Below are 57,671 nucleotides of genomic sequence, written 5' to 3'. Positions count from 1 at the left end.
TGGCGGGAGCTTGGCGTGGTGCCGAATGTGGTGCTCGGCCAGAGCATGGGCGAGATCCCCGCCGCTTTCGCCGCCGGCATCCTCTCGCTGGAGGATGCGGCGCGGGTCATCCTCGCCCGCAGCCGGCTTTTGCGCACCAAGCGCGGGGTGGGCGCCACCGCCGTGGTGGGCCTGCCGGCGGCGGAGGTGGAAGCCGCGCTCGCGCCGCAGGCCGACAGGCTCGCCGTGGCCGGCGTCACCAGCTTCGCCTCTACCCTCATCGCCGGGGAGGCCGAGGCGCTCAGGGCCTATCTGGCGGAGCTGGAGGCGGCGGGCATTTTCGGCCGGCTGCTGGAGAATGTGGACGTGCCCGCCCACAGCCCGGCCATGGATAGCCTGCGCCCGGCGCTGGAATCGGCCCTCGCCACCATCGCGCCCCGGCCGGCGCAACTGCGCTTCCTCTCCACCGTGACGGTGAGCGACGAGCCCGGCCCGAACCTCGACGCCGCCTATTGGAGCCGCAACCTGCGCGACCCGTTCCGCGTGGCCGATGGGGTGGCGAAGCTCTCCCGCGAGCGGGCGCATCTGTTCCTGGAAATCAGCCCCCATCCGGTGCTGGTGGGGGCGCTGCGCCAGATCCTCCGGCATGTGGGCGCGGACGGCGTCGCGCTCGGGACGCTGACGCGGGAGGGGGATGGGGCCCTGGATCTCGCCACCGCGCTCGGCGGCCTGTGGGCCAATGGCTTTGCGGTGGACTGGCGCCGCGTGCTGCCCGCGGGGCGCTGCGTGTCCCTGCCGGCCTATCCCTGGCAGCGCGCGCATTTCTGGGTGGACCAGATCGCCGCCACCACCGGCGGTTCGGCCGGCGCGCGCAAGGCGGGCAGCCATCCCCTGCTCGGCGCACCGTTCGCGGCGGCGTACGGCGGCGCGCACTTCTGGGACGGGGAGATCGATATTTCGAGCCTGCCGTGGCTGCGCGACCATGCCCTCTCCAGCGTGCCCGTCTTGCCCGGCGCGGCCTATCTGGAGATGGCGCTGGCGGCGGCGCGAGAGGCCATGCCGGGGCAACGCCTCGTGCTGGAAGGCGCCCGCTTCGAGAAGATGCTGCTGTTGCCCGAGGGCGAGGCGCGCCGCCTGCAGGTGACGCTGACCCGCACCGGCGGCGATGGCGCTGATGTGGCGGTGCTGAGCCGCCCGCTTCAGGGCGAGGATGACTGGACCCTGCACGCACGCATCGGCGTGCGCAGATCTGGCCCCGAGGCGCCGGCCGGCCCTGCGCCGGCAATGGAGGAGGCCGCCGCGCCCGTCGATCTCGCCGGTTTCTACGGCCAGTTTGCCGCCGGTGGGCTCGATTATGGCCCGGCCTTCCGGGGCGTGCGGGCGCTGCGGGCCGGTGCGAACGAGGCGTGGGCGGAAGTGGCATTGCCCGAGGGCCTGTCCGACACCGCCTTCGGCCTCCATCCGGCGCTGCTGGACGGGGCGTTCCAGGTGGTGGCCGCCATCGGGACGGAGGGGGCCGGCGCGCGGCCGGTCTACCTGCCGCAGGGCGTGGGCACGCTGGCGCAGCTTGCGGCCGTGCCGGCGCGGGTGTTCGTCCATGCGCGGCTCGCCGCCGATGCGGTGCCCGGCGCGCCGCGCCTTGCCGCCGACCTCACCCTGAGCGACGCCGAGGGCACGGTGGTGGCGCGCGTCACCGGCCTTGCCCTGCGCCGGGTGGACGAGATGCGGCCCAAGGCCAGCGCGTCCCTGCGCGACAGCCTCTATCATCTGGAGTGGCACGAGCGCCCGCGCGCGCCTCGTCCTCTGCCAGCCGATGCCTCCGGCCTGTGGCTGCTTTCAGGGGCGCCGGGGGCCGTGGCCGACAGCCTCGCCGCCGCCCTGCGCCAGCGCGGCGGGGCGGTGCGTTTGCTCGCGCCCGGGGCGGACCTTGCGGCGGACTTCGCCGCCGCCGGCGCCGCCCTGCGCGGCGTGGTGCTGCTTGCGACCGGGGCGGGCGGCGCGGATGTGCCGGAGGCCGTGTTCGAGGCGGTGGCGGGGCGCGCCCTTCCCGCCGTGAGGGCGCTGGCGGAAGGGGCGGCGCGGGCGCGGCTGTTCATCGTTACCCGCGGGGCAATCGCCTGCGATGGGGCGGACCCGGCCCCCGATCTGGTGGCGGCGCCGCTCTGGGGTTTCGGTCGGGTAGTGGGCATGGAGCATGCGGAGATCTGGGGTGCGCAGATCGACCTTGATCCCGGCGACCCCGCCGGCTCCTGCGCGGCGGCGGCAGACGAGATGCTGGACCTCGGCGACGACCGGGAGATCGACGACCGGGAGATCGCCCTGCGCGCCGGCCGGCGGCGGGTGGGCCGCCTCGCCCGCCTGCCGAAGCCGGACATTGCGGCCGGGCCGGTGCTGCTGCGGCCGGATGCGAGCTATCTCGTCACCGGCGGCTTCACCGGACTTGGCCTTGAGACGGCGCGCTTCCTGGTGGCACGCGGCGCCCGGCGGCTGATCCTCATCGGCCGCACGCCGCTGCCGCCGCGCGCGGACTGGGCGGCACTGCCCGCCGAAAGCGAGGCGGGACAGCGCGTCGCCGCCGTGCGGGGGCTGGAACAGCTGGGCGCCTCCGTGCGGGTGGAGGCGTTCGACGTGGCGGATGAGGCGCGCCTCGCTGCCTTCCTCGCCGGCTATCGGGCCGAGGCGCATCCGCCCATCCGCGGCGTGGTGCATGCGGCGGGGGTGATCCAGGACGCGCTTCTGCTGCGCATGAGCGCGGGCGACATCGCTGCCGTGATGCGGCCCAAGGTGGTCGGCGCCCTTGCGCTCCACCGGCAGACGGGAGACCTGCCGCTGGATCATTTCGTGCTGTTCTCCTCCGCCTCCTCGGTGCTGGGGCAGGTGGGGCAGGCCGGCTATGGCGCGGCCAATGCCTTCGAGGATGCGCTGGCCTGGCACCGCCGCGCCGCCGGTCTTCCGGCCACCGCCATCAATTGGGGGCCGTGGGCGGACATCGGCCTGTTCGCGCGCCTTGGCCTTGCCGAGCGGGCCGGGCTTTCGGGCGTGGAGCCCATCGCGCCGGAGCAGGGCATGGCGGCCCTCGACCACCTCATGGCCCGGGGCGCGACCCAGGCGCTGGTGCTGAACGCCGACTGGGCGCAGGTGCCGGCCTCGGCGCGGCTGGAGCTGCTTCAGGCGGCGGCGCCCGACACCTCTTCCACGAGCGCAGGCATCGCCGACCTGCTGCTGATGCCGCCGGCCGAGCGCAAGGCCGAGCTGCGGGCGCGCCTCGGCGCCATCGTCGCCGCCGTGCTGCGCTTCGATGCGGACAAGCTCGACCACCGGCGCGCGCTGACCACCTTGGGCATGGATTCCATCATGGCGGTGGAAATCCGCAACCGCATCAAGCGCCAGTTCGACCTCACACCCAGCATCGTGGACCTGTTCACCGGATCGGTGGCGCGCCTGGCCGACTGGCTGGACGGGGAACTGGCCGCCGACGACCGCCTCAAGGCCCTGCTGGACGAGATCGAGGACCTGCCGGAAGCGGAAGTCGAGGCGCTGCTCGCGTCCGGGCAGAAGGTGGCCTGACCCATGAACATCGAAGAGCGCCTCGCCCAATTGTCCCCCCAGCAGCGCGAATTGCTGGCGCGCCGGCTCGGGCAGCGGGCGCAGGCCCCGGCCGCGCCGCGCATCACGCCCCAGCCGCGCGACGGGCGGGGCTTTCCCCTGTCGTTCGCGCAGGAGCGGCTGTGGTTCGAGCACCAGATCGACCCTTCGAGCCCGGCCTATAACGAGGCGGTGGTGCTGCGCGTGCGCGGCCCGCTGAGGCTCGACTTCATCGGCGAGGCCCTCGACGACCTGATCGCCCGCCACGAGATTTTGCGCACCGGCATCGTGCCGGCCGGGGGCTCGGCGGAGCAGGTGATCGCCCCGCCGGCGCCGCTGCCGCTGGAGCGGCGCGATCTTGCGGGGCAGGGCGAAGAGGCGCTGGACGAGGCGATCCGCGAAGCCATCCGCCGCCCGTTCACCCTCGCCGCGCCGCCGCTGCTGCGGCTCTGCGCGCTGGAGACGGGGCCGGATGAGCAGGTGCTGGTGTTCGTGGTCCACCATATCGTGCTCGACGGCTGGTCCGCCGCCGGCCTGTTCCGCGAGATCTTCGCCACCTATGGCGCCCGCCAGCGCGGCGAGCGGGCGCAGGCTCCCGTGCCGCAGGTGCACTATGCCGATTATGCGGTGTGGGAGCGCGCGCGCTTCGTGAGCGACGCGCTGGACACTGAGCGCGACTACTGGACGCGGACGCTGGCCGATGCGCCGCCGCCCCCCGCCTTGCCGCTGGACCGGCCGCGCCCGGCCCTGCGCGGCACCGCCGGCGGGCGGGTGGTGTTCCGCTGCGATGCGGACCTGAGCGCGGCGCTGCGCGCGCTGGCCCAGAGCTGCGAGACCACTTTGTTCGCGACGCTGGCGGCCGCCTATGGCGTGCTCCTGTCGCGCCATGGCGGCACCGACGACGTGCTCCTCGCCGCGCCCTCCACCACCCGCGACCTGCCTGAGCTGGAAAGCGCGGTGGGGCTGTTCATCAACACGCTGGTGCTGCGCCTGAGGCTGGACGGGCAGGCCTCGTTCCGCGATGCCCTCGGCGGCGTGCGCGAAGTCACGACCCAAGCGCGGGCGCACCAGCTTTATCCTCACGAGCGGCTGGTGGAGCATCTGCGCCGGGAGCGCGATCTGGGGCCGGTGCCGCTGACGGCGCTGATGTTCGACGTGCAGAAGCTGCCGGCGGGCATCGCGCCGGAGGGGCTCACCGTCGACTATCTGGACGTGGACCCCGGCACCAGCAAGTTCGATCTCGGCCTCTCCATCAAGGATGAGGGCGCCGAACTGGTGGGCACCTTCGAGTATTCAGCCGACCTGTTCGACCGCGCGTCCGTAGAGGCCATGGCGCGGCAGTTCCAGGCGCTGCTGGCGGACATCGTCGCCCGGCCCGATGCGGCGCTGGCCGACCTCGCCCTGATGTCGGATGAGGAGGCGCGGGAGGCGCTGGCCGCCGGCATCGGGCCTGCGCTGGAGATCGGCGGCGAGCGGCGGCTCCATGTGCTTTTCGCCGCCGTGGCCGCGTGCCAGCCGGACGCCCTCGCCGTCACCTGCGGGGCGGAGAGCCTCACCTATGGCGCGCTGGACGCCGCAGCCAACCGGCTGGCCCATCGCCTCATCAGGCTCGGCGCCGGGCCGGGGCAGGCGGTGGCGCTGCGGCTTCAGCGCTCGGTGGAGCTGATCATCGGCCTCCTCGGCATCCTGAAGGCGGGGGCGGCCTATGTGCCGCTGGACCCCCAGTGGCCGGCGGCGCGGCAGGTGGAGATCCTCGCCCAGAGCGGCGCCCGCATCGCCGTGGCGCGCGCGGCGGATGGGGATCTGGGTGAGGGGATCGTCCCTTGCGCTCCCGCCATCGCCGATGAGCCCGCCACGGCGCCGGAAGTCGCCGTGGGGCCGGATGACCCGGCCTATATAATCTACACCTCCGGCTCCACGGGGCGCCCGCGCGGGGTGGTGGTGCCCCACGGCGCAGTGGTGAACCTGTTCCACGCCTTGCGGGCCAGCGTCCATGCCGGCCTCGGCGACGGGCCGCTGCGGGTGGCGGTGAACGGACCGGTGGTGTTCGACACTTCGGTGAAGCAGATCATCCAGCTGCTCGCCGGCCACACGCTGGATGTGATCCCGGACGCGGCGCGGGAGGACCCGGCGGCGCTGGTCGCCTATCTGCGCGCCCATGCCATCGACGTGCTGGACGTGACGCCCACCCATCTCTCCATGCTGCTGGCCGAGGGCCTGCTGGCGCCCGGCCACGTGCGGCCCAAGGCGGTGCTGGTGGGCGGCGAGCCCATCGACGGGGCCTTGTGGGCGCAGCTTGCGGCGCCGTCCGGCGTGCGTTTCTTCAACCTCTACGGGCCGACGGAAAGCACCGTCGATGCCACCGCCACCCTGATCGCCGGCCCTATGCCCCACATGGGCCGGGCCCTGGCGAACGTGCGCACCTATGTGCTGGACGATGCCGGACGCCCGGTGCCGCAGGGCATGGCGGGCGAACTTTACATCGGCGGCGCCGGGGTGGCGCGGGGCTATCTGGGCGAGCCGGAACTGACCGCCCGGCGGTTCGTTTCGCTGCCGTTCGACGACGGGCCGGTCTATCGCACCGGCGATCTGGTGCGCCGCCGGGCCGATGGCAGCCTCGTCTTCCTCGGCCGGGCCGATGCGCAGGTGAAGCTGCGCGGCTATCGCATCGAGCCGGGGGAGATCGCCGCCGCGCTGAAGGCGGTGGCGGGCGTGCGCGATGCCGCCGTGGTGCTGCACGGGGCGGGCGCGGTGCAGCGGCTGGCGGCCTATGTGGTGGCCGATCCCGCCCGCGCGCCCACGGCGAACGGCGCGCCGCGCCATATTCTGCCCAACGGCCTTGCGGTGGCTCACCTCAACCGCAACGAGACCGACTTCCTCTATGAGGAAATGTTTGAGCTGGAAGCCTATTTCCGCCACGGGGTGGAGCTGCGCGCCGGCGATACGGTGTTCGACGTGGGGGCCAATATCGGCCTCTTCACCCTCGCCGCCCATCTCGCCGCACCGGATGTGCGGGTGCATGCCTTCGAGCCCAACCCCACGGTCTGCGCGCTGGCGCGGGCCAATGCGGGCCTCTATGGCGTCGCTGCAACCGTCCACAATACGGGGCTCGCCGCCGCGCCGGGCCGTGCCGCCTTCACCTTCTATCCTGGCTTCTCCTTCCTCTCCGGCCTGCATGCCGACCGGGCGGCGGATGCGGACGTGGTGCGCTCCTTCGTGCGCAAGCATGAGGGCGAGGGCGGGGCGGGCTTCGCCCCGCCCCTGCTGGAGGAATTGCTGGAGGATCGCCTCGCCAGCCGCACCCTTGAGGTGGCGCTGGATACCCTCTCCGATGTCATGGCGCGGGAGGGGGTGGAGATCATCGACCTCCTGAAGATCAACGTGGAGAAGAGCGAGGCTGAGGTTCTCGCCGGTATCCGCGCCGAAGACTGGCCGAAGATCCGGCAGGTGGCGCTGGAGCTGCACGACATGGACGGGCGGCTCGACGCGGTGGTGGCGCTGCTCAAGGCGCAGGGCTTCACCGTGAGCGTGGAGCAGGACTGGCGGCTGGAGGAAAGCGCGAAGACCAATTACTACCTCTACGCCCATCGCGGCCCGCGCCCCGGCCCGCGCCCGCCCCGCGCCGCCATCCCTCCCATGCTTGATGCCGAGGGGCTGCGCGCGGCGCTGGTCGGCCGCCTGCCGGACTACATGGTGCCGGCGGATATCGTGTTCCTTGATGCGCTGCCGCTCACCCCGAACGGCAAGCTCGACACGCGCGCATTGCCCGTGCCCGCCGCCCCCGCCGCGCCGCAAGCCGCCGCCCCGCGCACCGAGACCGAGCGGCGCCTCGCCAGCCTGTGGGCCGAGGTGCTGCACCGCGAGGCCGTGGGCATCCACGATGATTTCTTCCGCATCGGCGGGCATTCGCTTCTCGCGACCCTGCTGATGGCGCAGCTGCGCGCCCGCTTCGACGTGGCGCTGCCGCTGCGCGCTTTGTTCGAGGCGCCCACAGTGGCGCGGCTCGCCGCGCGCATCGAGGCCGAGCCGGCGGTTGTTGGCGCGGATGCCGTCGCCGGCCTGCCGCAGCTGACGCCCGACCCGGCGGCGTGGCACGAGCCGTTCCCACTCACCCCCATCCAGGAAGCCTATTGGATGGGGCGCACCGCCACCTTCGAACTGGGGCAGGCGGCGACCCAGATCTATCTGGAACTGGAGCAGGTGGGCTGGGACCTGCCGCGGATCGAGGCGGCGTGGAACCGGCTGGTGAAGCGCCACGACATGCTGCGCGCCGTCATCCTCAGCGAGGAGCGCCAGCAGGTGCTGGCGGACGTGCCTTATTATCCCATCGCCGTCGAGGACCTGCGCGGCCGCCCCGCCGACGCGGTGGAGCGCCATCTCGAAACGGTGCGCGCGGCCATGAGCGGGCAGACCCTGCCGGCCGATCGCTGGCCCCTGTTCCAGATCCGCGCCACCCTCATGGACGGCGGCAAGGTGCGCCTGCATGTGGGCGTCGACGCGCTGATCGCGGATGCCGCCAGCCTGTTCCTGCTGTTCGACGAATGGCGCCGGAGTTACGAGGCGGATGGGGACACGCGTCCCCCGCTCGCCATCGGCTTCCGCGATTATGTGCTGGCCGAGCGCGGCCTGCACCGGGGCGCCCTCTACCAGGCCGCGCAGCGCTACTGGTTCGACCGGCTGGACAGCCTGCCGCCGGCGCCGGACCTGCCGGTGGACCGGGCGGCGGCGGCCGCGCTGGACAAGCCCCATTTCGTGCGCCGCACCCGCCGGCTCTCCCCCGCCCTTTGGCAGGCGCTGAAGGACCGCGCCGCCGCGGCCGGGCTGACGCCGTCGCTGGTGCTGATCGCCGCCTATGCGCAGGCGCTGGGCAATTGGAGCGCCAGCCCGCGCTTCACCTTGAACCTCACCACCTTCAACCGCCTGCCGCTGCACCCCGACGTGACCGGCCTGATGGGCGACTTCACCACCCTCACCTTGCTGGAAGCGGACCACAGCCAGCCGGCCTCCTTCCTCGATCGGGCGCGGGCATTGCAGGCCCGGCTGTGGGATGATCTGGAGCACCGCACCATCAGCGGCATCGACGTGCTGCGCGCGCTGGCCCAGCGCCGCCGCAGCGGCGTGTCGGCGCTGATGCCGGTGGTGTTCACCAGCGCCCTCGACATCGACCCCGCCGGCCAGAAGGCCCAGCGCTTCGGCGAGGTGGTGGAGAGCGTGTCGCAGACCCCGCAGGTCTGGCTCGACCATCAGGTGATGGAGTGGAACGGCGCGCTGGTGCTGAACTGGGACGCGGTGGAGGCCATCTTCCCGCCCGGCCTGCTGGACGATTTCGTCACCGCCCACGGCGATCTGGTGGAACGCCTCGCCACCAGCGACAGCGCGTGGAGCGAAGGGCACGGCAGCCTTGCCCCCGCCGCCCAGATCGCCCGCCGCGCCGCCGTCAACCGGACGCAGGAAGACTTCCCGCCGCGCCGGCTGGAAGACGCCTTCCGCGCCCACGCCGCCGCCCATCCCGAGGCCGTGGCCGTCCTCACCAGCCGCCGCGCCGTGACCTATGGCGAACTGCACCGGCGCGCGGTGGAGATCGCCGGCCTGTTGCGGGCGCGGGGCGACGGGCCGGGCCGCCTCGTCGCGGTGGTGATGCGCAAGGACTGGGAGCAGGTGGCCGCCGTGCTCGGCATCCTCATGGCGGGCGCGGCCTATCTGCCTGTGGATCCCGACCTGCCCAGCGAGCGCCGGGCCTATCTGCTCGCCCATTGCGATGTCACCACCGCCCTCACCCAGTCCGCAGTGGATGGGGCGCTGGACTGGCCGGACGGCATCGCGCGCATCGCCGTGGACCTGCTGGAGGGGGCGGGCGATGGTGCCGAACCCCGCCCGCTCTCCCTGGATGACTTGGCTTATGTGCTCTTCACCTCCGGCTCCACCGGGGTGCCGAAGGGGGTGATGATCCGCCAGCGGGCCATTGCCAATTCCATCGCCGACTTCACCCGCCGCTACGGCTTCACCCCGCGCGACCGCACGCTCGGCCTCTCGGCGCTGGGCTTCGACCTCTCGGTGTTCGACATCTTCTGCCCGCTCTCCGCCGGCGGCGCCATCGTGCTGCCGGACGCCGACCGGCTGCGCGATCCCGAGCACTGGGCGGACCTTGCCCGCCGCCATGGCGTCACGGTCTGGCAGTCGGTGCCGGTGCTGATGCAGATGCTGGTGGAAGCGCTGGAACCGCGCCGCGAGGCGTGGCCGGCGTCCCTGCGCTGCGTGGTCATGAGCGGCGACTGGATCCCGGTGTCCCTGCCCGACCGCATCCGCGCCTTCGATCCCGCCATCGCGCTCCACGGTCAGGGCGGAGCGACGGAAACCTCCATCAATGCGGTGGTCTATCCCATCGGCGCGGTGGACCCGGCGTGGCGCTCCATTCCCTACGGCAAGCCCTTCGCCAACCAGACCGCCCATATCCTGACCGCCCAGTTGGAGCCCGCGCCGGACTATGTGCCCGGGGAGCTTTATATCGGCGGCACCGGCCTCGCGGACGGCTACTGGAAGGACGAGGCGAAGACACGCGCCGCCTTCATCCGCCATCCCCGCACCGGCGAGCGGCTGTATTGCACCGGCGATTACGGGCGTTTCCTGCCCGATGGCAACATCGAGTTCCTCGGCCGGCGCGACACCCAGATCAAGGTGAACGGCCACCGCATAGAGCTGGGCGAGATCGAGGCCATCCTGGCGCAGCATCCGGGCGTGGAGCACGCGGTGGCGGCGGCGCCGATGGACGCCCTCGGCCATCGCCGGCTGGTGGCCTATGTGGTGCTCAAGCCGCAACCCGCGGCCGAGGAGGAACCGGGCGGGGACCTGAGCACGGAAAACGTGCTCGCCGATCCCATGGCGCGGGTCGCCTTCAAGCTCGATCGCCGCGGCCTGCGCCCGCCCGCGCCCGATGCGGAAGCCGTGGCGCTGCCCGGCGGCAGCTTCGATGCGGCGCGCCGCGCGGCCTGGCTGGCACGCCAGAGCTTCCGCCATTTCGAGGGCGGGAGCATCACCATGGAGCGCCTCGGCGCGCTTCTGGGCGCGTTGCAGGAACTGCCCATGGAGGGCGCGCCGCTGCCGAAGTTCCGCTATCCCTCGGCCGGCAGCCTTTATCCGGTGCAGGCCTATGTGGTGGCAAAGCCCGGCCGCGTCGCCGGCCTTGCGGGCGGGGCCTATTACTACGACCCGAGCCGCCATCGCCTCGTCGCGGTGGGGCCGGGGGCGGAGATGACAAAGCTTTATCCCGGCCCCAACCGGCCTTTGGTGGAGGCCTCGGCCTTTTCCATCGTGCTGGTGGGGCGGCGGGCGGCGGTGGAGCCTTTGTATGGTCCGCTGTGGCGCGACTTCTGCCTGCTGGAGGCGGGCTACATGGGCCAGTTGCTGGCGTCCGCCGCGCCGGAGCACAAGCTCGGCCTATGCCCGCTGGGTTTCCTCGCCGAGGGGCCGGCACACGCCCTGCTCGGGCTCGAAGAGGCGGATGTGGTGCTGCACAGCTTCGCCGGCGGTGGCATCACCGAGGCCCAGCTGGAAAGCTGGTCCCCGGAGGAGGTGCCCCAGCAGCCGAACCCGGTGGACGAACTGCGCGCCCACCTGCGCCGCAAGCTGCCCGACTACATGCTGCCGTCGAGCATCATCCTGCTCGATGCCCTGCCGCTGAGCGCCAACGGCAAGGTGGACCGCGACGCCCTGCCGTCGCCCGACACCGTCCTGCCTGTGGCGGATGCGGGTGCGGCGCCCTCCACCGACGTGGAGAAGACCATCGCTGAAGTGGTGGCGGCCGTATTGCAGCTGCCGGCGCTGGGGCTCGACAGCAACTTCTTCGACCTCGGCGCCAATTCGGTGCATCTGGTGCAGATCCACCGCCGGCTGCAGGAGCAGTTGGAGCGCACCTTCCCGCTGGTGGACCTGTTCCAGAACCCCTCCATCCGCCGCCTCGCCCTGTTCCTCGGCGGCGGCGCGGCGGAGCTTGAGACCGACGACATCGTCGCGCGCGTCGAGCGCGCGAAGCAGGACCGCGCGAGACGGCTCGCCCGCCGGCGCACCGGCGGCCATTCGACAGAAGCGGAAGCGGCATCATGAGCAACGCGGCCCTCAACGCGCCCGTCACCCCGGCTCTGGACGGCATCGCCATCATCGGCATGAGCGGGCGGTTTCCCGGCAGCGGCGACATCGCCGCCTTCTGGCGCGCGCTGGTGGAAGGCCGCGAGTGCATCACCCGCTTCACCGACGAGGAACTGCTGGAAGCGGGCATTCCCGCCGCCGTGCTGCGCCAGCCCAATTATGTGAAGGCCGGCTCCTATCTCGACGCCATCGACCAGTTCGACGCCGGCTTCTTCGGCATCAGCCCGCGCGAGGCGGAGCTGATGGACCCGCAGCAGCGCCTGTTCTTGGAGCATGCGTGGCTGGCGCTGGAAGACGCCGGCATCGTGCCCGAGCGCTTTGCCGGCGAGATCGCGGTGTTCGGCGGCGCCAGCTTCTCCACCTACGGCCTGCTGCACCTGCGCGCCGAGATCGGCTCGGTGGGCAGCCTTGAGACCGTGCTGGGCAACGACAAGGATTATCTCGCCACCCGCGTCTCCTACAAGCTGGGCCTCAGGGGCCCGAGCGTGAGCGTGCAGACCGCCTGCTCCACCTCGCTCACCGCCGTCGCCATGGCCTGCGACAGCCTCTTGAATCTGCAGGCGGACGTGGCGCTGGCGGGCGGGGTCACGGTGAAGCTGCCGCTGAAGAGCGGCTATCTGTTCGAGGATGGCAGCATCCTGTCGCCGGACGGCCATTGCCGGGCGTTCGACGCCAAGGCGCGGGGCACCATCTTCGGCAGCGGCGTGGGCGTGGTGGCCCTGAAGCGGCTGGAGGATGCGGTGGCCGATGGCGATCCGATCCACGCCGTGATCCGCGGCTGGGGCGTGAACAATGACGGCGACCACAAGGTGGGCTTCTCCGCCCCCAGCGTGGACGGGCAGGCCCGCGTCATCGCCACCGCGCTGGCGCAGGCCGGCATTTCGCCGGACACCATCTCCTATGTGGAGGCCCACGGCACCGGCACGCCGCTGGGCGATCCCATCGAGGTGCGGGCGCTCACCCGCGCCTATGGCTCGGGGGCCAAGCGCGCGGACAAGTGCGGCATCGGCTCGGTGAAGACCAATGTGGGTCATCTGGAATCGGCGGCAGGCATCACCGGCCTCATCAAGGCGGCGCTGGCGGTGAAGCATGGCGTGATCCCGCCGAGCCTGAATTTCGAGACGCCCAATCCCGAGATCGACTTCCCCGCCACCCCGTTCCGGGTGGTGGACCAGTTGACGCCATGGCCGACGGAAGGCCATCCCCGCCGCGCCGGGGTGAATTCCTTCGGCATGGGCGGCACCAATGTGCACATGGTGCTGGAGCAGGCCCCCGCCGTGCCGGCGGTCGCTGCGCAGGTGGAGCGGCCTGAGCATTTGCTCGTCCTCTCGGCCCGCAGCACGGCCGCTTTGCGCGATCTGGCGCGGTCCTATGCCGGGGCTGTGGCGGAGGCGGGCACCGGGCAACTGGGAGATATCGCCTTCACCGCCGCCACCGCGCGGCGGCATTTCCAGCACCGGCTGGCGGTGACGGCGCGCGCGGCGGACGAACTGGCCGCGCAGCTCTCCGCCTTCGCCGAGGGCGGCGCGCCGGACCTCTCCGGCGAGGCGGCGGGGGCGGCGCCCGAGGTCGCCTTCCTGTTCTCCGGCCAGGGCTCCCAATATGCCGGCATGGGCCGCGCGCTGTATGAGGCCTCGCCGCGCTTCCGCCGCACGCTGGATCGCTGCGACGCCATCCTCCGGCCGTTCATGGACCGGCCGCTGCTCAGCGTGCTGTTCCCGGCGCCGGGGGATGAAGGGCTGATCGACGAGACCATCTACACCCAGCCGGCTTTGTTCAGCCTCGGCTATGCGCTGGGGGATCTGTGGCGCTCATGGGGCGTGAAGCCCTCGGTGATGCTGGGCCACAGCGTGGGTGAGTATGCCGCCGCGACGCTTGCCGGCGTGTTCACGCTGGAGGAAGGGCTGAAGCTCATCGCCGCCCGTGGCCGCCTCATGCAGGCGCTGCCCCGCGACGGGGTGATGATGACCCTCTTCGCCGCCGAAGCCGAGGTGGCGGCGGCCGTGGCGCCCTCCGCCTCCGAGGTCTCCATCGCCGCCGTCAACGCGCCGCGCAGCACGGTCATCTCCGGCCGCCGGAGCGCGGTGGAGGCCATCGCCGCCGGCTTCGAGGCCAAGGGCGTGAAGGCGCGGGCGCTCACCACGTCGCACGCGTTCCACTCCCCCCTCATGCAGCCGATGATGGCGGCGTTCCGCGCGCTGGCGGAAAGCGTCGCCTATGGCGCGCCGGACGTTCCCATTCTCTCCAACCTCACCGGCCGGCTGGAGACCACGGCGCTGGCGCGCGCCGACTATTGGTGCCGCCATGTGCTGGCGCCGGTGCGCTTCCTCGATGGCATCAGCGCCGCCGCCGCGCGGGGCATCAGCCTGTTCGTGGAGATCGGGCCGCGCCCGGTTCTGTGCGCGCTCGGCCGCGAGACGCTGGATGGCGCGCCCGACGCGGACGGCCGGCAGTGGCTGGCCAGCCTGCGCCGGCCCGGCACCGACTGGCGCACGATGCTCGACAGCCTCGGACGGCTTCATGTGGCCGGCGTCGAGATCGACTGGGCCGGGTTCGATGCGGACTATGCGCGCCGTCGCGTGCGGCTGCCGGGCTATGCCTTCCAGCGCCGCAGCTTCTGGGCGGCGCCCCGCGCCGGCGGGACGGCCGGCGGCAAGGTGCGCGGCGTCGCCACCGGCGCCGACCATCCGCTGCTGGGCCAGCGGCTGCGGCAGGCCGGCACCAAAGAGGTGCGGTTCGAGGCGGCGCTGAATGCCGCCGATCCCGCCTTCCTCACCGACCATCGGGTGTTCGATGCGGTGGTGCTGCCGGCCACCGGCTATCTGGAGATGGCGCTGGCCGGCGGTGCGCACCTGTTCGCCACCGACGAGCTGACGCTGGAGGACATTTCCTTCAAGCAGGTGATGACCCTGCCGGATGCGGGCGAGCGCATCGTGCAGGCGGTGTTCGTGCCCGCTTCCGGGAAGGCCTATTCTTTCGAGATCTTCAGCGGCGATGCGGCGGGGGACGAGTGGACGCTCCACTGTTCCGGCACCGTGAAGCCGGCGGCGGACGACACCGACCTGCCCGCCGCTGACGAGACACTGGACGCCGCCCGCCGCCGCTGCGACGCGCCGGTGCCGGTGGCCTCGGTCTATGAGAATTATCTCAGGCGCGGGCTTGCCTACGGCCCGGCCTTCCGCGGCATCTCCGCGCTTTCCGGCGGGGAGGGGGAGACGCTGGCCCATATCGTGCTGCCCGATGCGGCGCGGGACGGGGCGCAGGCCTATCGCCTTCATCCGGCGCTGATGGATGCCTGCTTCCAGGCGCTGGGCGCCGCCTTCGGCGCCATGGACGATGCCGACACCTATCTGCCGGTGAGCCTCGACCGCCTCACCGTGCGCGGCTTCGTGCCGGGCGACATCTTCAGCCATTCCCGCCTGCAGGGCGGGGAAGGAGAGGGCGTCGCCGACCACATCTCCACGCTCCGCCTGTTCGATGCGCAGGGCACCGTGGCAGCGGAGGCGGTGGGCCTCAAATCCCGCCGCGTCACCCGCGACGTGGTGCTGCGGCAGGAGGCCGGCGGTATCGACACCTGGCTCTACGACCTCGCCTGGGAACCGGCCGAGATGCCCTCGGGCGTCGAAGGGCCGGGGGCGGGGCCATGGCTTCTCGTCGGCGGCGACGGGCTGGCGGCCGCCATCGCCGCGCGGCTGGAAGTGCTGGGCGGGTCCGCGCTGCTTCTGCCTGCGGGGGAGGTGGGTCGCCTGCCGGATCTCCTTGCCATCAGCGCTTTCGCCGGCCTTGTGGATCTGCGCGCGCTCGCTTCAAGCGACGCCCCTATCCCCGATGCCGCCCAGCGCGCGAGCGCGGACCTGCTGGCGCTGCTACAGGCGCTGATCGCCGCCGGCCGCACCAGCGACCTTCCGCTGGTCGTGCTCACGCGCGGTGCCCAGGGCGGCGTCGTGCCGGACGCGGCGCCGGCGGATGAGGGCGTTGTCGAGGGTCTGGCCGCCGCCCCGCTCTGGGGCCTGGTGCGCACCGTGTGGCACGAATATCCCGACCTGCCCGCAACAATCCTCGACCTCGCGCCTGAGGGCGCGACGGACGAGGCCGCGCAGATCGCCGCCGAACTCACCGGCTCAGATGGCGAGCAGCAGGTGGCCTATCGCGCCGGCGCCCGCTTCGTGCCGCGGCTGACGCGCCACCAGAGCACGGCGGCGCAGAGCCGGCTGGACATCCCAGACACCCCCTATCGCATCGACCGGACGCCCGAGGGCGGCCTAGACCGGCTGCTGGTGGTGCCCCATGCCCGCCGGCGCCCGCAGGCCGGGGAGGTGGAGCTGGAAGTGCTGGGCATGGGCCTCAACTTCCGCGACGTGCTCAACGCCATGGGTCTTTATCCCGGCGAGGCCGGCCCGTTCGGCGGCGAATGCTCCGGGCGGGTGCTGCGGGTGGGGCCGGGTGTCACCGGCCTTGCGGTGGGCGACGAGGTGGTCGCCCTGCATTTCGGCACCTTCGCCAGCCACGTCACCCTGCCGGCGGCGGTGGTCTTCAAGGTGCCGCAGGGCATGGGCGTGGTGGAGGCGGCGGGCCTGCCCATCGTCTATCTCACCACCTGGTATGGGCTGCACCACCTCGCCGGCATCAAGGCCGGGGACAGGGTGCTGATCCATTCCGCCTCGGGGGGCGTGGGCATCGCCGCCATCCGCGTCGCCCAGATGGTGGGCGCCGAGATCTTCGCCACCGCCAGCCCCCACAAGCATGAATTCCTGCGCGCGCTGGGCGTCACCCACATCATGAACTCGCGCGACACCGCCTTCGCCGACGAAATCATGCGGCTGACGGGCGGGCGCGGCGTCGACATCGTGCTCAACAGCCTCGGCGGCGAGGCCATTCCCGCCAGCCTCTCGGTGGTGACGCCGGGCGGGCATTTCGTGGAGATCGGCAAGCGCGACATCTGGAGCGTGGACGAGGCCCGCGCGGCGCGGGGCGATATCACTTACTCCATCGTCAATTTCGACATCACCGCCGTGGAGGAGCCCGAGCTGGTGCGCGCGCTCCTCGCCGAGGCGCTGGAGCTGATGTCGAGTGGCGCGCTGGGCCGGCCCGTCACCACCATCTATGGGGTGGAGGACGCCCTCGACGCCATGGCCGCCATGCAGAAGGCGCGGCACACCGGCAAGCTGGTGCTGGCGACGCCCGCCGCCGGCGCGCGGCGGGGCGATTTTGCCGCCGATGCCACCTATCTGGTCACCGGCGCCTTCGGCGGCATCGGCCGGCTGGTGGCCGGCTGGATGGTGGAGCGCGGCGCCCGCGCTCTTGCGCTCGTGGGCCGCCGCCCGCCGGACCGGGAAGCCGAGGCCGCCATCGCCACGCTGCGGGCCGCCGGCGCGCGGGTGGAGGTGTTCGCCGCCGACGTGGGCGATGAGGCCGCGCTCACGCAAGTGCTCGCCGCCGTGGATGCCGGCATGCCGGCGTTGCGCGGCATCATCCACGCCGCAGGCGCGCTGGATGACGGCGTTCTCACCGCGCTCGATCCGGCGCGGCTTGAAAGCGTGTTCGCCGCCAAGGTGCGCGGCGCCTATGCCCTGCACCGGGCCACCGCCCATCGCCCGCTGGACCTGTTCGTGCTGTTCTCCTCCCTCGGTTCGGTGCTCGGCGCGCCGGGGCAGGCCAATTATGCCGCCGCCAATGCCTTCCTCGACCGGCTGGCCCACGCCCGCCGCGCCCAGGGCCTGCCCGCTTTGGCCATCAACTGGGGCGGCTGGCAGGACACCGGCATGACCGCCGGCGGCGCGGTGGCGGCGAGCCTTGCCTATGGCGGCAGCATCCCGCCGCTGAAGGGGCTCACCATCCTCGGCCAGCTGATGCGCGAGAGCGCCGCCGAGGTGGGCGTCGCCCCGTTCGACTGGCGGCTTTATTTCGAGGGCCTGCCGCGCCGTCTTTCGGTGCTCGCCCATGTGGAGCGGGAGCTGGAGCAGGCCGCCGCCGCCGCCGAGACCTTCGCCGCCCTGCGCACCGCTTTGCGCAGTGCCGATGCCGCCCGCCGCGATGGCCTGCTGTTGGAGTATCTGCGCGGCGTCGTCGGCCGCCTGCTGCGGCTGGAGGGCGGGGAGGTGCTCTCCGAAACCCAGCCGTTGCAGGAATTGGGGCTGGATTCCCTCGTCAGCATCCAGCTGCGCAACCGCATCCGCGCCGAGCTGGAGATCGACCTGCCGGTGGCGGAGATGATGGAGGCCGGCAGCCTTGCCCAATTGGTGGCGGCGGCCGCCGGCAAGATCGCGCCGGTGGCGGGGGAGGGCGCGGCGCCCGCCGCCGGGATCGTGCCCCTTCACCTTGCCGAGGCGCCGGCCTCGTTCGCGCAGCACCGGCTGTGGTTCCTGTCGCGGCTTGATCCGGGATCGGCCTTCTACACGGTCACCTTCTCCCTGTTCCTGGAAGGCCCGTTCGAGCCCGACGCCTTCGCTCGCGCCGCGGCTGAGATCGTCCGCCGCCATGGCGCGCTGCGCACCTTTTTCCCGGAGGTGGACGGCGCGCCGGTGCAGCGCATCCGCGCTGATCTTGCCCTGCCGCTGGAGTGGGTGGACCTCTCCGGCCTGAGCGAGGCGGAGCGCGAACGCCAGATGGCGGCGTGGGTGGAAGCAGAATCCCGCCGCACCTTCGATCTCGCCGAAGGGCCGCTGTTCAAGCTGACCGTGCTGAAGCTGGGGGCCGAGCTGCAGCGCGCCATCGTCGCCATCCATCACATCGTCACGGACGGCTGGTCGGCGGTGGTGTTCATCCAGGAGCTGGGGGCGCTCTACCGCGCCTTTTCCCGGGGCGAGGCCTCGCCCTTGCCGGAGCTGCCGGTGCAATACACCGACTTTTCCGTGTGGCAGCGCGACTGGCTCAGCGGCCCGCGCCTTGCGGCGGAGCTGGACTATTGGCGCGGGCAACTCGCCGCGCCCTTGCCGGTGCTGGACCTGCCCACCGACCGGCCGCGCACCGGCGCCATTATGCACCGGGGCGGCGCCTTCACCGTGATGCTGCCGAGGGAACTGGCCGATGGCCTCAAGGCGCTGGGCCGCAGCGCCGGGGCGGGCCTGTTCGCGACCCTGATGGCCGGCTTCCGCATCCTGCTGCATCGCCTCACCGAGGCGTCCGATATCGTCGTCGGCTCGCTGGTGGCCAATCGCGACCGGCCGGAGATCGAGGGGCTCATCGGCTTCTTCGCCAACATGGTGGTGTTCCGCGGCGACCTTTCGGGTGACCCCACCGTGCGCGCGGCCCTCGCCCGCGAGGCCGAGACGGTGCGCGGCGGCCTTGCCCATCAGGACGTTCCGTTCGAGAAACTGGTGGAGGAGCTGAAGCCGGAGCGCCATCCCGGCCGCAATCCCCTCTGCGACGTGATCCTCGTGCTCCAGCGCGGCGTGCCGAAGCCCGACCTCGACGCGCGGGACCTGAAGATCGGCCCGGTGTGGGACCTGGACAACGGCACCGTGCGCTTTGATCTGGAGGTGCACGTCTGGGAGACCGACCAGGGCCTCTCCACCTCCTTCATCTACAACGCCGACCTGTTCGATGCCGCCAGCGTGGAGCAACTGGAGCGCCAGTTCGCGGCGGTGCTCGCGGCCATGGTGGAGGCCCCGGACCAGCCGGTGTCGCAGCTGCTCCTGGCGTCGGCCGCGCCGGACGGGGGAGATGCGCTGGCGCAGACGCTCCAGCAGATCGAGAACCTCAGCGACGCCGAGGTGGATGCGCTCTTGCGCGAGATGATGGACGAGGGCGTCGGCGACACACCATGAGACAGGTTTTATGAGACAGGCGCCATGAGGCAGGCCGCATGAGCATCGCCCGGGACGATGGCCCAGCCGGGGCCGGCACCGGCCTTTCTGCCGCCCAGAAGCGCGCCTTGCTGGCGCGGCTGATGGCGGAGGGGAAAGGCCGCGCCGTCGCCCCGGCCGAGGGCTTCGGGCCCCTGTTCGAGCGCCAGGCGGGGCTCACGCCGGACGCGGTGGCGGTGTCCCATGGTGGAGCGGGGCTGACCTATGGCGCATTGAACGCCCGCGCGGCGCAGTGGGCCGATGCCCTGCGTGGCCAGGGCGCACGGCCGGGGGATGTGGTGGGGCTCGCCTTCGCGCGCGGCCCGGCGCTGGTGGCCGGCCTCATCGGCATCCTGAAGACGGGCTGCGCTTTCCTGCCGCTGGAGCCGGGGGATGCGTCGGCGCGGCTCGACCGCTTGCGGGCATCTGTCCGGTTCGTGCTCACGCAGGAGGGGGCTGCTGAGGCAAGGCTGGTCGAGGTAAGTCTTGCAGAGGCTGGCACCGCCGCCGACCCATCCGCCTTCGCCCGGATCGCACCGGAGCGGGCGCTCCTTGCCGTGCCGGAGCGGTCGGTGGCGGAGCGGCTGGCGTGGCTGCGGGCGGCCTTTCCTCTCACTGGTGCGGACGTGAGCCTGTGCGCTGCCTCCCTCCACGACATATCGGCCGTCACCAGCCTGTTCTGGCCGCTGACGATGGGTGCGACGGTGGCGCTGGCGCCGGTGGAGCGCGAGCCGGCCGCGTTGGCGGCGCTGGCCCGCACCACGGGGGCGACAGTCGCGCTGCTGCCACCCGCCGCCCAGCCGCTGCTGGATGAAACCGCGCCGCGGCTGGTCTTCCTCGATGGCGATCCGCCCCCCGGCATGGCCGGCCCGGCGGGGGCTCATGCCTTCACCCTGTGGCAGGTCGCCGAGGCCGGAGGCCCGGTGCTGGCGCAGCCGGTGGGCGAGGGCGCGCCGCTGATAGGTGCGCCCCTGCGCGTCCTCGATCGCCATGGCCAGAAAGTGCCGCTGGGCGGTGTCGGCAGCCTCGCGGTGACCCCTGCCACGGGACGATCGGAGGTGACGCCGGGCGCGCGGGCACGGCAGCGCGCCGATGGCCGCTTCGAGCGCCGGCCCGATGGCGGGCGGCGCGTGGAGGCAGGCGGCCTGCGCTTCGGCCTCGCTACCGTGGAGGCGGAGCTGCGTGGCCATGCCGGCATCGCCGATTGCCGGGTTCTGGAACGCATGGATACGGCGGGCGCGCCCCGCCTCGTCGCCTACGTCGTGCCGGACGGCCATGCGACGCCGCAGGACTGGGCGCCCCATGCCGAACGTGTGCTGCCGATCTGGCAGCGGCCGGCGGCCTTCGTCGCGGTGGCGGCATTGCCGCTCACCGAGGCTGGGGCGGTGGACGACGCGGCGCTGGCCCGCCTGCCGGTGCCCGATGGCTTCGCCGCCGCGCAGTGGCGTGCGCTTCTGGAGCGCATGGACGGTGTCGCGGAAGCCGCCGTGGTGACGCGCGCGCTGGCGCCGGAGGCGGCATTGGTCACGCTGCCGCCGGTGGCGCCGCTCCCGCCCCCCGCGACGGTCGTGCCCGAGCCGCCGCCCGGCTCCGAAGGGCCATGGGCGCTGGCGGATGGCGGGCCGTTGGAGCTGCCGGCCGACGCCCCCCGCACCCTCACCGATGCCCTGCTGCACACGGCGGAGCGGGCCGGCGACACCGGCATCGTGTTCGAAGGGGCGGGACCGGCCCGGCGGCTCACTTATGCTGTGCTGCTTCAGGAGGCGCGGCGCATCGCCGGCGGGCTCAAGGCGGCGGGGCTTGAGCCCGGTGACACCGCCATCCTGCAGGTGCCGGACCTGCGGGCGCATCTGCCCGCCTTCTGGGGCTGCGTGCTGGCCGGCGTGCAGCCGGTGACGGTGGCGGTGAGCGCCACCTTCGCAGAACGCACGGCGCTGGTGGCCAAGCTCATCAACGCCTGGGAATTGCTGGGCCGCCCGGTGGTGCTGGCGCCGGCCGCGCTTGCGGGGCCGCTCGCGGGGCTGGCGCGCTTCGCCGATGCCGCGCCCCAGGTGCTGGCACTGGAACAACTCACGGCCCACGCGCCCCTCGAAACCGTGCATGCGGCAGCGCCCGGGGACGTGCTGTTCCTCCAGCTCAGCTCCGGCAGCACCGGCACGCCCAAATGTATCCAGATCACCCATGGCGGGGTGGTGGCGCACATCCATGCGACCATGCGCGTCAACTTCTATGGCGCCGACGACGTGGCGCTGAACTGGCTGCCTATGGACCATGTGGTGCCCATGCTCACCTGGCATCTGCGCGACGTGTATCTGGGAATGACCCAGATCCAGGTGGAGACGGCGGCGGTGCTGGCCGATCCGCTGCTGTGGCTCGACCTCATGGACCGCCACGGCGTCACCCGCAGCTGGTCGCCCAATTTCGGCTTCAAGCTGGTGTCGGACACGCTGCGGCAGGGGGGCGGGCGCCGCTTCGCCCTCGGCCATGTGCGCACCCTCATGAATGCGGGGGAGCAGGCGACGCTGCCGGTGATCGCCGAATTTCTCGCCCTCACGGCGCCCTTCGGCATCCGGGCGCAGGCGATGCAGCCGGCCTTCGGCATGGCCGAGGCCTGCACCTGCATGACCTATGAGACCGGGTTCGATTCCGCCCACTCAGTGCATTGGATCGACAAGGCCTCCCTCGGCGGCCGGCTGCGGCCGGTGGCGGCGGACGCGCCCGAGGCGGCGAGCTTCATCAAGCTCGGCCCGCCGGTGCCGGGGGTGGCCATCCGCATCGTGGATGGTGCCGGCGCATTGGTGCCGGAGGGGGTCATCGGGCGGTTCCAGATCAAGGGCGGCGTGATCACGCCGGGCTATCTGCGCAACGAGGCCGCCAACGCCGAGGCCTTCGTGGGCAACGGCTGGTTCAACAGCGGCGACCTCGGCTTCATCCGCGACGGCAATCTTGCCCTGACCGGCCGCGAGAAAGAGCTGATCATCGTCAACGGCGCCAATTTCTACTGCTACGAGATCGAGGATCTGGTGAACGCGGTGGCCGGCGTCCAGCCCACGTTTGCCGCGGCCTGCGCCGTGCCGGATGCGGCCACGGGCAGCGAGGCGCTGGCCCTGTTCTTCTCCCCCCGCCCGGAGGCGGACGCACCGGTGGTGGCCGACGCCATCCGCGCGGCGGTGACGGGCCAGCTTGGCATCGCCCCGGCCCATGTGATCGCCATCCCCCAGCCGGATTTTCCCAAGACCACCAGCGGCAAGATCCAGCGCATGCAGCTGCGCGCCCAGTTGATGGCGCGACTGGCGCAGGGCGCGCGCACGCGCACGGTGCCGGCGTGGTTCCATGCCGAAAGCTGGGTGCGGCGCGATCTGGAAGCGGAGCCGGCGCCGCCGCGCGGCGTGGTGCTTCTGGGCGGTCCGGCCGAGATCGCCGCCGCGCTGGCGCAGGCGCTGGAACGGGAGGGGGTACCGGTCGAGACGGCGGGTGCCGATGTGGATGGGGTCGTTCAGTCGGCCCTCGTCGGTGCATCGCCCGGTGCGTGGGCCGACATGGTGGTGGATTTGCGCCCGCTGGCACCTGTTCCCGCCGGCGAGACGCTGGATGCGTTCCGGGCGCGAGCCGGCTCCGAGCTGGCGGCCAGCGTCGCTTTGCTCCAGCACATGGGGCGCGGGCGGGAGGGGCGGTCGGTGGCGCTCACGGTGGTGACGCGGGGCGGGGCCGGGAGCGGGGAGGGGATCGACCCGGCCCGCGCCGCCCTGCGCGGCCTGCTGCGCACCGCCGCGCAGGAGATGCCGGACCTCTCTTGCCGGCAGATCCATGTCAGCGACCAGGATGCCGCCCCCGACCTGATGGCCCGGCTGGCCCGCGAAATCCGCGCACCGGATGGCGAGGCCGAAGTGGCGCTGCGGCCCGCCGGCCGCTTCGTGCCCCGGCTGGAGGCGGTGGACCCAAGCCGCGCGCCCCGCGATCCCGCGCTCCGGTTGAAGACCGGCGGGCGTTATCTCATCACCGGCGGCACCGGCGGCATCGGGCGCGCGCTGATCAAACATCTGGCAGCGCGCTGCCGGGCCAGGCTGCTCGTGGTCGGGCGCTCCGCTGCGGACGGCGAACAGGATGGCCCGGACCTGCTCACCCGCGCCGTGGATGTCACCGACGCCGACGCGCTGGAAGCCGCCATCCGCGCGGCGGAGGCGCAGTTCGGCGGCCCCCTAGACGGCGCCTTCCACCTCGCCGGCCTCGCCCCGGCCGGAGCACTGGCGGAGGAGACGGTGGCGGGACTGGCGGCCGCCTTCGCGCCGAAGGCGGTGGGCGCGCGGGCGGTGATCGAGGCCATGGGGCGCCGGCCTGGCGGGTTCGTCGTGCTGTGGTCGTCGGTGAATGCCATCTTCGGCGGCGCCGAGGCCGGGGCCTATGCCGCCGCCAATGCCGCGCTGGCGGGGATGGTGGGGGAGGGAACCCGCGTGCTGTGCCTTAATTGGAGCCGCTGGGCCGACCTCGGCATGAGTGCGCCGGCGGGCGGCGATGCCGGGGCGGCGGAATTTGCCGCCGCACGCGGCTTCCGCACCCTGCGCGTGGAGGACGCCCTCGCCAGTCTTGAGGCGGCGCTGGCGCTGGGGACTTCGCCTTTGTCCATCGGGCTCGATGGCGCCTCGCCATTTGTCAGGGCGCGGGTGCGCCAGCCGGTGCGGCCTCTTCAGGGACTGGCGGGCTTCGTGGTGCCTCGCTCCGGCGCCGTGCTGGCCGCGCCCGCCAACGACGATATGCCCGACCGCTTCGGCACGCCTATCCCCTGTCCCCTGCGCGTGCTTGATGCCTTGCCCCGGTCGGCGGACGGCTCGATCGACACTGACGCCCTGGCGCGCCATGACGGCGCGGCGCTGGCCGTCGAGGGCGGGCAGGACGGGGTGGAGGCGCAACTGGCCGCCATCTGGAGCGCGCTGCTGAAGCGCCCGAGTATCGCGCCGGAGGACAATTTCTTCACCTCCGGTGGCCATTCGCTGGTGGCGGCCGGCCTCGTCCACCGGGTGCGCGAGGCGTTCGGGGTGGACCTGCCCCTGCGCATCCTGTTCGAGGCCCCGACCCTGCGCGGCATGGCCCGTTGGATCGCCGCCAACGCGCCGGCCGAGGCGGATCGCCGGCCGCTGCCCGACTGCCTGGTGCCGGTGCAGCCGGAAGGCGCGCGGCCGCCTTTGTTCTGTGTCCATCCGGCCGGTGGCAGCCCTTGGTGCTACCTGTTCCTCGCCGAACATCTGGGCCGCGACCAGCCGCTCTATGGCTTCCAGGCGCCGGGGCTGATCGACGACGCGCCGCCTTTGTCCACCGTGGAGGAGATGGCGCGTCTCTATGTGGAAGCGATGCGGGTGCGCCAGCCCTCGGGGCCCTACCATGTCGCCGCATGGTCCTCCGGCGGGCCGGTGGCGTTCGAGATGGCGCGGCTGCTGGAGGAGAGCGGCGAGCGCGTGGCGACGCTGGCCTTCCTCGACTGCGCGGTGATGGAAACCGAGAATTTCGTGCGCTCGCGCGATCCCCTGCGCCATGTGAAGGCACTGTGGCGCATGGGCACGTTCGTGACGCAGGTGCGCCTGCCGCGCTCCTATGGCGACCTTACGGCCCTGGCGCGCCTCATCGGGCTGAGCCTGCCGGCCAGCTTCCGGGACCTCAGGCTCGATCGCGCCTTCTGGGCGGGGGTCGGGCGTTCCCTGCGCATCTTCAATCTCAACACGACGATGGGATACCGCTATTGTCCGTCCCGCATCACCGCAGGTGCGGTGCTGTTCCGCGCGGGCTCCTCGCAGGGGGCGGACGATCCGCTGGAAGCGGAGTTGCGGACCCATGTTGCTGGCGGTGTGGTGCGCGTGGATCTTGCGGGCAACCACATGTCGATCATTCTCGATCCCGAGGGGGCGGCGGCACTCGCCGCCCGCTTGAAGCCGTTTCTCGATGGTGAGGCCGGAGCACGAAAGGGAGAAGGGGTATGACGTATCGCATCCTGTCTTTGGACGGCGGCAACGGCGGCAAGGCCGGCGTGTTCCTCTCGACGCTGGAGCGCCGGGCCGAGGTGCTCGGCTTCAGCGTCCTGCGCCAGATCGACCTGTTCGCCGGCACCTCGAACGGCGCCGTCAACGCCTTGCTGCTGGCGTGGTTCGACGATCCGGTCCTCGCCTTCGAGGCGGTGCTGCGCTTCGATGACGAGGTGCGCGAGAGCCAGACGCCGTGGTCCATCGCCGGCACCGTGCTGGGCAACAATGCCGCCATGACCACGGGGCGCATCAAGGCGTTCTGCGACGAGGTGTTCGGCCCCGGCGCCATCCTCGCCGACGTGAAGCGGCCGGTGCTGGTCAATACGGTGCAGCTCGACAATGCCCTTTCCGACGGGCAGCGCAGCTGGCTGCCGCGCACCTTCTCCAATTTTCCCGGCGATCTCGGCCGGGTGGAGCTGATCGCGGACGTGGTGCTGCGCACCATGGCCATGCCGCTGCAATATCCCATCTACCAGAGCGGGGCGCAGACCGGTCCCGCCTATGTGGATGGGGCGGTGGCCTCCAACAATCCGGCGCTGACGGCCATCACCGGCGCGCTGGCCCAGCAGAAGGCATTGGAGGACATGGCGCTGCTGTCCGTCGGAACGCCGCGCAACCTCGCCGGCCAGTCCCGCTATCTGTCGCCCGGCCTCTCCGAGGGCAGCGCCGACTGGGGCTATCGCCAGTGGCTGCTGGATCCGTTCAATCCGTTGGTGCTGGTGGACCTGTTCCTGCAGGCCGGCGCCGCTGCCACCAGCGCGCAGTGCGCCCAGCTTCTGGGCTCGCGCTTCCGGCGCGTCGATCCGCCGGTGTTCACCGGGCCGGCCTGGGACGCGCCGGAGACCAATGCGGCGCTGGACACCACCGTGGACTGGCTCAACGCCCACGGCTGGAACGATTCGGCCGCCGCCGTGAAGGCGCCCGCCGCGCCCGTCTCGTGACGGGGGCTTTCAACGCGGGGCCGGAGCTGCCTTCGGCCCGCCGGCAACTGCCGGGTAGAGGCGGCTTCAACGGACGCCGGCAGAGCGGCCGGGAGGGAGGAGCATGGACCAGCACGAAACAGAACCGGCCGGACAGGCCGGCGAAGACCAGTTGAGGACGGCCCCGGCGCGCTTTTTCGCCTATCCGAGCGCGGACGGTGTCGCCTTGCTGGGGCGCGAATGGGGGGACCCCGCGGCGCCCCTGCCGGTGGTGCTGCTGTCCGGCCTCACCCGCAATTCGCGGGATTATGAGGCCCTGGCGCAGGCGCTGGTGGCCGATGGCGCCCATCCCACCCGCGTGGTGGCGTTCGATTATCGCGGGCGCGGCGGCTCGGGCCATGCGCCCTACACCACCTACACGCCGATCCAGGAGGCGCAGGACATCCTGGCCGGCCTTGCCGTGCTCGGCATCTCCCGGGCGGTGCTGTTCGGCACCTCGCGGGGCGGCCTCGTCATGTTCGTGCTGGCGATCCTGCGGCCGCAGCTGTTCGCCGGCGCCATCTTCAACGACATCGGCCCGTTCGTGGATGTGGCCGGCATCGTGCGCATCGGCGGCTATGTGGGCGCGCCGCTGCCGGCGAGCTGGCCGGAGGCCGTCGCCGACCTGAAGGCAAGCCAGGGCTTCATGTTCCCGGCCCTGAGCGATGCGGAGTGGGAGCGCTTTGCCCGCCAGATCCATGGCGATGCCGGCGGCAAGCCGTGCCTCTCCTATGATCCGGCGCTGGGCGAGTCGTTCAAGGCCATCGATCCCGGCAAGCCCCTGCCGGACATGTGGCCCGGCTTCGATGCCCTTGCCCATGTGCCCGCCATGGTGGTGCGCGGCGCGCTGTCGGACGTGCTGTCGGCGAAGACCATGGCGGACATGGCGGCCCATCACCCGGGCCTTGTGATCCATGAGGTGGCGGACCAGGGCCACGCCCCCCTGTTGTGGGACGCGCCCGCCCAGCAGGCGATCATCGCCTTCATCCGCTCGGTGTCGTGAGGGCACAGCCGGCACGCGGCAGGGGGAGATTGCGATGGGGGCGCGGGATGGCGCGTTCGATCACGGGCCGGCGTCCGGCGAGGTGCTGATCCTGCACGGCTTCACCGACCTGCTGGCGCCGGACATGCGCGTGCGCTTGATGGCGTCCCTCAGTCCGGAGGAGGAGGCGCGCCGGCGGGCCTTCGCCTTTCCCCGCGACCGGGACCTTTTTCTTCTGGCGCACGCGGTGAAGCGGCTGGCCCTCGGTCGCTGCCTGGGGGTCGATCCGCAGGATCTGGCTTTCGCCCGGGATCCGAGCGGCAAGCCCTTCCTCGCCGGCCCGTTCCTTGCCGGGCCTTCCCAGGCCGGGGCAGGGCCCGGGTTCAGCCTGTCCCATTCCGGCACGGCCGTGGCCGTCGCCATCGCTGGCACGCCCCTGGTGGGCGTCGATGTGGAGGCCCACGTCCGCGAGGTTCCCCTGGAGGCGATGGCCATGATCATGGCCGATGCGGAGGTGGCGGATCTGTCCGCCGCCGGCGCGGCCGCCAGACCCAGGGCCTTCGCTTACTGGACGCTGCGCGAGGCCTTCGCCAAGGCGGTGGGCCTGGGCCTGTCGCTGCCGCCCAACGACGTGTCCTTCCAGCTTGCCGGATCAGGCCCCGCTGGCCAGGAAGCGCCGGCTGTGGCCCATCTGGCCGGACATCTGGGCGCCGCGGGCGACTGGCACCTGCATCAATGCGACCTTGGACCCGACTATCTTCTGGCCGCCGCCGTCCGTGCGCCATGCCCGGTGGTCTGGCGGCTCATGCCCATGGAGCGTTTTCTCGCCGGCACCACGCCCTGAGAAGAGCAGAGCGCGCACCCCCTCACAGCCGGGCAAAGACAGCGTCCAATCCCTCAAGCCGCACGCAGGCATCCCGTATGGTTCCGGAAAAGCCGAGGTCCGCGATGGGGTCGGCCGCGAGGCCCTCGGGCAGCTCCAGCGTGGCCGGCTCGGTGCCGAGGTTGAACGCGCACATCAGCCCTTCGCCGCCGAAATCCCGGCGGAAGGCGATGATTTCGCCCGCACTGTCCAGAAACCTGATGCTGCCCTTGACCAGGGCCGGATGGTGCCGCCTGAACGCCAGCAGGCGGCGATACTGGGCCAGCACGGACCCCGCGTCATGGCTCTGCCGGTCCACCGCCAGCGGCAGGTGATCGGCCGGAACCGGCAGCCAGGGCCGGCCCGTGGTGAAGCCACCATGGGGTGCGGCGGCGTCCCACACCATGGGGGTGCGACAGCCGTCGCGGCCCTTGAAATCGGGCCAGAAGCGCACGCCATAGGGGTCCACCAGATCCTCGAAGGCGAGGTCGGCCTCGGGGAGGCCCAGTTCCTCGCCCTCATAGAGCGAGACGGAGCCACGCAGCGCCAAAAGCAGCGCCGCCATCACCCGGGCGAGGCGCACCGGATTGCGCCCCTCGCCCCGCCAGCGGGAGACGTGGCGCGTCACATCGTGGTTCGAGAAGGCCCAGCACGGCCAGCTGTCGGCGGCCGCGGCCTCGAAGCGCTCGACGATGCGGCGGAAATGGCCGGCCGAAAACGGCGGCGCGAGGAAGTCGAAGGAATAGCACATGTTGAGCTTGTCGCCGCCGCAGGTGTAGGCGGCCATCAGGGCGAGGGCCCGCTCCCCGCTCTCGCCGATCTCGCCCACGGTCATGGCGCCGGGATAAAGCGCCATCAGCGCCCGCACCCGCCTGAGGAAATCGAGGTTCTCCGGGCGGTTCTTGTCGAAGACATGATCCTGGAAGCCATAGGGGTTGGCCCGGGGCACCTCGCTTTCACCGGTGAACGGTGGGTTGTTCCGCAGCATCGGGTCGTGAAAATAGAAATTGCAGGCGTCCAGCCGGAACCCGTCGACGCCACGATCGAGCCAGAACCGGACCTCGTTCAGCAGCGCGTCCTGAACCGCCCGGTTGTGCAGGTTGAGGTCGGGCTGGGAGGTGAGGAAATTGTGCAGGTAGTATTGCCGGCGCCGGCTGTCCCATTCCCAGGCGGAGCCGCCGAACACGGCGAGCCAGTTGTTGGGCGGCGTGCCGTCCGCCTCGGGGTCGGCCCAGACGTACCAGTCGGCCTTGGCATTGGTTCGATCGGCGCGGCTCTGGGCGAACCACGGGTGCTGGTCGGAGGTGTGGCTCAGCACCTGGTCGATGATGATCCTCAGCCCCAGCGCATGGGCTTTTTCTACCAGGGCATCGAAATCGTCGAGGGTGCCGAAGATGGGATCGACGCCGCGATAATCGGAAATGTCGTAGCCGAAATCCTTCATGGGGGAGGTGAAGAAGGGCGACAGCCAGATGGCGTCCACGCCCAGTGCCGCCACATGGTCCAGCCGGCGGACGATGCCCTTCAGGTCGCCGATGCCGTCACCGTCCGTATCCTGGAAGGAGCGCGGATAGATCTGGTAGATCACGGCTCCGCGCCACCATTCGAGATCCTTTTGATCTTGCTGATCCGCCTGGGGCGACTGGGCGCTCGCGCCGGGCGCTATTGTGAAGGTCATTGATCCGCCCTTCCTGTCTGCGGCCATCCAGCCGCAGATCATCTGGTGCCGGAGGATGTGCGGCGCGACGGCGGTGCGCAATGCCGCGCGGCCTCCGGCACGGCTGATCGGCCTCCGGAACGGCTGATCGGGGCGTCGGCAGTCCACTGAACCGGGTGCGGTATTTGCGTGTGCTTTCCGGGCCAATATATAAATCATGTGAAGTTATTAATTGACGCAGGCGCGGTCAGCCGCATAAATCTCGCCGAGCCTCCCCGGCTCGTGCCGCCACCCAGGCTCCGGACCGTCGTCCCGACCTGACGGGCCTCACTGCAAGGCGAATTTGATGTCGAGTCGCGTCATTCCGGTGCAACCCTTCGTCCTCACGGTGTTCGGCGCCACCGGCGACCTGGCGCGGCGCAAGCTTCTTCCCGCGCTCTACCAGCGCGACCGCGCCGGCCAACTGCCGGAGCGCGCCGCCATCGTCGGCGCCTCGCGCCAGCAGATGACGCCGGAGGCCTTCGTCGCCTTCGCCCGCTCCGCCATTACCGAATATGTGCCCGCCGGCGATCTTGAGGATGCGGACGTGGCCCGCTTCCTCGCCCGCCTCACCTATGTGCCGGTGGAGGCGGAAGGCGAGGGTGGATGGGAGCGGCTTGCCGCCCTCATCGCCACCCATACGGACATGATCCGGGTGTTCTATCTGGCCACCGGGCCGGCCCTGTTCGGCCCCATCTGCACCCGCCTCGGCGCCCACGGCATCGCCGTCGATGGGGCGCGGGTGGTGGTGGAGAAGCCGCTGGGCAAGAGCCTTGAGAGCGCGGTCGCCCTCAACAAAGCCATCGGCGAGGTGTTCGAGGAGCGCAACGTCTACCGTATCGATCATTATCTCGGCAAGGAGACGGTGCAGAACCTGATGGCGCTGCGCTTCGCCAATACCCTGTTCGAGCCGGTGTGGAACAATGCTCACGTCGACCATGTGCAGATCACGGTTGCGGAAGACATCGGCACCGCCGGCCGCGCCGGTTACTACGACACTGCCGGCGCCCTGCGCGACATGGTGCAGAACCACATTCTCCAGCTGCTGTGCCTTGTCGCCATGGAACCGCCGGTGTCTTTGGACGCGGACGCGGTGCGCGACGAGAAGCTGAAGGTTCTGAAAGCCCTCCAGCCCATCACCGAGGCCAATGCCGGCCAGCTCACCGTGCGCGGCCAGTATCGCGCCGGCGCCTCGGCGGGTGGGGCGGTGCCGGGCTATCTGGAGGAGCTGGGGTCCAGCACTTCGGACACCGAGACCTTTGTGGCGCTGAAGGCGGAGATCGGCAACTGGCGCTGGTCGGGCGTGCCGTTCTACCTGCGCACCGGCAAGCGGCTGGCCTCGCGGGTGTCGGAGATCGTCATCACCTTCCGGCCGGTGCCCCATTCGGTGTTCGACGAGTCGGCCGGCGCGCTCCGCGCCAACGTGCTGGTGCTGCGGCTCCAGCCGGAGGAGGGCGTGAAGCTCTGGCTGATGATCAAGGACCCCGGCCCCGGCGGCATGCGGCTCGAGCATGTGCCCCTCGACATGAGCTTTGCCAGCGTCTTCGGCGTGCGCAACCCCGATGCCTATGAGCGCCTGCTCATGGACGTGGTGCGCGGCAACCAGACCCTGTTTATGCGTCGCGACGAGGTGGAGGCGGCGTGGCGCTGGGTGGACCCGATTCTGGAGGCATGGCGCGCCTCCCGCGAGCCGCCCAAGCCTTATACCGCCGGCACCTGGGGCCCCGCCGCCGCCATCGCCCTCATCGAGCGCGACGGCCGTACCTGGTCCGGCGACGACTGATGGTCAAGGTTGCGCTGTCTTCCCGAGCGGCATCGCCCGTGAGGGAAGCGGAGCGCCAAGGGATCCGCTTGCCAAAGGCCTGCTTGCCAAAAGCCCTGCTTGCCAAGAGATGGTCGCAAGATACGCGTATAAGAGACGATCATAAGAGACCGATTGCCGGAAGACCCGCTACAGGATAGGCGGATCCCTCCGGGAGGAGACCGCCATGTCCGCTGATACCCCGTCCGCTAATACCCCGTCCGCCGTGCCGACCTCCGCCCTCCTCAACGCCCGCGTGGGGGAGGTGACGGAGCGGATCGCGCAGCGCAGCCGCGACCAGAGACAGCGCTATCTCGACCGCATCGCCGCCGCCGCCGCCCATAAGCCGCGCCGTCAGGCGCTGGGTTGCGCCAACCAGGCCCACGGCTTCGCCGCCTGCGCCCCCGGCGACAAGGCGGTGCTGCGCGAGGGCCAGGGCGCGAGCCTCGGCATCGTCACCGCCTATAACGACATGCTGTCCGCCCACCAGCCCTATGAGCGCTATCCCCAGCTGCTGCGGGAGGCCGCCCGTGGCGTGGGCGGCGTGGCGCTGGTGGCCGGCGGCGTGCCCGCCATGTGCGACGGCGTCACCCAGGGCGAGGCCGGCATGGAGCTGTCCTTGTTCTCGCGCGACGTGATCGCGCTCTCCACCGCCGTGGCGCTCTCCCACCAGACCTTCGATGCGGCGGTGTTCCTCGGCATCTGCGACAAGATCGTTCCCGGCCTCGTCATGGGCGCGCTGTCGTTCGGTCACCTGCCAGCGGTGTTCATCCCGTCCGGCCCCATGACCTCGGGCCTGTCCAACACCGAGAAGTCGAGGATCCGCCAGCTGTTCGCGGAAGGAAAGGTCGGCCGCGACGCGCTGCTGGAAGCGGAATCCAAGTCCTACCACGGCCCCGGCACCTGCACCTTCTATGGCACCGCCAATACCAACCAGATGCTCATGGAGATCATGGGCCTGCATCTGCCCGGCGCCTCCTTCGTGACCCCGGACACGCCCCTGCGCGATGCCCTCACCAAGGCTGCCGCGCAACGGGCGCTGGCCATCACCGCGCTGGGCAATGATTACATCCCCGCCGGGCGGATGCTGGACGAGAAGGCGTTCGTGAACGGCATCGTCGGTCTGCACGCCACGGGCGGCTCCACCAACCACACCCTGCATCTCGTCGCCATGGCGGCGGCGGGCGGCATCGCGCTCACCTGGCAGGACTTTTCCGACCTCGCCGAGGTGACGCCCCTGCTCACCCGGGTCTATCCCAACGGCACGGCGGACGTGAACCACTTCCACGCCGCCGGCGGCATGGCCTTCGTCATCCGCGAGCTACTCGGCGCGGGCCTGCTCCATGCCGATGCCGAGACCATCCTCGGGCGCGGGCTGGAGGCTTACACGAAAGAGCCGGTGCTGGCCGAAGACGGCAGCCTCGCCTGGCGCGACGGTCCCGCCGTCACCGGTGACGACAAGGTGCTGCGCACGGCGGCCGAGCCCTTCCAGGCCACCGGCGGGCTGAAGGTGCTCGACGGCAACATCGGCCGGGCGGTGATCAAGACCTCGGCGGTGGCTCCCGAACGCCACATCATCGAGGCGCCGGCGCGGGTGTTCCATGCCCAGGAGGAGCTTCAGGCCGCCTTCAAGGCCGGCGAGCTGACGGGCGACATGGTGGCGGTGCTTCGGTTCCAGGGCCCCAAGGCCAACGGCATGCCGGAGCTGCACAAATTGATGCCGCCGCTGGGCGTGCTGCAGGATCGCGGGCTGAAGGTGGCGCTTGTCACCGACGGGCGGCTGTCGGGGGCCTCGGGCAAGGTGCCCTCGGCCATCCATGTGACGCCGGAAGCGGTGGACGGCGGCGCCATCGCCAAGGTGCGCGACGGCGACCTCATCCGCGTGGATGCGGTGGCGGGCACCCTCGAAGTGCTGGTCCCGGCCGCCGAATGGGCCGCCCGCACACCGGTGACGGCGGACCTTTCCGCCTCCCACAGCGGCGTCGGCCGCGAGCTCTTCGCCCCGTTCCGAAACGCCGTCGGCCAGGCCGAAAAGGGCGCCAGCATTTTCCAGGAGGTTTTCGCGTGAACGACAAGATCCAGTCCGGTCTCCACAGCATTCTGTCCCGCGCGCCGGTGGTGCCCGTGGTGGTCGTTGAGCGCGCCGCGGACGCTGTCCCGCTCGCCCGCGCCCTGGTGGCGGGCGGCCTTCCGGCCATCGAGATCACCCTGCGCACGGCCGAGGCCATGGACGCCATCCGCGCCGTGGCGGATGAGGTGGAGGGCGCGATCCCCGGCGTCGGCACGGTGCTGGACGCCGCCCAGCTCGAGGAGGCCGAGAAGGCCGGTGCGCGCTTCGCGGTCTCGCCCGGCGCCACGCCGCGCCTGCTCGATGCCGCCGCCGAGGCCGGCATCCCGCTGCTGCCGGGTATCGCCACGGCGGGGGAGGCCATGCGGCTGATCGAGCACGGCTACCGCTATGCCAAGTTCTTCCCGGCCGAGCCGGCGGGCGGCAGCGCTTATCTCGCCTCCATCGCCTCGCCCTTGCCGCAGCTCACCTTCTGCCCCACCGGCGGCATCAGCCTCGCCTCCGCGCCGGGCTATCTCGCCCTGCCCAACGTGATCTGCGTCGGCGGCTCCTGGATGCTGCCGCGCGCTCTGGTGGCGGCCGGAGACTGGGCCGCCATCGAAGCCCTCAGCCGCGCCGCGGCGGCGCTGCGGGCCTGAAGCCGGACCATCGAGGCGCGAGGGAGGACACCCCATGACCGACATCGTCCCCGCCTGGGCGCGGCTCAACGTCGAGGCCGCCGAGGCCGCAGGCCTGCGCATCCGCGCCCTGTTCGACGCGGACCCGGGGCGGTTTGCCGCCTTCTCCGCGCGGCTGGACGATCTGCTCCTCGATTTCTCCAAGACCCATTTGACGGCGCCGGCCCTCGCCGCCCTCATGGACCTTGCCAGCGCCGCCGGGGTGGAGGCCAAGCGCGACGCCATGTTCGACGGCGCGCGCATCAACACCACCGAGAACCGCGCCGTGCTGCACGTGGCCCTGCGCAACCGCGCCAACCGGCCCATCCCGGTGGACGGCGTGGATGTGATGGGTGCGGTGAACGCCACCTTCGCGCGCCTGTTCGCCTTCGCGGAAGACGTGCGCTCGGGCGCCATCGCCTCATCCACCGGGGCGCCGTTTACGGACGTGATCAACATCGGCATTGGTGGCTCCGATCTCGGCCCGGCCATGGCGACGCTGGCGCTGAAGCCATTCCATGACGGGCCGCGCCTGCACTTCGTCTCCAATGTGGACGGCGCGCACCTCGCCGATACGCTGAAGGGGCTCGACCCGCGGACCACCCTCGTCATCGTTGCGTCGAAGACCTTCACCACCATCGAGACCATGACCAATGCCCGCTCGGCCCGCCGCTGGATCGCGGCGGCGGTGGGCGAAGCGGTGGCCGGCGCCCATTTCGCGGCGGTGTCCACGGCGCTGGCGGAAGTGGAGGCCTTCGGCATCGCCCGCGAGCGCATGTTCGGCTTCTGGGATTGGGTCGGCGGGCGCTATTCGGTGTGGTCGGCCATCGGCCTGCCGCTGATGATCGCAGTGGGCGCGCGGCGTTTCGAGGCGTTCCTGGACGGCGCCCATGCCATGGACGAGCATTTCCGCACCGCGCCCCTGGCGCAGAACCTGCCGGTACTGCTTGGCCTCATCGGCGTCTGGCACCGCAACGGGATGGGCTATGCGGCCCGCGCCGTGCTGCCCTATGCGCAGCGGCTCGCCCGCCTGCCGGCCTATCTCCAGCAGCTCGACATGGAGAGCAACGGCAAGCGCGTGACCCTTTCGGGGGAGGCGGTCGCCTATGCCACCGGCCCCCTGGTGTGGGGCGAACCGGGCACCAACGGGCAGCATGCCTTCTACCAGCTGCTGCACCAGGGCACGGACGTGATTCCGGCGGAATTCATCCTGCCGCTGGAGGGCCACGAGACGGATCTCGCCGAGCACCAGCGCCTGCTGGTGGCCAATTGCCTCGCCCAGTCGGAAGCGCTGATGAACGGCCGCAGCCTCGCGGAGACGCAGGCGCGGCTGAGCCCCGCCGGGGCCGGCATGGCGCTGCACCGCAGCTTTCCGGGCAACCGGCCCTCGGTGACCATCGCCTTCCGCACGCTTGATCCCTTCGCCCTCGGGCGGCTGATCGCGCTCTACGAGCACCGCGTGTTCGTGGAGGCCGCCATCTGGAACATCAACGCCTTCGACCAGTGGGGCGTGGAGCTCGGCAAGGAACTCGCCACCGCCATCGTTCCCATGCTGGGGGCGGGGGCGTCGGCGGACGGCAAGGATGGCTCTACCCAGGCGCTCATCCGCGAATTCCTGAGCCTGAATTCCTGAGCGAAGCCCGCGCGGCCTCAGAGGGTCGAGAAGCGATAGATGGAGACGTGCCGGTAGGTCTCGCCGGGATTGAGCCGGGCGGAAGGGAAATCCAGCCGGTTGGGCGCGTCGGGCCAGGCCTGCGGCTCCAGGCAGAAGGCGTCGGACTGGCGGTGCAGGCGGCCATATTTGCCCTGCGCCGCCCCGTCGATGACGTTGCCCGAATAGAACTGCACGCCCGGCTGGTCGGTCAGCAGCTCCATGACCCGGCCGGAGTGCGCGGCCCGCACGCGAGCGGCAAGGCGCGGCGTGTCGGTCGGTTCAAGACAATAATTATGGTCGTAGCCGCGCCCGAAGCGCAGTTGCTCGTCGTCGTCCCGGATGCGCGCACCGATGAGCGCTCCGGCGCGGAAATCGAACGGCGTGCCGTCCACCGTGCGCGGTGGGCCGGGCAGGGGGATCGCCGCAGCATCGGTGGCGAGGAAGCGCTCGGCGGCGAGCGTGAGGTGATGACCGAGGATGTCGCCGGCCGTCTCCACCCCGTCCAGGTTGAAGAAGGCGTGGTTGGTGAGGTTCACCACCGTGGGCCGGTCGGTCACCGCAGAAAAGGCGATGGTCAGTTCGCCGAGGCCCGTGAGGCTGTAGGTGACGCGGGCGTCCAGCGTGCCGGGAAAGCCGCCGGCCCCGTCCGGGCTGATGTGGCGCAGGGTGACCGCCGGGACCGGGTCCTCGTCCACCGCCTCGATGGTCCACAGCGCCCGGTCGAAGCCAATGACGCCGCCGTGCAGCATGTTGGCGCCGTCATTGGCCTCAAGGGTGACGCGGGCGCCGTCGAGGTCGAAGGCCGCCCCGGCGATGCGGTTGGCGAAGCGGCCCACGGTGACGCCGTAGAAATCGCGCGTCCGCCCATAGCCGGCGGCGTCGTCATGGCCGAGCACCACGTCGGCGAGGACGCCGTGGGCGTCGGGGACGCGCAGCGCCTGGAGCGCCGCGCCATAGGTGATGACCGAGGCCTCGAAGCCGCCGGCCCCGGTGAGCCGCACCCGCTCCACCACCGGGCCGTGGGGCAGCAGGCCGAAATTCTCGCGCAGGATGGGGGTCGTCATCGCTTTTTGCCCTCGAACGGCAGCGGTCTGGCATGGGTATGCCAATGGCCCATGAGCTTTGCTCGTGGGCCATTGGTCAAGCCCGCGCGGCGCTTGAGCGGCCCACTCGGCCTCGGTCGAAGGCCGAGGACGACGGCACATAAGATGACGACCGCAATCAGCCGGTGAAGATCATTTCCCCCAGCGCAGCACCAGCGGATCGAGCCGACGGGCGATCTCGATCAGGCCGGCGCGGGTGGCGGGGTGCATGGCCGGCAACGGCGCGCGCACGGTCTCGTGGGCGATGACGCCGCCTTCCTGCATCAGCGCCTTGCAGGCGGCGAGGCCGCACTGGCGGTTCTCGTAATTGATGAGGGGCAGCCAGCGCTGGTAGGCGTCCATGGCGGCTTCGCGGTCGCCGGCGAAATAGGGATCGGTGACCTGGCGGATGCCGTCCGCATAGGCGCCGCCCGTCATGGCGCCGGTGGCCCCGGCGTCGAGATCGGCCATGAGGGTGATGGCCTCCTCCCCGTCCCACGGACCTTCGATCGCCGCGCCCCCGGCCTCGATCAGCGCGCGCAGCTTGGCGGCGGCCTGCGGCACCTCGATCTTGAAATAGGCGAGGTTGCCGATCTCCTTGGCCATGCGGGCGAGGAACGGCACTGACAAGGGCGTGCCCGCCACCGGGGCGTCCTGCACCATGATGGGGATGGAGATGGCGTCGGACACGCCACGGTAGAAGTCGTAGATGGACGCCTCCGGCACCCGGAAGGTGGCGCCGTGATAGGGCGGCATGATCATGACCATGGCCGCGCCCAGGTCCTGCGCCCGGCGCGAGCGCTCGGCACAGACGGCGGTGGAGAAATGGGTGGTGGTGACGATCACCGGCACCCGGCCCGCCACATGCTCCAGCACCGCGACCATGACGCGGTCGCGCTCGTCGTCAGTGAGCACGAACTGCTCGGAGAAGTTGGCGAGGATGCAGATGCCGTGGGAGCCGGCATCGATCATGCAGTCGATGGCGCGCTTCTGGCCTTCGAGATCAAGCGCTCCGGCGGCGTCGAACACGGTGGGCGCCACCGGGAACACGCCCTTGAAGGGGCGCGCGGCAGTAAACGTGGGCATGGGTCACCTTCAGTGATTGTCGCGCGGCACCGGCGATCCGGTGCGGCCGACGAGGAAATCGAAATCCGCGCCGCGATCGGCCTGCAGCACGTGGTCGATGTAGAGGCGGGCATAGCCCCGCTCGGCGTGGGGAGCGGGCGGCACAAAGGCGGCGCGGCGCTGCGCCAGTTCCTCCTCGCTCACATGCAGGTTGAGGGCGCGGGCGGGCACGTCGAGGGTGATGAGGTCGCCGGTCTTCACCAGCGCCAGCGGCCCGCCGGCGGTGGCCTCGGGCGCCACGTGCAGCACCACCGTGCCGTAGGCGGTGCCGGACATGCGGGCATCGGAGATGCGGATCATGTCGCGTACGCCCTGGCGCAGCAGCTTGGCGGGCAGGGGCATGTTGCCCACCTCCGCCATGCCGGGATAGCCCTTGGGCCCGCAATGCTTCAGCACCATGATGCAGGAGGCGTCGATGTCGAGGGCCTCATCGTTCACCGCGTGGTGCATCTCCTCCACGCTCTCGAACACCACGGCGCGGCCGGTGTGCTGCATCAGCTCCGGCGAGGCGGCGGACGGCTTGATGACGGCGCCGTCCGGGGCAAGATTCCCGGTGAGGATGGCGATGCCCGCGTCGGCCTTGAACGGCGCCTCGAACGGGGTGATGACCTCTTTATTCCAGCACGGCGCCTCAGCCACATTCTCCCAGATGGAGCGGCCGTTGACGGTGAGGGCCTCGCGATTCAGCAGCCCGCGCTCGCCCAGCGTCCGCAGCACGGCGGGCAGGCCGCCGGCATAGTAGAAATCCTCCATCAGGAAGCGGCCGGAGGGCATGAGGTCCACCAGGCAGTGCACGTCGCGGCCCAGCCGGTCGAAATCGTCCAGGGTCAGCTCCACGCCCACCCGGCCGGCGATGGCGAGCAGGTGGACCACCGCATTGGTGGAACCGCCGATGGCCGCGAGCGCCCGGATGGCATTCTCGAAGGCGGCGCGGGTGAGGATATCCGAGGGCTTCAGGTCCGCTTTCGCCATCTCCACGATGCGCCGCCCCGCCATGCGGGCGAGCAGGTTGCGCCGGGCGTCGGCGGCGGGGATGGCGGCATTCTCCGGCAGGCCGAGGCCAAGAGCCTCGACCATCGAGGCCATTGTTGAAGCCGTGCCCATGGTCATGCAGCTGCCCGCGGAGCGGTTCATGGCCGCCTCCGCCTCGTGGAAGTCGGCCAGCGTGATCTCTCCCGCGCGCAACTGCTCGCTCATGGAGATGATGTTGGTGCCCGAGCCGATGATCTCGCCGCGATAGACGCCGCGCAGCTGCGGCCCGCCGGAGACGCCGATCGCCGGCAGATCGGCGGAAGCCGCGCCCATGAGCAGGGCCGGGGTGGTCTTGTCGCAGCCCATCAGCAGCACCACGCCGTCGAGGGGATGGGCGCGGATGGCCTCCTCCACATCCATGGAGGCGAGGTTGCGGAACAGCATGGCGGTGGGCCGCATGGTCACCTCGCCGAGGGAGGAGACCGGGAATTCCAGCGGGAAGCCGCCGGCATCCAGCACGCCGTAGCGCACATGCTCCGCGATGGTGCGGAAATGGGCGTTGCAGGGGGTGAGTTCCGACCAGGTGTTGCAGATGCCGATCACCGGGCGGCCGTCGAACTGGTCCTGGGGGAAGCCGCTGTTCTTCAGGAAGGAGCGATAATAGAAGCCCATCTTGTCCTGCCGGCCGAACCAGGCCTGGCTGCGCATAGGCTTGCCCTTGGTCTCGTCGCTCATGATGCGTGTCCCGTCATGCCGCCGGGGGGCGGCGTGGCAAGGCCGGGCGCACCGGCGCGAGGCGGGTCATAGCGTGACACGGCGGCTGTCCTCCCTGGCCCGAACGCGGCTTTGGCCGCATCTTCTTAAAACGATTTATGACACGGCATCGGGCGGCTGAACAGCCGGTGCCGAGACGGCTTTTCACAGCTTGTGCGCACAATAAAATGCGGCCGGAGCGTTCGCCCCGGCCGCCATGCGGATCAAGAAAATGGAAGCCCGTACGGGCCTGGAGCGAGGGCCGGTGGGTGAACCCCGCCGGCCCATCCCTTCAGCCGTGCAGCTTGATGGCGGTCTCGGCGATCTTCTTGCCCTGGTAGCGGGCGCCATCCAGCTCGATGGCGGAGGGCTGGCGGGAGCCGTCGCCGCCGGTGATGGTGGTGGCGCCATAGGGGCTGCCGCCGGTGATCTCGTCGAGGGTCATCTGGGCGCCGTAGCCGTAGTCGAGGCCCACGATCACCATGCCGAAATGCATCAGGTTGGTGATGATGGAGAACAGCGTCACTTCCTGGCCGCCGTGCTGGGTGGCGGTGGAGGTAAAGGCGCCGCCCACCTTGCCGTTCAGCGCGCCGCGCGCCCACAGGCCGCCGGCCTGGTCGAGGAAGTTGGCCATCTGCGAGGCCATGCGGCCGAAGCGGGTGCCCGTGCCCACGATGATGGCGTCGTACTCGGCCAGCTCCGCCACGGTGGCGATGGGGGCCTTCTGGTCCAGCTTGAAGTGGGCGGATTTGGCCACCTCTTCCGGCACCAGGTCCGGCACGCGCTTGATGTCGACCGTGGCGCCGGCCTCACGGGCGCCGGCGGCGGCAGCTTCGGCCATCTGCTCGATGTGACCGTAGGCGGAATAATACAGGACGAGGACTTTGGCCATGATGGGCTCCTTGAGAAAGGGGGAAACGGGGAAACGGGGGAGGGGAAAAAGGCGTCAGGCCGCTTCCACCAGCACCAGCTCGCTGTCTTCCAGCGCGGTGATGGTGAGGGCGGGCTCGTCGGAGATGGCGGCGCCGTCGCGGGTGGCAAGGCGCAGGCCGTTCACCTCCACCGCGCCGGTGGCCGGCACCAGATAGGTGTTTAGGCCGCTCAAAGGGGCATAATCGATGGTTTCGCCCGCCTTCAGCGTGGCGCCGAGGACGCGGGCATGGGCGCGGATGGGCAGGGCGTCCCCATCCCCCGCGATCCCGCTCGCCAGGGCCACGAAGCGGCCGGAGCGGTCGGTCTTGGGAAAGGGCCGCGTGCCCCAGGTGGGCGCGCCGCCGGCCTGGTCCGGCTCGATCCAGATCTGGAAGATGCGCGTGGGCGCGCTTTCCAGATTGTATTCCGAGTGCCGGATGCCGCGCCCCGCGCTCATCACCTGGATGTCGCCGGCCACGGTGCGGCCGCGGTTGCCCAGGCTGTCCTCGTGGGTGATGGCACCCTCGCGGACATAGGTGATGATTTCCATGTTGGCGTGCGGGTGGGGCGGAAAGCCCGATCCCGGCGCGATCTCGTCGTCGTTCCACACCCTGAGCTTGCCGTGGCTCTGGCGGGCGGGATCGAAATAATTGGCGAAGGAGAAGTGGTGCCGGGCGTTGAGCCAGCCGTGGTTGGCCTTGCCGAGGCTGTCGAAGGGACGATGTTCGATCATGGGGGTGTTCCGTGGCCGTCCAAGCGGCCTCAACAGAGCGTTTTCTAGCGAAGTGGATACCGGTTCGCGTGACGAAAACGCGTCAACTTCGGGATCTGGAGCGATTGCCGTGAGCTTGTGCGAACGGCGATCGCTTCAGGTGTCGGGGTGGATATTAGGTTGGCGCTGGGCAAAGCAAAGAGGGGTGGCGCGACAGCCGCATTTGCAGAAATGCAAACATCGGCCGGGGCGCGGCCCCGAAACGCGAGCGGGCTCCGACGGGGCCGTTTCGACCCGGTCGGAGCCCGCTCCGCGAAGCTCGGTGTCTGGACGGCGGCTTGCTACTTCGACATCAGCCCCAGCGCATCGGTGAAGAAGTCCACGCCGCCGAAATTGCCGGACTTGAGCGCCATCAACAGATCACCGTGCGCGCCGCCGATGGCGCGCAGCACCGGCACGCCGGCCGCGATCTCCGGCCCCAGCGCGAAGGCGGGGATGCCGAGGCGATCCACTACCGCGCCGGAGGTTTCGCCGCCCGCCACCACCAGCCGGCGGACCCCGCGCTTGACCAGCCCTTCGGCGATGGTCGCCAGTCCCTGCTCGATGGCATGGCCGGCGGCCTCGCGGCCGTGGAGGGCCTGAAGGCGCGCCACTTCTGCCGGCGAGGCGGAGGAGGCGATGAGGACGGGGCCGCTCTCGATGCGGGCAGCGGCCCACTCCAGCGCGTCCTCGGCCTCGGCCGGGCCGGAGACCAGCGCTTCGGCGGAGAGCCGCAGCACCGGCATGGCGTCCTCGGCCCGCGCGATCTGTTCCAGCGTCGCCTTGGAGCAACTGCCGGCGAGACAGGCGGAAAGCCCGCCGACACCGGCCATGACCGATGCCGTCGCATCGACGCGTAGCACCCGGCCGGTGGCGACGAGGCCCCGGGCCAGGCCGAGGCCTAGACCGGAGGCGCCCACGGACACCCGGGAATCGAGCGCGGCGGCGCCGAGGGCGACCAGATCGGCTTCATTCACCGCATCCGCGATCACGCCGCCGATGCCGTCGGCCGCAAGCTCCGCCAGCCGTGCGCGGATGGCGTCGGCGCCGCGTGCCACCAGCGCCTGGGGCACGAGGCCCACGCGGGAGACGCTCTGCCGCCCCAGCACGCGCACCAGATTGGCGTCATGCATAGGATTGAGGGGATGGTCCTTGAGCGGGCTCTCGTTCAGCGGCACCGCGCCGACGAAGAGGTGGCCCTGGTAGACGGTGCGGCCCGTCTCCGGGAACGCGGGGGTGACCAGCACCGCCGCCGCCCCGGCATCGGCGGCGAGCGCGTCGAGCACCGGGCCGATATTGCCTTCGTCGGTGGAATCGAAGGTGGAGCAGATCTTGTACATGACATGGCCGGCGCCGCGCGCCCTGAGCCAGCGGTCGGCGGCGCGGGCCTTCTCCACCGCCTCGGCGGCCGGCACGGAGCGGATCTTCAGGGAGACCACCACCGCGTCCACCTCGCCCAGAGGCAGGTCGTCGGCCGGGATGCCCACGGTCTGCACCGTGCGCAGGCCGTTCTTGGCCAGGGTATTGGCGAGGTCGGAGGCGCCGGTATAGTCGTCGGCGATGGTGCCGAGGGCGAGGGTCATCCGTTCGCTCCCACCTTGTGGGCCGGGGTGGCGGCGGCATAGGGCGCGAACCAGCTAAGGCCGTTCAGCGTGCCGGCGCGCGGGTTGTACTCACAGCCGACGAAGCCGTCATAGCCGAGGCGATCCAGCTCGGCGAACAGGAACGGATAGTTCAGTTCCTCGCCGTCCGGCTCGTTGCGCGAGGGCACGCTGGCGATCTGCACATGCCCGGTGATGGGCATCAGCTGGCGCAGCCGCATGGTCACGTCGCCATGGATGATCTGGCAGTGATAGATGTCGAACTGGAGCTTCAGGTTGGGCAGGCCCAGCTCGGCGATGAGCGCCTCGGTGAAGGCGAAGTCGTTGAGGAAATAGCCCGGCATGTTGCGGCCGTTGATGGGCTCCAGCACCAGGTCGAGATCCTTCTCCGCCAGCGCGCCGGCGGCATAGGCCACCGCCTTGGCATAGGCGGCGCGGGCCTTGGGATCGGCGCGGTCGGCAAGGCCGGACATGAGATGCAGGCGCTTCACGCCGGTGGCGGCGGCATAGGTGAGGCCGGTCGCAACGCCCGCCTTCAGCTCGTCGAAGCGCTCGGGGAAGGCGGCGATGCCGCGCTCGCCGGCCGCCCAATCGCCGGGGGGCAGGTTGAACAGGGCCTGGGTCAGGCCGTTGCGGGTGAGGCGCTCGCCCACCGCCTCCGGCGCATGCTCGTAGGGGAACAGGAATTCCACCGCGGTGAAGCCGGCGTCGGCGGCGGCGGCGAAGCGGTCGAGGAACGACCACTCGGTGAACATCATGGTGAGGTTGGCGGCGAAGCGCGGCATGGGGATCTTCCGAAAGGGTCGGGTCGCGGCGGTCGGTGCGGCGTGAAGAACGCACCAATCCGCGCGCGGGCGCAAGCGGGGTCCGGGTCGGTGCCGGCTCAGGCCGGATCGCCCGGCAGCCTGGTGCCGGTGATGCGGGCATAGAGGCGGGCGACGGAGGCGTCGTCGTCGCGCCCCATGCCGGCGGCGGAGGTGGCGAGGAACATCTGCAGCGCGGCGGCAGACACCGGAACCGGGAACTTGGCGCTGCGCGCCATGTCCTGGATGATGCCGAGGTCCTTCACGAAGATGTCCACCGCGCTCCTCGGCGTATAGTCGCCCTCCACCACGTGGGGCATGCGGTTCTCGAACATCCAGCTGTTGCCGGCCGAGGCGGTGATCACCTCATAGACCTTGGCGATGTCGAGCCCCTGCCGCGCGGCGAAGGCAATGGCCTCGCTCGCCGCGGCGATGTGCACGCCGGCCAGCAGCTGGTTGATCATCTTGAAGGCCGCGCCCTGTCCCGGCGCGTCGCCCAGCTCATAGAGCTTGGCCGCCATGGCATCGAGCGCCGGCCGCGCCTTGGCGAAGGCCGCCGGGCTGCCGGAGGCGAGGATGGTGAGCGCGCCTTCCGCCGCGCGCTGGGCGCCGCCGGAGATGGGCGCATCGAGATAGAGCCGGCCGGTGGCCTCCAGCCGGGCGGCGAGGGTGCGGGCGACCTCCGGGTCCATGGTGGCGGAGGAGAGGAAGACGGCGCCGTCCACGAGCGTCTGCGCCACGCCGTCGGCGCCGAACAGGATGGTCTCGGTCTGGGCGGCGTTCACCACCACGCTCACCACCACGTCGGCATCGCGGGCAGCTTCCGCCGGGCTCGAGGCGCCGCGCCCGCCCTCGGCGGCGAAGCGCTCCACGGCGGCGGCGTTCACGTCGAAGCCGGCCACCTCGAACCCGGCGCGCTTCAGGGACTGGGCCATGCCATAGCCCATGGAGCCGAGCCCGATGACCGCGGCGCGCCCGGTCCCTGTGGCCCCCGAAATGGCGACCTCGGGCGAGAACTGTTCTGTCATGACCTGATCCTCGGAAAGGGAGCTGCGCTGCGACGGCATTTGCATGAGGGGCCTCCCGCGGATCGCGCCGCGGGAGGCCGTGGGTTCACTTGTTGACGAGCTTGGGCGAGGTGGTGAGCACCGCCGCAGCGCCCGCCACCAGGATCGCCGCGAGGGCATACATGCCCACCTGGGTCGAGCCGGTGAGGTCCTTCAGGAAGCCGATGAGATAGGGGCTGACGAAGCCGGCGAGGTTGCCCACCGAATTGATCAGCGCGATGCCCGCTGCGGCGCCCGTGCCGGCCAGGAAGGCGGTGGGCAGGGACCAGAACAGGGGCGCGCAGGAGATGGCGCCGGCGGCGGCGATGGACAGGAAGATGATGGCCACCGTGGTGCTGGTGGAGGTGGCGGCCACCGTGAAGCCCACCGCGCCCATCAGCGCCGGGATGACCAGATGCCAGCGCCGCTCGCGATGGCGGTCCGAGCTGCGGCCGATCAGGTTCATGGCGATGACGGCGGAGATGAAGGGAATGGCGCTGACGAGGCCGATGTGGAAGTTGCCGACGACGCCGGTCGCCTTCACCAGGGTGGGCATCCAGAAGGTCAGGGCATACTGGCCCATGACGAAGCAGAAGTAGATGAAGCTCATGAGCCAGATCCGCTTGTCGGCGAACACGCCGGCAACCGAGTGGTGGCCTTCCTTGGTCTTTTCTTCCTGGGCGATTTCATATTCCAGCACGGCCTTGTGCTCGGCGCTCAGCCACTTGGCGTCGCGAATGCCATTGTCCAGATAGAAATAGATGGCGATGCCGATGGCGATGGCCGGAATGGCCTCGATGAGGAACATCCACTGCCAGCCGGCCAGCCCCGAGGTGCCGTGGAAGCTGTCCATGATCCAGCCCGACAGGGGATTACCGAAGATGCCGGAAATCGGGATTGCCGACATGAAGATGGCTATGATCTTGGCGCGGCGGTGCGAGGGATACCAATAGGTCAGGTACAGGATGATGCCGGGATAGAAGCCGGCTTCCGCGACCCCGAGCAGGAAGCGCAGGGCGTAGAACATGGGTGCGCTGGACACGAACATGAAGGCGCCGGAGATGAGGCCCCAGGTCACCATGATGCGGGCGATCCAGATGCGCGCGCCGACCTTGTGGAGGATGACGTTGCTCGGCACCTCGAACAGGAAATAGCCGAGGAAGAAGATGCCGGCGCCGAGGCCGTAGACGGTCTCGCTGAAGTTGAGATCCTGCGACATCTGGAGCTTGGCGAAACCCACGTTCACGCGGTCGAGGTAGGCGACCACGTAGCACAGCATCAGGAACGGTACGATGCGCCAGAACACCTTGGCGTAGGCCGCCTTCTGCGTGTCCGGTTCCACGGCGACGTGCGCCGCGAGGGGCGCGGTTTGGGTGCTCATCGGGTCCTCCCTGGAGGTGGCGTTTGTGTTGGCTGTCGCGTTGGGCGTGTCTTGGGCTGCGTGCATGGCATGGCAGCGCTGCCAACAGCACATAGCAAACAGTGGCAGCGCTGCCAAACAGAAAATGGTAGCGCTGCCAAAATACCGCCTTGATGGCTCCCTAGGAGCGTGACACAACAAAAACCAAACACGAAAACCCGAAGCGCGGTTGCCGCGCATCCGGGGTGCGCCCGTCCGGGCGGGGGAGGGCAGGCGTGGCCGACAAGGACGCCCTTTCGATGCAAGATGACGCGATGCGTGACGACGCGCTGGCCGGGCGCCGCGCGAGCTCAGGCACGCACATAGGTTTTCCCATGGGCTCAGGTGCGGGCGTGACCCTTACGGATGTGGCGCGCGCGGCCGGCGTCGGCGAGAGCACGGCCTCCCGGGTGCTGCGCAGCCACGGCTCGTTTTCGTCGAAGACCCGCGCCAGCGTGCTGGAGGCCGCCGCCCGGCTGGGCTACGTGCCCAACCGCATCGCCGGCACCCTTGCCTCCACCGGATCAAAGCTGGTGGGCATCATCGTGCCCTCGCTCGCCAACATCGTGTTTCCGGACCTGCTGCGCGGCGCCAATTCGGTGCTCGGCAAGGCCGGCTTCCAGTCGGTCATCGGCGTCACTGACTATGATCTCGTGGGCGAGGAAGCCCTCATCTCCTCGCTGCTGAGCTGGCGCCCCGCCGGGCTGCTGGTGGCGGGGCTGGAGCATACCCCGCGGGCGGACGCCATGTTGCGGGGCGCGGGCATCCGCATCATCGAGATGCTCGATACCGACGGGGCCGGCATCGACATGGTGGTGGGCTTCTCCAACCGGGATGCCGGCCGCGCCGCCGCGCGCCATCTCATCGCGCGCGGCTATCGCCGGATCGGTTATGTGGGTCACGATCTGGCGCTGGACCTGCGCGCCGCCAAACGGTTCGAGGGGTTCCGCGCGGCGCTCGCCGAGGCCGGGCTTCAGGTGGCGGGCCAGATGATCGCGCCGGTGCCCTCGTCCATCGCGGCGGGGCGCGAGGCGCTTGACCGGATCCTGCATGAGACCCCCGATCTCGACGCGGTCTATTTCTCCAACGACGACATGGCCATCGGCGGCTATTTCCTCTGCCTGTCGAGGGGCATCGGCATTCCCGACCGGCTCGCCCTGTTCGGCCACAACGGCCTTGAGGTCGCCCGCTGCGCGCCGCAGCCGTTGTCCACCATCCGCACCCCCCGCGTCGAGGTCGGCGAGGCCAGCGCACGGCTCATTTCATCGGACGGGCCGCCGTCGATCGTCACCCTCGATTTCGAGCTGATCGAGGGCGCGACCACTTAAGTTCATCTGCTTTGGACCCGGTTTGCTGTCTCAATCGGGCCGAGATCTTCCGCTCCCGCTTTGGAGCCCGTGCCTCAGCCTTGGGGCCGGGCCGAGGACTTGCCATGTCGGAAACAAAACTGCGCGAAAGCATCTGCATGTTCGGCCGCTCGCTGTTCGAGCGCGGACTCACCCCCGGTTCGTCAGGCAATATCAGCCTGCGCCTCGACGACGGCGGCTGGCTGGTGACGCCCACCAATGCTTCGCTGGGCTTCCTCGATCCGGCGCGCATCTCGCGCCTCGACGCCGCGGGCCGCGTCGTCTCCGGCGATGCGCCCACCAAGGAGATCCCGCTCCACCAGGCGCTCTACGACACGCGCTCCAGCGCGCGGGCCATCGTGCACCTGCATTCCACCCATTCGGTGGCGCTCACCATGCTGCCGGAGATCAATCCGAAGGCGGTGCTGCCGCCCATGACGCCCTATTATCTGATGCGCTGCGGCCAGACCGCGCTGGTGCCCTATTATCGGCCCGGCGACCCGGCGGTGTCGGAGGCCATCCGGGGGCTGGCAGGGCGCTATTCCTCGGTGCTGCTGGCCAATCACGGCCCGGTGGTGGCTGGCGATACGCTGGAAGCCGCCGTCTTCGCCACCGAGGAACTGGAGGAAACCGCCCGGCTCTATCTGCTGCTACGCGGCCTGAACCCGCGCTACCTCTCGCCGGAGCAGGTGGCCGACCTGGTGAAGGTCTTCGGCGTGTCCCTGCCCGTGGATGAGCATGAGGGGCATGGGCATTAGGGGGCGGGGGGCTTTCCGATACAAAGCCCCCCGCTGCGAGGACCTCTCTACCAAGAGAGGCCTTCTCCCTATTCCCACCTACCTCGAAAACTTCTTGTACTGAATCCGCTTCGGGATCACCGAGTCGATCCCGAGGCGGCGCTTCTTGTCTTCCTCGTAGTCGGCGAAGTTGCCCTCGAACCATTCCACATGGCTGTCGCCCTCGAAGGCCAGCATGTGGGTGGCGATGCGGTCCAGGAAGAAGCGGTCATGGGAGATGATGACGGCGCAGCCGGCATAATCCTCCAGCGCCTCTTCCAGGGCGCGCAGGGTTTCCACGTCGAGGTCGTTGGTGGGCTCGTCGAGCAGCAGCACGTTGCCGCCGCGCTGGAGCACCTTGGCGAGGTGCACGCGGTTGCGCTCGCCGCCCGAGAGCATGCCCACCTTCTTCTGCTGGTCGCCGCCCTTGAAGTTGAAGGCCGCGCAATAGGCGCGCGAGGGGATCTCCTTCTTGCCGACGTAGATCACCTCGTTGCCGTCGGAGATTTCCTCCCACACGGTCTTCTTGTCATCCAGCGCGTCGCGGCTCTGGTCGACATAGCCGAGCTTCACGCTCTCGCCGATCTCGATGGTGCCGCCGTCCGGCTTCTCCTGGCCCGTGATCATGCGGAACAGAGTGGTCTTGCCCGCGCCGTTCGGCCCGATGACGCCCACGATGCCGCCCGGCGGCAGCTTGAACGACAGATCGTCGATCAGCATCTTGTCGCCGAACGACTTGCTGAGATGATCGAAGGCGATGACGTTCTGACCGAGGCGCTCGGCCACCGGGATGACGATCTCGGTCGCCGAGGGCTGCCGCTCGGAAGCCTTCGCCACCAGTTCGTCATAGCGCTGGATGCGGGCCTTGTTCTTGGCCTGCCGCGCCTTGGGGCTGGCGCCGATCCACTCCTGCTCGCGGGCGAGCGCGCGCTGGCGGGCCTCGTCCTCCCGGCCCTCCTGCTGCAGGCGCTTCTGCTTCTGGCCGAGCCAGGAGGAATAATTGCCCTCGTAGGGAATGCCACGGCCGCGATCCAGCTCCAGGATCCAGCCGGTGACATTGTCAAGGAAGTAGCGATCGTGGGTGACGATCAGGATGGCGCCGGGATAGGCCCGCAGGTGGCCTTCCAGCCAGTTCACCGTCTCGGCGTCCAGATGGTTGGTGGGCTCGTCGAGCAGCAGCAGCTCGGGCTGCTCGAGCAGCAGGCGGCACAGGGCCACCCGGCGCCGCTCGCCGCCGGAGAGGCGGGTGACCTCCCAGTCGTCCGGCGGGCAGCCCAGCGCGTTCATCGCCTGCTCCACCTTGCTGTCGAGATCCCACAGGCCCTGGGCCTCGATCTCGTCCTGCAGGCGGGTCATCTCGTCGGCGGTCTCGTCCGAGTAGTTCATGGCGAGCTCGTTGTAGCGCTCCATGATGGCCTTCTGCTTGGCCACGCCGTCCTCGACATTCTGGCGCACGGTCTTGGCCGGATCGAGGTGGGGCTCCTGCGGCAGGTAGCCCACGCGCACGCCCTCGGCCGGGCGTGCCTCGCCGGTGAAATCCTTGTCCATGCCGGCCATGATGCGCAGCAGGGTCGATTTACCGGCGCCGTTGTTGCCGAGCACGCCGATCTTGGCGTCCGGGTAGAAAGACAGGTGCACGTTGTCGAGCACCTTCTTGCCGCCCGGATAGGCCTTGGTCATGCCGTGCATGTGGTAGGCATACTGATAGGGCGCCATGAGCCGCCGTCTCCTAAAAAGGGATGCGTTGAGTTGGCGCCGTTCTAGCCCCCGCGCGGCGGCGCGGCAAGGGAATGGGGCCTCAAGGGCCCCGGTGACAGGGAGGACAAGATGGGCGCGGATCATTCCCACGACGACGGACACGAGAAGATCGACTGGCGCACGCACGGGGTGAAGGTGATCCCCGGCGACAGCCTTGATCCCAACACCGCCCAGACCCCCGGCATGAACCGCGCTGCCGCCATCAACCGGGCGCGGGCCGGGGCCGAGAAGATCTGGGCCGGCACCGTGCGCATCCATCCGGACGCCAAGACCGGGGCGCATCATCACGGCGACCTGGAGAGCATCATCTATGTGGTGAAGGGCCGCGCGCGCATGCGCTGGGGCGAGCACCTGGAATTCGTGGCCGAGGCCGGCCCCGGCGACTTCATCTTCGTGCCGCCTTATGTGCCCCACCAGGAGATCAACGCCTCCCCCGACGAGACGCTGGAGTGCGTGCTGGTGCGCTCCGGGCAGGATCCGGTGGTGGTGAATCTCGACATCGAACCGGTGGAGAAGCCCGAGGCGGTGAAGTGGATCGACCCCATCCACCGCGAGTGAATTTTATTAAGGCTATGGAAAGGCGGGTATTTTTTGGGCCAGGGGTGGCCTGAGGACGAAGCCTGTGGACAAGTTGGTGTGATGCCTGTTGCATTCTGCGTGGGGTTTTGGCATACGAACGCACCGCCGCGACGCACTGCGACGCCGGCAAAATGGATGCGGGTGTAGCTCAGGGGTAGAGCACAACCTTGCCAAGGTTGGGGTCGTGGGTTCGAATCCCATCGCCCGCTCCAAATTTTCCAAATAAAATCAGACAGTTAGCAAACGCCCTTCGGGGCGTTTTCTGTTTACCGGCCATGGCTTAGGCATTCCGGCAAGCACAGAGTAAGCACGACAGGCACAATTCTGGCGCGCCCCAGCGTAGGCGTCGCCCTGCTCGAAGTCGCCGAACGAGAGCCCGGACCGGACCGGGGCGTGGTGGGCTTGTTCGGCGGACAGAAATCTAGGCTCAGGACGAAGGCACGCAGTCGCGGACAGAGGTCATCTCGAGATCGTGCATGAACGCACGGGTCCCTTCCCGGTGATCTGATGCCCGCTTTGAAGCACCAGCCCGGAGAAGTGCCCCCATAAATGTGCGCGCTGGGCGGGGCGTGATTCAAGTTTATCCGACCTGGGAGAAGACAATGCACCGGCAGGACGCACTGTTGTCCCGCCTGCCAAGGGGCATCCTTCTCGCCGACAAGGCCTGTGTTTGCGTGTCGAGCGCCAGTTTCGCACTTTGGCGCGCACGCTTGAACCGGTCGTTCGGTTCTCGGCGAGGAAGAGGGGCAGCGCCAATGGCGTTGCCCCGCTTTCTCGACGCATTGTATTCGCGTCAGTTCTGGTCGGCATCCTCGGCCGGGCCCCAGTGGGGATTGCCATCCTGGAAGGGCTTCTCGGCAGCATAGTACGGGCCGGGGGTACCGAAGGCGCTGGGGCGCGCCAGCTTCTGGGCTTCGCGGGCGGCGGCAGCCTGGGAGGTCGGGATCAGGCTGCCCTGGGCCGAGACCGCGTACTGATCGCGATTCTCCTTCTGAATATAGGGATCGGCAAAGGCGGCACCGGCGGAGGACACGAGCACGAGAGAGGCGCTGGCGGCAAGCACTAGGTTCTTGATGGACATGACGAACACTCCGTTTCTGATGTATTGAATGTATCGCCGGCCCATTCGGTCAACAATTCTATGGTGGTTTGCTGCTGGCATACGCCCCTATGCGTCGTCGATACCAAGGTATGCCCGTTGCTGGATTGGTGGACGGATGGCGGTCCGGCCGAGCCGCGGCCGGCACCGGGCGCGTCCGCTACGTCCCTTGTGTTCCGGTGGGCGACTGCCTCGTCGCCTTCGGGCGGTGCGCTCCGAGGCGGTCGAGCCAGAGATAGATAACCGGCGTGGTGTAGAGTGTCAGCAACTGGCTCACCAGCAGGCCGCCGACGATGGCATAGCCCAGCGGCTGACGCAGTTCCGAACCGGTGCCGTGCCCCAGCATGAGCGGCACGCCCGCGAGCAGGGCGGCCATGGTGGTCATGAGGATCGGCCGGAAGCGCAGCAGGCACGCCTCGCGGATCGCCTCCTGAGGCGACAGGCCTTCCAGGCGCTGACGCTCGATGGCGAAGTCCACGATCATGATCCCGTTCTTCTTCACGATGCCGATGAGAAGGATGATGCCGATCAGCGCGATGATCGAGAAATCGAAGCCGAACGCCCACAGCGTCGCGAGCGCGCCGAGGCCGGCCGATGGCAGCGTGGACAGGATGGTCAACGGGTGCACATAGCTCTCGTAGAGCACACCGAGGATGACATAGATGACGAGGAGGGCAGCGGCCACCAGATAGGGCTCGCTGGCAAGCGACGACTGGAACGCCGAAGCATTGCCCTGGAAGGCGCCGGTGAGGGTGGTCGGCTTGCCGATCTCGGTCTCGGCACGATGGATCGCGGCCACCGCATCCCCCAGCGCCGCGCCGGGCGCCAGGTTGAAGGACAGCGTCACCGAAGGAAACTGCGACTGATGATTGATCGCCAGTGGGGCGGTGGGCAGTGACGTCGATCGGGCCAGGACGCTGAGCGGCACCTGTTCGCCGGTCAGCGGCGACTTGATGTAGATCTGTTCGAGGGCATGGGGTGAGGTCTGCAGGCTGGGCAACAGTTCCAGGATGACGTGGTAGCTGTTGAGCTGGGTGAAGTATTGCGTCACCTGGCGCTGGCCGAAGGCATCGTACAGCGTGTCGTCGATCAGCGTGGGGCTGATGCCGAAACGGGCCGCCTGATCACGGTCGATGGTGAGCGTCAGCGTTGCGCCGGACGCCTGCTGGTCGGTGGCGACGCCGGTCAGTTCCGGCAGGGTCTTCATCTTCGCGAGCAGCCTGGGGGCGAAGGCGTTCAGCTCGTCGATATTGCCGTCCTGCAAGGTGTACTGGAATTGGGTGCGGGCCAGGCGCCCGCCCACGTTGAGATCTTGCGCGGCCTGGAGGAACAGCGCCGCCCCCTCCACCTTCGCAAGCTGCTTCTCCAGCCGGCGGATGATTTCGAAGGCGGACGCCGTGCGCTCCTCCCGCGGCTTCAGGGTGATGAACATGCGGCCGTCATTCATGGTCTGGCCCGCCGTAGCGCCGATGGTGCTGGAGACGGAATAGACGTCCGGATCCCGTGCCACCACCGCGGCAAGCGCCTGCTGCTTCAGCGCCATCTCGGCGAAGGAAAGGTCCTGTGCCGCCTCGGACACCCCGAGGATCAAGCCCGTATCCTGCTGTGGGAAGAAGCCTTTCGGTATCGCCACGAACAGCGCTGCCGTCGCGGCGAGGGCGATGAGGAACACGGCGAGCGTGGCGCGCTGGTGGGCCAGCGCCAGGTCCAGGGTGCGACGGTAGCCGGCCAGCAGCGTGTCGAAGCAGCGCTCGGCAACCCGATAGAGCCGGCCATGCTGCACCTCGCCCTTCGGCTTGAGGAACAGGGCGCACAGGGTCGGGGTGAGTGCGAGCGAGACGAAGGCCGACATGACGATGGTCACGGCGACCGTGACCGCGAATTCCCGGAACAGGCGCCCCACCAGCCCGCCCATGAACAGCAGCGGGATGAATACGGCGATCAGCGAGAGGCTGATGGACAGGATGGTGAATCCGATCTCGGCCGAGCCGTCCAGCGCCGCCTCGAGCGGTGTCTTGCCCATTTCGAGGTGCCGCTCGATGTTTTCGAGCATCACGATGGCATCGTCCACCACGAAGCCCACGGCGATGCTGAGGCCCATCAGCGAGAGATTGTCCAGGCTGTAGCCCAACGCCAGCATGACCGCGAACGTGCCGATCACGGCGAGCGGCACAGCCACCGACGGGATCACCGTCGCCCACAGGCTGCGCAGGAACACGAAGATGACCGCCACCACCAGGATCACCGTGATGGCGAGCGTCTTCTCCACGTCGGCAACCGAGGCGCGGATGGTGGCGGTGCGGTCGCTGAGGATCTTCAGCTCGATGCCCGCGGGCGCACCGGCAAGAAGGCCGGGCAGTTGCGCCTTGATCTGCTCCACGGTCTCCACCACGTTGGCGCCCGGCAGCTTGAACACGGGCAGGATGATGGCCCGCTCGCCATCGGCCCAGGCCGCCAGTTGCGTATTCTCCGGGGCATCGACGGCGGTGCCGAGATCGCGCACGCGCACCGGCGCGCCGTTGCGATAGGCGAGAACGGCGTCGAGCCAGGGTCCCGCGCTGGTGATCTGGTCGTTGTCGAGCAGGGTGAAGGTGCGCGTGCGCCCCTGCACCGTCCCCTTCGGGCCGTTCACCGTATTGGTCACGATGGCCTGCCGCAGGTCCTCCAGGGACAGGCCGAGGTTCGCCACTTTCACCGGGTCCACCTGGATCCGGACGGATGGCTTCTGCTGGCCGAAGACGAGCACCTGCCCGACCCCGGCGATCTGGCTGATATGCTGCTCCAGCACGTTCTCCGCGTAGTCGTCCACCTGGATGATGGGCAGGGTCCGCGATGTCAGGCCCAGCACCAGGATGGGCGGATCGGCCGGGTTCACCTCGCGATAGGTGGGCGGCGCGGGCAGGTTGGCCGGCAGTTGCCCGCCCGCCGCATTGATCGCGGTCTGCACCAGCTCGGCGGCGGCATTGATGTTCACGTCGAGATTGAACTGCAACGTGATGGCGCTGCTGCCGAGGGTCGAGATCGATGTCATCTGCGCCACGCCGGGGATTTCGCCGAACTGCCGCTCCAGCGGCTGGGTCACCGAGGCGGCGATGATCTGCGGGCTGGCACCGGGCAGGGAAGTGGAGACCTGGAGGGTCGGGAAGTCCACCTCCGGCAGGGGCGCGACCGGCAGCTTGGGGAATGCCGCGATGCCGAGGGCCAGCAGGCCCGCCATCAGCAGCGAGGTGCCGATGGGATGCCGGACGAACCAGGAGGAGAGCGACGCCCGCGCTGCAGTATCGGCCATGGGGATCACTGGGCTTGAGAGGAGGGTACATCGGCGACGCGAGCGCCGGCAGACAGACGGTATTGGCCGGCGCTAACCACGCGCGCGCCTTCTGCGAGCCCGCTCTCGATCACGGCGACGCCCTCTGAGATCGGGCCGGTTCTGACGGCGGCGGGCGACACGGTCTGGTCCGGCGCCACCTGGTAGACGAACGTACCGTCGGGGCCGCGCTGGATGGCGCCGGCCGGCACCGTGACGACGCCCTTCAGCGTCGTCACGTGCACCTTGGCGTCGATGAACTGGCCCGGCCAGAGCTGGTCCCCGGCGTTGGGAAAGACCGACTTCAGCTTCAGGGTGCCGCTCTTCGGGTCGATGGCATTGTCCATGAGCTGGACGGTTCCGATGTCCAGAACCGTGCCGTCCTCCCGCGATAGGGCCTCGACCTCCACCGGCCCTGCCGCCAGGGCGGCACGGATGGCGGGAACGTCCCGCTCCGGGAGGGTGGAGATGACAGCGATGGGGTTCACCTGGTTGATGACCACCAGCCCCCCCGGATCGCTCGCATGAACGATGTTGCCCACATCGACGAGGCGCAGGCCCGCGCGCCCGTCGATAGGCGCCAGGATGCGGGTGTAGGAGAGTTCCGTCTCCGCCGTCACGATCAGGGCCTTGTCCTGCTCGACCTGCGCTTCGAGCTGGGCAACGGTGCTGCGCTGGGTATCCGCGGTCTCTACGCTGACGAAATCGCGCGCCACCAGCTGGGCATCCCGGTTCAGGATGAGCCTGGCGTTGGCGAGGCTCGCCGTGTCCTGATCGAGCCGCGCCCTGGCCTGGTCGAGGGATGCCTGGAAGGTGCGAGGATCGATCTCCGCGAGGAGATCGCCCTGGCGCACGTCGTTCCCCTCCTTGAACAGAACTTGTTGCAGGGCACCGTCCACGCGTGAGCGGATCGTGACCTGATTATACGGCTCGACCGTCCCGAGGTCGGTGAGGAAGATGGGGACATCGCGCCGATCGGCGGTGGCGATCTCCACCGGTATCGGGGCCGGCGCTGGCGCGGGGGGGCCATCGCCGGCCTGCGCCTCGACGGCGAACGCGGCGATGCTCATCGCCGTGGCGGCCAGCGTGACGAGCCAGAGCCCGTGTTCCATTTTCATCCGCGCCATAGCTTTCGACCCGTTCCGAAGACGAACGGGTAGTCAGCCGTGTTTCCCGGCAGGGGTCTTTCCGGCAGGAGCGGAGCTTTGCGAGAACGCCTCCTCGAGCGTTCGCGAGGCAGTCGAGCGTGCCCACCGCGGCGAAGGTCCGCCCCTCATCGAGGCGAAGACCCGCACAAGGCGGGCCTCTGCGCCGCCCCGAAACGCTCGCCGTTCGAGGCTTCGCGTCGCCGGGTTCGACTGTGCGGCCATCCCCCCTCAATGCATCGCCTCGCCATCGCTGACGTCGTATTCAGCGCCGCCGCCCGTCGACGGATGCCGCGGTCGAGTTCTTCGTCCAGCTCAGCCGGTCGGACTTTCGCCCGCCCAGAGGGCCAATCCAACCGCAGCCACGAACTCACGGCTGGATGGAAATTGGGGCAACATCACCTGGCCAGTCCGGTCCGGCGCCTCATCTTCAGAACTGTTTATGTGGGACCCGAAACGGTCCGCCGACGGAACAGTGCGGGGGTGATCGCGCTTTCAGGGGCAGCGCCGAGGAGCCCTAGCGCAGCTGCGGCACGAGCGCCCCGAGTGTCGCCATGGTGCGCTCGAAGTCGCGCAAATTCTCCGCTTCCGACTTGCCCAGGATCGAGCGGATCTGGCTGCGGACGGTCATGAGCGAGACCCCGCGTCCGCGCGCCACGTCCTCGGCGCTGGCGCCGCCGGTGAGCGCGACGGCGACCTCCGCCTCGGCCCGGCTGAAGCCGAACATCTCGCACAGCATGTCCGCCTGCGGCACCACTTTGCGATTGAGCGGCCGCAGGAGGATGAGAGCCAAGGGCTCCCTGGCATCGCCTTCGTCCCGCCCGCTCACGTCATTGGCAAGGCCCAGCGGCGCTGGGGCGACCGTCAGCGCGGCGAGGGCGCCGTTGCGCGAGGTGACACGCATTGCGCCTCCGGAGCCCCCCGATGTGGCGGAGGCAACGAGTTTGCGGAGCACGCCGGCCTCTTCCCGGGACATGGCGGCGAGGTAGACGCCGCTGCCGGCATAGGGGCCCGAGCGCAGGGAGAACAGGCCGGAAT

At 70.0% G+C, this 57,671-nt stretch carries 29 protein-coding genes and 1 tRNA gene (1 of these 30 running past the window's edge); 15 read left to right on the top strand and 15 right to left on the bottom strand.

Going from position 1 to position 57,671, the window contains the following annotated elements; genetic code table 11:
* The 7 genes from FBQ73_RS02145 to FBQ73_RS02115 form a co-directional block, all read left to right on the top strand.
* Positions 1–3,546, top strand: the 3' portion of a protein-coding gene (locus tag FBQ73_RS02145) for a type I polyketide synthase (RefSeq protein WP_138397885.1). The gene continues 1,950 nt to the left of window position 1, outside the view; 3,546 of the gene's 5,496 nt are visible here — the last part of the coding sequence; its start codon lies off the left edge, out of view; its stop codon occupies positions 3,544–3,546.
* 3 nt (positions 3,547–3,549) lie between these two features.
* On the top strand, positions 3,550–11,664 hold the full coding sequence (locus tag FBQ73_RS02140) for a non-ribosomal peptide synthetase (RefSeq protein WP_138397884.1): 8,115 nt from the start codon (positions 3,550–3,552) through the stop codon (positions 11,662–11,664).
* Complete coding sequence (locus FBQ73_RS02135) at positions 11,661–19,472, top strand: type I polyketide synthase (protein WP_138397883.1); 7,812 nt, start codon at positions 11,661–11,663, stop codon at positions 19,470–19,472. Before FBQ73_RS02140 ends, FBQ73_RS02135 begins: the two co-directional genes overlap by 4 nt.
* Positions 19,473–19,510: 38 nt before the next feature.
* Positions 19,511–25,459: an SDR family NAD(P)-dependent oxidoreductase gene (locus FBQ73_RS02130; protein ID WP_138397882.1), complete on the top strand. Its 5,949-nt coding sequence runs from the start codon at positions 19,511–19,513 to the stop codon at positions 25,457–25,459.
* Positions 25,456–26,442 carry a patatin-like phospholipase family protein gene (locus FBQ73_RS02125; protein ID WP_138397881.1) on the top strand — a complete coding sequence of 329 codons (987 nt, stop codon included), beginning with the start codon at positions 25,456–25,458 and terminating at the stop codon, positions 26,440–26,442. The genes FBQ73_RS02130 and FBQ73_RS02125 overlap by 4 nt, the downstream gene beginning before the upstream one ends.
* Before the next feature lie 103 nt (positions 26,443–26,545).
* A complete protein-coding gene (locus FBQ73_RS02120) occupies positions 26,546–27,463 on the top strand; it encodes an alpha/beta fold hydrolase (RefSeq protein ID WP_138397880.1) in 918 nt (305 codons plus the stop codon).
* A 34-nt stretch (positions 27,464–27,497) separates the two neighbouring features.
* A complete protein-coding gene (locus tag FBQ73_RS02115) occupies positions 27,498–28,286 on the top strand; it encodes a 4'-phosphopantetheinyl transferase family protein (RefSeq protein ID WP_170218717.1) in 789 nt (262 codons plus the stop codon).
* Between the two features lie 22 nt (positions 28,287–28,308).
* On the opposite strand, the gene bglA is transcribed toward FBQ73_RS02115, so the two are convergent.
* Positions 28,309–29,982 carry a beta-galactosidase BglA gene (gene bglA / locus FBQ73_RS02110; RefSeq protein WP_138397878.1) on the bottom strand — a complete coding sequence of 558 codons (1,674 nt, stop codon included), beginning with the start codon at positions 29,980–29,982 and terminating at the stop codon, positions 28,309–28,311.
* Between the two features lie 325 nt (positions 29,983–30,307).
* Here bglA and zwf point away from each other — a divergent pair, with 325 nt between their 5' ends.
* From zwf to pgi, 4 genes are all read left to right on the top strand, one after another.
* The gene (gene zwf / locus FBQ73_RS02105) at positions 30,308–31,783 is read left to right on the top strand and encodes a glucose-6-phosphate dehydrogenase (RefSeq protein ID WP_138397877.1); all 1,476 of its coding nucleotides are present in this window, start codon (positions 30,308–30,310) and stop codon (positions 31,781–31,783) included.
* Between the two features lie 205 nt (positions 31,784–31,988).
* Positions 31,989–33,869: a phosphogluconate dehydratase gene (gene edd / locus FBQ73_RS02100; RefSeq protein WP_138397876.1), complete on the top strand. Its 1,881-nt coding sequence runs from the start codon at positions 31,989–31,991 to the stop codon at positions 33,867–33,869.
* Entirely contained in the window at positions 33,866–34,507 is a 642-nt protein-coding gene (eda, locus tag FBQ73_RS02095) for a bifunctional 4-hydroxy-2-oxoglutarate aldolase/2-dehydro-3-deoxy-phosphogluconate aldolase (protein ID WP_138397875.1), read from the top strand. The genes edd and eda overlap by 4 nt, the downstream gene beginning before the upstream one ends.
* 34 nt (positions 34,508–34,541) lie before the next feature.
* Entirely contained in the window at positions 34,542–36,158 is a 1,617-nt protein-coding gene (gene pgi / locus FBQ73_RS02090; RefSeq protein WP_138397874.1) for a glucose-6-phosphate isomerase, read from the top strand.
* A gap of 17 nt (positions 36,159–36,175) precedes the next feature.
* Here pgi and FBQ73_RS02085 read toward each other — a convergent pair whose 3' ends face one another.
* From FBQ73_RS02085 to FBQ73_RS02045, 9 genes are all read right to left on the bottom strand, one after another.
* Complete coding sequence (locus tag FBQ73_RS02085; protein ID WP_138397873.1) at positions 36,176–37,243, bottom strand: aldose epimerase family protein; 1,068 nt, start codon at positions 37,241–37,243, stop codon at positions 36,176–36,178.
* A 171-nt stretch (positions 37,244–37,414) separates the two neighbouring features.
* On the bottom strand, positions 37,415–38,347 hold the full coding sequence (locus FBQ73_RS02080; protein ID WP_138397872.1) for a dihydrodipicolinate synthase family protein: 933 nt from the start codon (positions 38,345–38,347) through the stop codon (positions 37,415–37,417).
* A 9-nt stretch (positions 38,348–38,356) separates the two neighbouring features.
* Positions 38,357–40,093, bottom strand: coding sequence for an IlvD/Edd family dehydratase (locus FBQ73_RS02075; RefSeq protein ID WP_138397871.1), 1,737 nt, complete (start codon positions 40,091–40,093; stop codon positions 38,357–38,359).
* Positions 40,094–40,403: 310 nt separating this feature from the next.
* Positions 40,404–41,003 carry an NAD(P)H:quinone oxidoreductase gene (gene wrbA, locus FBQ73_RS02070; RefSeq protein WP_138397870.1) on the bottom strand — a complete coding sequence of 200 codons (600 nt, stop codon included), beginning with the start codon at positions 41,001–41,003 and terminating at the stop codon, positions 40,404–40,406.
* Positions 41,004–41,057: 54 nt separating this feature from the next.
* Entirely contained in the window at positions 41,058–41,756 is a 699-nt protein-coding gene (locus FBQ73_RS02065; protein ID WP_138397869.1) for a pirin family protein, read from the bottom strand.
* A 320-nt stretch (positions 41,757–42,076) separates the two neighbouring features.
* Positions 42,077–43,357 carry a 3-oxo-tetronate kinase gene (gene otnK / locus FBQ73_RS02060; RefSeq protein WP_138397868.1) on the bottom strand — a complete coding sequence of 427 codons (1,281 nt, stop codon included), beginning with the start codon at positions 43,355–43,357 and terminating at the stop codon, positions 42,077–42,079.
* A complete protein-coding gene (gene otnI / locus FBQ73_RS02055) occupies positions 43,354–44,160 on the bottom strand; it encodes a 2-oxo-tetronate isomerase (protein WP_138397867.1) in 807 nt (268 codons plus the stop codon). The genes otnK and otnI overlap by 4 nt, the downstream gene beginning before the upstream one ends.
* 98 nt (positions 44,161–44,258) lie before the next feature.
* A complete protein-coding gene (gene ltnD, locus FBQ73_RS02050; protein WP_138397945.1) occupies positions 44,259–45,245 on the bottom strand; it encodes an L-threonate dehydrogenase in 987 nt (328 codons plus the stop codon).
* Between the two features lie 46 nt (positions 45,246–45,291).
* Positions 45,292–46,605 (bottom strand): MFS transporter, encoded by a 1,314-nt coding sequence (locus FBQ73_RS02045; RefSeq protein WP_138397866.1) that lies wholly within the window; start codon positions 46,603–46,605, stop codon positions 45,292–45,294.
* 353 nt (positions 46,606–46,958) lie between these two features.
* Between FBQ73_RS02045 and FBQ73_RS02040 the strand changes: the two genes are divergently transcribed.
* Complete coding sequence (locus FBQ73_RS02040; protein WP_170218715.1) at positions 46,959–47,951, top strand: LacI family DNA-binding transcriptional regulator; 993 nt, start codon at positions 46,959–46,961, stop codon at positions 47,949–47,951.
* Between the two features lie 104 nt (positions 47,952–48,055).
* A complete protein-coding gene (gene otnC / locus FBQ73_RS02035) occupies positions 48,056–48,727 on the top strand; it encodes a 3-oxo-tetronate 4-phosphate decarboxylase (protein ID WP_138397864.1) in 672 nt (223 codons plus the stop codon).
* A 78-nt stretch (positions 48,728–48,805) separates the two neighbouring features.
* On the opposite strand, the gene ettA is transcribed toward otnC, so the two are convergent.
* Positions 48,806–50,461 carry an energy-dependent translational throttle protein EttA gene (ettA, locus tag FBQ73_RS02030; protein ID WP_138397863.1) on the bottom strand — a complete coding sequence of 552 codons (1,656 nt, stop codon included), beginning with the start codon at positions 50,459–50,461 and terminating at the stop codon, positions 48,806–48,808.
* Between the two features lie 111 nt (positions 50,462–50,572).
* Here ettA and FBQ73_RS02025 point away from each other — a divergent pair, with 111 nt between their 5' ends.
* Positions 50,573–51,061, top strand: coding sequence for a cupin domain-containing protein (locus FBQ73_RS02025; RefSeq protein ID WP_138397862.1), 489 nt, complete (start codon positions 50,573–50,575; stop codon positions 51,059–51,061).
* A gap of 158 nt (positions 51,062–51,219) precedes the next feature.
* Positions 51,220–51,294: transfer RNA gene (locus FBQ73_RS02020), tRNA-Gly, on the top strand.
* Positions 51,295–51,875: 581 nt separating this feature from the next.
* Here the strand turns inward: FBQ73_RS02020 and FBQ73_RS02015 are convergent.
* From FBQ73_RS02015 to FBQ73_RS22660, 4 genes are all read right to left on the bottom strand, one after another.
* Positions 51,876–52,163, bottom strand: a complete 288-nt coding sequence (locus FBQ73_RS02015; protein WP_138397861.1) for a hypothetical protein — start codon at positions 52,161–52,163, stop codon at positions 51,876–51,878.
* 178 nt (positions 52,164–52,341) lie between these two features.
* Positions 52,342–55,470 carry an efflux RND transporter permease subunit gene (locus FBQ73_RS02010; RefSeq protein WP_138397860.1) on the bottom strand — a complete coding sequence of 1,043 codons (3,129 nt, stop codon included), beginning with the start codon at positions 55,468–55,470 and terminating at the stop codon, positions 52,342–52,344.
* Positions 55,471–55,475: 5 nt separating this feature from the next.
* A complete protein-coding gene (locus FBQ73_RS02005) occupies positions 55,476–56,600 on the bottom strand; it encodes an efflux RND transporter periplasmic adaptor subunit (RefSeq protein ID WP_246089513.1) in 1,125 nt (374 codons plus the stop codon).
* A 550-nt stretch (positions 56,601–57,150) separates the two neighbouring features.
* On the bottom strand, positions 57,151–57,671 hold a 521-nt coding region (locus FBQ73_RS22660; RefSeq protein ID WP_392567212.1), incomplete at its 5' end, for a helix-turn-helix transcriptional regulator.

This window comes from Xanthobacter autotrophicus (assembly GCF_005871085.1).
In the GTDB taxonomy this organism is placed as follows: domain Bacteria; phylum Pseudomonadota; class Alphaproteobacteria; order Rhizobiales; family Xanthobacteraceae; genus Xanthobacter; species Xanthobacter autotrophicus.
The sequence above is the reverse complement of the archived record's forward strand: the minus strand, read 5'-3'. Positions and strand labels throughout refer to the sequence as shown.

Coding starts and splice junctions, on each gene's coding strand:
- FBQ73_RS02140 (WP_138397884.1), top strand. CDS start 3,550: ATGAACATCGAAGAGCGCCTCGCCCAATTGTCCCCCCAGCAGCGCGAA.
- FBQ73_RS02135 (WP_138397883.1), top strand. CDS start 11,661: ATGAGCAACGCGGCCCTCAACGCGCCCGTCACCCCGGCTCTGGACGGC.
- FBQ73_RS02130 (WP_138397882.1), top strand. CDS start 19,511: ATGAGCATCGCCCGGGACGATGGCCCAGCCGGGGCCGGCACCGGCCTT.
- FBQ73_RS02125 (WP_138397881.1), top strand. CDS start 25,456: ATGACGTATCGCATCCTGTCTTTGGACGGCGGCAACGGCGGCAAGGCC.
- FBQ73_RS02120 (WP_138397880.1), top strand. CDS start 26,546: ATGGACCAGCACGAAACAGAACCGGCCGGACAGGCCGGCGAAGACCAG.
- FBQ73_RS02115 (WP_170218717.1), top strand. CDS start 27,498: ATGGGGGCGCGGGATGGCGCGTTCGATCACGGGCCGGCGTCCGGCGAG.
- bglA (WP_138397878.1), bottom strand. CDS start 29,982: ATGACCTTCACAATAGCGCCCGGCGCGAGCGCCCAGTCGCCCCAGGCG.
- zwf (WP_138397877.1), top strand. CDS start 30,308: ATGTCGAGTCGCGTCATTCCGGTGCAACCCTTCGTCCTCACGGTGTTC.
- edd (WP_138397876.1), top strand. CDS start 31,989: ATGTCCGCTGATACCCCGTCCGCTAATACCCCGTCCGCCGTGCCGACC.
- pgi (WP_138397874.1), top strand. CDS start 34,542: ATGACCGACATCGTCCCCGCCTGGGCGCGGCTCAACGTCGAGGCCGCC.
- FBQ73_RS02085 (WP_138397873.1), bottom strand. CDS start 37,243: ATGACGACCCCCATCCTGCGCGAGAATTTCGGCCTGCTGCCCCACGGC.
- FBQ73_RS02080 (WP_138397872.1), bottom strand. CDS start 38,347: ATGCCCACGTTTACTGCCGCGCGCCCCTTCAAGGGCGTGTTCCCGGTG.
- FBQ73_RS02075 (WP_138397871.1), bottom strand. CDS start 40,093: ATGAGCGACGAGACCAAGGGCAAGCCTATGCGCAGCCAGGCCTGGTTC.
- wrbA (WP_138397870.1), bottom strand. CDS start 41,003: ATGGCCAAAGTCCTCGTCCTGTATTATTCCGCCTACGGTCACATCGAG.
- FBQ73_RS02065 (WP_138397869.1), bottom strand. CDS start 41,756: ATGATCGAACATCGTCCCTTCGACAGCCTCGGCAAGGCCAACCACGGC.
- otnK (WP_138397868.1), bottom strand. CDS start 43,357: ATGACCCTCGCCCTCGGCACCATCGCCGACGACTATACCGGCGCCTCC.
- otnI (WP_138397867.1), bottom strand. CDS start 44,160: ATGCCGCGCTTCGCCGCCAACCTCACCATGATGTTCACCGAGTGGTCG.
- ltnD (WP_138397945.1), bottom strand. CDS start 45,245: ATGCCGTCGCAGCGCAGCTCCCTTTCCGAGGATCAGGTCATGACAGAA.
- FBQ73_RS02045 (WP_138397866.1), bottom strand. CDS start 46,605: ATGAGCACCCAAACCGCGCCCCTCGCGGCGCACGTCGCCGTGGAACCG.
- FBQ73_RS02040 (WP_170218715.1), top strand. CDS start 46,959: ATGGGCTCAGGTGCGGGCGTGACCCTTACGGATGTGGCGCGCGCGGCC.
- otnC (WP_138397864.1), top strand. CDS start 48,056: ATGTCGGAAACAAAACTGCGCGAAAGCATCTGCATGTTCGGCCGCTCG.
- ettA (WP_138397863.1), bottom strand. CDS start 50,461: ATGGCGCCCTATCAGTATGCCTACCACATGCACGGCATGACCAAGGCC.
- FBQ73_RS02025 (WP_138397862.1), top strand. CDS start 50,573: ATGGGCGCGGATCATTCCCACGACGACGGACACGAGAAGATCGACTGG.
- FBQ73_RS02015 (WP_138397861.1), bottom strand. CDS start 52,163: ATGTCCATCAAGAACCTAGTGCTTGCCGCCAGCGCCTCTCTCGTGCTC.
- FBQ73_RS02010 (WP_138397860.1), bottom strand. CDS start 55,470: ATGGCCGATACTGCAGCGCGGGCGTCGCTCTCCTCCTGGTTCGTCCGG.
- FBQ73_RS02005 (WP_246089513.1), bottom strand. CDS start 56,600: ATGGAACACGGGCTCTGGCTCGTCACGCTGGCCGCCACGGCGATGAGC.